The following is a 57671-nucleotide window of genomic DNA, read 5'->3' on the forward strand; positions in this document are numbered from 1 at the left end:
AGGCCTATTGTGAACTGGATGAAACGTCTTTCGGTCTCATCAAATTAGCTATGGAAAAACTTAATCTTTCGGCAAGAGCTTATGACAGAATTCTTAAAGTTGCCAGAACAATAGCCGACCTTGAAGAATCTGAAAAGATTCTGTCTCATCATATTTCCGAAGCCATACAATACCGAAGTCTGGATCGTGAATTCTGGAATGGATAAACGATCCGACCTCTTTTTCTTAGAAAAATTTATACTGTACCTGCCTTCTGGTCAATTTTAAGATTGATCGAAAAAGGATTGTTATATACTTTAGGAATCCATTGAAACTGATCATTCACTTTATTAATATATCCTATTCCCGGCCATGGAAGATGGGCAGAGCAGATAAGTGTTCTGTTTTGATAGCAGTTTTCAAGAACTTTCTTGCGGGTTTCAACACCTGTTGCAAAGTCAATATCCCATTGTGTTCCCCAATGCGGTTTTGCAATAAGCAGGGGAGAGTGAAAAAGATCTACCACATTGGTTATTGATAAATCCCCATCATTTACTGTATAAATAATATGACCCGGAGTATGTCCGGGAGCAGCTTCTGTTTGAATGCATGAGAATAATTGATCACCCATTTCAAACTTTGTAAGCCGGCTGTTTATGGCAGAAAGAACTTTTCTAACCAAAGGTATGCTTGGCTTTCCTCCTTCCGGGTTTTTACTTTTCTGAAAATCCGGTTCATCACTTGTCCAGAACTCAAATTCCTGACTGGAAATATAATAATGGGCATTCGGAAATACGAAATCACCGTTTTTAGAAAGAATTCCTCCGATATGATCCCGGTGAGCGTGTGTAATCAGAATATCAGTAACAGACTCAGGCGTAAATCCTGCTGCAGTAAGGCTGTATACCAATTTCCCCGCGTTTTCTTCATCATAAAACCCTTCTCCTGTGTCCACTAAAATGTTGCGGTCACCTTTTTTAATAAGCATAACATTAATAGGTGCTTCATAATAAGATTCAGATAGATAAAGATTACGAAGTTCATCTTTTACAAGATTTTGAGGGATGCCTGGTGCTAAGATAGGCTGGTGATATCCAATACCAAAATATCCGTCAGAAAGTATAAAAATATCCAGTTCATTGCATGGAATGTGTATAAATCCATGGTCTCTCTTCAGTTTTTGATCCATACTAGAATGAAGTGTATTTTATTTTGTTTTACAAATGTAGAGAATATTCACATACATTGATCCTGTTAAATATAGATATAGAAAAGTTTTACTCTAGGTTGCGTAATGTATTGTAATCCAGTTTTTTTATTTTCATCTCTTCCACAATATCTATTTCGGGATGTGGTAGATGATCGTAATTATGTAACGCATAGTTTGAAATATTATGATAAGTTTGATTACCAAATTTTTAAAAATATTATATTATGAAAATTAAATCTTTAAATTCTGAATAGAGTCTTGTCTCTAATTCCTGAAGAATATCTGCAATGTATTCTTTCTTCTTTTCGACTGCAATAAACATCGTTTGAACACTGTTTACCGGTCTGCTCACTGACAGGATCGAGTGAAACTCTGTATCATTCGGTTTTTAAAACTATTATGAAAACACATTGAGTAAAATAAGCTGTGGTTATGCTTTACGTCCTTTTTTTCTCATTTCAAGGAGTTTAAAATGAACTTATCGAAGCATTAAGCTGCCAATTACAAATTTTTAATCCAAATCAAATTATTATGTCAAACACAATTCCCTCATCAGGAACCTTATCGATAGGTTCAGCGGTATTACTGTCTTCTGAAGACAGAGAAAAATTGCTCAACGGATTTAATAAAACCAGTTGGGATTATCATCATGAAGAAACCCTGGAATCTCTTTTCCGGAAACAGGTAATCCTTCATCCTGATAAGACTGCTGCGGTTTATCAGAATCAGAAGATTACGTATGGAGAGTTGGATCAGAGAAGCAATCAGGTAGCCAACTTATTACTGAGCCATGGTATCAAAGAAGGAAAATATGTTCCCATCTGGCTGGACCGCTCTTTAGAATGGATCATTGCTGTACTTGGAGTTATCAAAACAGGTGCGGCCTATGTTCCGATAGACCCTGCTTATCCTGTCAAAAGAGTAGAATATATTCTTTCTGACACCACTGCTGATCTTATCATTACCAATCAAATTCTTGGAGAACTTTTATCAGAAACCGAAAAGGTAAAAGTATTTGATATGAGCAATATGGAGAATCTTAATCATTTATCATCAGAATATCCAGGAATTAATATCCACCAGAATGCCCTTGCATACACAATTTATACTTCTGGCTCGACGGGGAAACCCAAAGGTGTAATGGTAAGCCATGAGGCTATACAGCATCTGGTAACATGGCATAATCATCATTTTCATGTGGATCATAGCTCAAAATTAACTCTTGTGGCGGGATTGGCATTTGACATTTCTGTGTGGGAAACGTGGTCGGCTCTTACTTCAGGCGCAACGGTTTTTATTGCAGATAATGAGGATAGAACAGAAGCTCAGGCATTGGTAGATTACTACAGAAAAAATCATATTACCCATGGCTTTGTGCCTACTGTTCTGGCTCCTTCTGTAGTGGATATTACCCGCAATTATAATGATCTGAAGCTCAAATATCTCTTTACAGCAGGTGAGAAGCTAAAGCCGGTACTTACTTCAGAATTAAGCTATGAGCTGGTGGATTATTATGGTCCCACAGAATGTACCGTATACGCTACTTATAAAAAAGTGAAAGATATTAATGGAAAATATGTTTCATCTATAGGCAGACCCATTGCCAATGCAAAAGCATATATCTTGGGAGAAAATAAGGAATTGCTGCCCGTAGGAGCTGTAGGAGAACTCTGTATTGGAGGAAATCTTTTAGCAAAAGGATATCTTAATAATAAAGAACTTACGGAAGCTAAATTTATTACCAGTCCATTCAATGAAAAAGAAAAGCTGTATCGAACTGGAGACCTTGCCAAATGGAACGCGGATGGTGATATTGAATTCTTAGGAAGAATTGATAATCAGGTGAAAATTCGTGGCTTCAGAGTGGAACTGGGAGAGATAGAACGTTCACTGATCCAGCAGGAAAATATTAAAGAAGCTATGGTTATTGGTAAAGAAACGGAAGGAAGTACCAAATATCTTATTGCTTTTGTTGTATTAGCTCCTGGAGCAGTAGCAGATATTTCGTCAGTCCGAAATGCATTGAAAAAAGAACTTCCGGGCTATATGATTCCAGCACAAATTATTTTTATAGATAAAATTCCGTTAACAGCAAATGGAAAAACAGATACGCAGGTCTTAAAAGATCTTGCCGATAAAGAAGCAAAAGAATTGATTTCATTTGAGCCTCCAACCAACGAAACCGAAAGAATTATTGCAGATGTCTGGTCGTCTGCATTGGAGCGTCCTGTCATCAATATCACAGATAATTTCTTTGATATTGGAGGAAACTCTCTGTTGGTTGCAACGGTAGCGGTTGCTTTGCAGAGGAAACTGGATGTAAAAGTGTATCTGCGGGATATATATCAGTATCCCGTATTACAGCAACTTTCAGAAGTTCTTATTAAAAGATTAGGAGAGACAAGGGAAGCAATCCCCATGGAAGATGTAGAACCATATGTTGAGCTTCAGAAAGATGTTTATCTTGCTGCGGGAACTGTTTTTGCAGGTGGATTTGATCCTCAACAGGTGGAAAATCCAACAACAATATTTTTAACTGGTGTCACAGGTTTTGTAGGAATTCACCTGTTACAGGAGCTTCTTGATACTACAAATGCTGATATTTACTGTCTTGTAAGAGCTCAGGATGAGTTTTATGCAATGGAAAAAATTGACAGATGTTTTAAACAATATCATATTCCTCAACATGTAGAACAGAAATCTAGAATTATTCCTGTTATCGGAGATCTGGCTTTACCGTCTTTAGGACTTTCAGAAGAAACATTTACAAAGCTGGCAAAACAAACCGATTTGATTTATCACTCCGGAAGCTCAGTCAACTTCATCGAACCCTACTCTTATATGAAAGCACCGAATGTAGAAGGGCTAAGGGAAATTATAAAACTGGCAGGAGCGGAAAGAACAAAATGCCTCGCCTTGCTGTCAACCATTTCCGTATATAGCTGGGGACACCTATTCACAGGAAAAACAGTAATGTTTGAATCTGATGATATTGAACAGAATCTGATGTCCGTAAGTAAAGATATTGGTTATGTAAGAAGTAAATGGGTGATGGAAGCCATTGCTGATTTAGCGGCAAAAGAAGGGCTACCATTAATTACGTACCGTCTTGGATATGCCATGTGCCACAGCGAAACAGGGGCAAGTGCCTCTTATCAATGGTGGTCCGGATTGGTGAAAAATTGTATAGAGCTCAAATCGTATCCCGCGCTCACTGAGCTTAGAGAAGGACTTATTACGGTAGATTATATGACCAAAGCGATGGCTCATATCACCAAAAATAAAGAGGCAATAGGGAAGAAATTCAACCTGATTGCCCGTCCGGAAACCAATCTTACTTTGGAAGATTTCTTCGGACTCATGAAAAAATATTATCCTTTCACACTTAAAGACCTTCCTTATAAAGAATGGAGAAAACAATGGGAAGATGACAGCAAAAACCGTTTGTATCCATTAACGAGTCTTTTCAGTGATAATATGCATGAAGGATTATCCACAGTAGAACTTTACCAGAATACTTATGTATGGGATTGCTCCAATGTTATTCAGTATCTGGAAGGGTCAGGCATTCACGAACCGGTATTTGATAAAAAAATATTGGATTCCTATTTACAATATCTTGGAATTCCGGTTGAATAGAATTTGATAATTGAAAAAGCCCAGACAGATCGTGCTTGGGCTTTTAATTTTTATTCAGCAAATACGTCAGATTTTGTCGCAGTGGACCAGGATATTTGGATCAGGGTAATGAAAAAATCTTATCCCATTTTTTAATTAACTGAAAACCAAACAGGATAGATGAATAACGTTATTGTATTGTCAAAAGATTTCGCTGCTAATGAAAGTGCAGTGGTGGATATTAAATCCAGGGGATTGGTAAATCCATTGGGAGTTCTTACATTTCAAAACAAAACAGGGCAGTCTGCACAATTTCTCTGGCAGGGAGATGCGCTTTATAGCAGAGAAAATGCTGGGTATTTTAAAGAAATAAATAATGACCTGGGAGTGAAGGTAAGCCATTATGAAGGCTCTATAACCGTTACCAATGGAGGAGGAAAACAGTATCTGGAAGGAGCACTGAAACAATAATAAAAACGGATATATTTTTATTATCCGAACAGCATAATAAAAAAGGTCAAACAGTATTGTCTGACCTTTTCTTATCTGAAGATTAGTTGATGGTTACTTTAATCACATTCTGTACAGCAGGAACAGGATATGCTGTTCCTACTTTGGAAATAACCTTATTTTCACTTTGTGGGGTTCCACCAAACAATGCCTGATGATTTCCCGCACCCGGATATTGGTCAATACCTGTCCCCGAATCAAATAATGAAGTTTTTAGGCTGAGGTCACCCTTACTATTGGAATCAATGCTTTGTTCGTTGGCATAGAACCAGTCATTGGAAAAACCAAACATGGTTGCGTAAGCAATTTTATCGCCAGGCTCAGCATTAAAGTTTGTGGTTACCTTACTTCCCGGAGTTACAGGAGCATTTCCTGCAACATATACTCCTTTTACATTAGGTAAAGATTTTAAACTGTTTTGAAGCTTGGCTACATTTCCAAACTGTGCAATATCTTTCAGTCCCATTCCGCTGTCTAATTTGCCTAATTCATAAATTGGATTTTTATCACCACGATAAACAACCACCAAGGCAGGAGAAAGCCCCGTTATAATTCCTGTGTTGACATTCAGTTTTGTCATCATTTTACTGATATTTCCCATTTGAGCAATATCTGTGATTTCAGGATTGGATAAAGCATTAGGTGTAAAAAATGGAGCACTGTTCAGCAGCTGAGATCCATTGTAGTTGGAAACAGCCCATACACCGGGAGAAAAAGGAGTTTCGTTGGCTGTTCCGCCGGAGGTATTGGTAATGGTCAGGGTAAATTCTGAAGTTACATCATTGTAAGCAAGATTAAGCTTCATAAGTTGTGAAGCATTGACATTAGGAACCTGCATAATAGGTTTGCTTTCAACCTGCCCTGTGGTGTCATCTTTGCTTCCGTTATCCCATAGTCGTACACTTGAAGAAACATCTCCGGTAATAGCATTTCCATTAGCGTCAAACAATTTGATACCCGGCTGTTGGGACGCAAAAAACCAGTCTTTTGAAGCTCCGTACATCGTAGCAAACATTAAAGCCTGTGCTTTTCCTGCACTGAATTTAACAGAAACAGATTGACCGGGCAAAATAATAGGAGGCGTTCCTACTCCCTGAAAACTTCCGCTTTCTACAAAATCTTTGGGAGTTACAACGTTTTCAAAAGTAATGGATCTTTGAAAACCCATGTCCATCATCATGTCGTTATTAGAATCACTGCATGAAGTTAGAGAAAATGCAGCTAGAGTAGCTGCTGCTAAAACTGATGTTCTGAAAATAAACTTGTTCATAAAAGTAAATTTTTATAGTTATAAATGATATCTGCAACTATAGTCGGCTACTTTTTGAGATCCTGACAAAAAATATTTTCGTAATTCAATTTTTTTTAAATGTATCGTTTTTGAGAGGGAAAATTAAAGCGGTCTATATTCCCTTTTTCCCATCCAGAATCATCTGGATCATTTTTATTTTTCTGTTTTCTCTGGTTTCAGGTTTCCTGGCTTCTTCAATCCAGCGGATGTATTCCTTTCTGTGGGTGTAGCTCATTGCATCAAATAAAGCTTTTGCTCCCGGATTTTCTTTAAAAACAAGGGCAATATCATCTGCAATTTCAACCACTCTTTCCTCCTTATCTTCAATAAGGGAGACGGGAACCTCATCTCCGAAGGTTTTACCAAGTTTCTTTCTGATCTCCTGAGTCAAACCTAAAATATGACAGTCTGATTTCATTTTGGTAAGACTTCCGCGGTATTCAACTTTATCATCAAAAAGGGCTTTTATCTTTACATGTCCTTTTTTGTGAAAAAATTCCTCTGTAGAGAATGGAAATTCTACAAACGCAGCATTCATCTCTCCGTTCTGCTGAATAATGGCTGTAAATTCGATACGTTCAGGATTCATGATAAATATTTTAATAATCAAAAATAAAAAAACCGTGAAAGTAAATTTCACGGTTTCAAAAATATATCAGATAAGATGATTATTTTTTAACTTTCTTAGGCATTGTTGTAGTCCCTGAATTTTTAGTTTTTGTATCCGCCGGAGTGTTTGCATCTCTTACAAGCTTCAATTCGTCAACTAATCTTCTTGCCCCCGCAAACTTATCGATTGTCCAAAGAACAAAACGAACGTCTACGTTGATGGTTTTCTGCCATTCAGGTTCGAATACGATATCACCACTTAATGCTTCGCTGTTTCCGTCAAAAGCAATACCGATAAGGTTACCGTCTCCGTCAATTACCGGAGAACCGGAGTTACCCCCTGTAATATCGTTGTTAGAAAGGAAGTTTACAGGCATATAACCTGCAGCATCAGCATACTGACCGAAATCTTTAAGGTTGTAAAGATCAATTACTCTTTGAGGAAGATCAAATTCTTCATCACCTTTCTTGTATTTTCCAACAAGACCAGTCATATCTGTATAATAGTTATCCGTAATACCGAAGTAGTTTCTGTCATTTCTGATAGGTAATTTATCTACAGTTCCGTAAGTTAATCTCATTGTAGAGTTAGCATCCGGGTAGAATTTCTTCTCAGGCATAGCTTTCATTAAACCAGCTAGGAACAGACGGTTATTTTTCGCAAAATTATCATCTATTTTTACAAATCTTTCCATGCTTATTTTTTGATCAGCAACAATTCCGTTAGCTGCTTTCCAAAGTGGATCAGCATCAAGTTTCAATGCATCCGGATTCAATAAGAAGTTGGTTGCAGAAGTCTTATTAGCGAAGATTGAAGAATACGCTAAATTAGAAACAGTCTTCGCATCCAATCCTAAAATAGTAGCAGAAGCAACGTCTGGGTTTTTAACTCTTGCCTGGTAAAGGCTGGTCATAGCGGCAAGCATTTCTCCTTCCAAAGCTGGATTGAAGTTTTCATAAGCAGCTTTGATAGCGGCTTCTGTTTTAGCTTTCATCGCTAATCTTCCCTGCATATCCTGAGCAGCATACGCTTTAAGAGCAGATCCTACCTGAGCAGCAAGGGTAATATATTTTGCATTTCTTGTAAACTGAGTAGCATAGTTTCTTTCAACATTTCTATCAGATACTTGCTTGTAGTAGATACCAATATCTTCTAAAACGCCATTGTATTGATCATTTCCTGGCATTGCAGCCCACTTATTGTAAGTTTCCTCAATCTTTTGTTTGTCAGAAATAGTTCCGTTTTTCTCTACAGCATCGATAGTTCCCTGTCTGTTTTTCCAGTAGTTAGCTACAGAAGCATATTGAGAAGCATAGTTAAGCTGAGTCGCCTTATCCTTGTCCATGTATTTTTTCATAACATCCATAGCCAGTTTAGAAGCTTCAACCCATGCCGGGTAATCTTTAGTTACCATCTGCTGAATTCCGTAAGAAGTCAGGTAACGGTTTGTTCTTCCAGGATATCCTAAGATCATTGAGAAGTCACCAGGCTTAATTCCTTTAAGAGAAACCGGAAGGAAGTGCTTAGGCTTCAAAGGCGTGTTGCTTGGAGAATATTCAGCAGGGTTTCCTGCAGCATCAGCATATACTCTGAAAACTGTAAAATCTGCAGTGTGTCTTGGCCATTCCCAGTTGTCTGTATCTCCTCCGAATTTTCCTAATGATGAAGGGGGAGCACCTACCAATCTGATATCTTTATAATCCTGGTATACGAAATAGTAGAATTCATTTCCGTTGAAGAAATCTCTTACTACTACCGTATATTTTCCGTTTTCAGAGTTTTCAGTCTGGATTGCTTTAGTTTCAGCATCAATCACAGCTTTTCTCTCTGCTCCGGTCATATTGTTGTTTAGTTTAGAATTGATTCTTTGCGTAGCATCATCCATTCTCACTAAAAATCTTACATAAAGATCCTTTGCATTGAATTCGTCTTTCTGTTTCATTGCCCAGAAACCGTTCTTCAAATAATCTTTTTCTGGTGTAGAAGCCGCAGCAACAGCACCGTAACCACAGTGGTGGTTGGTAAATATAAGTCCTTTATCCGAAACGATCTCACCAGTACAGAAACCACCGAAACTTACGATAGCATCTTTTAAGCTTGAATTGTTCACAGAATAAATTTCTTCAGGCGTAAGATGCAGACCCTCTTTTTGCATATCAACACCGTTAAGTCTTTTGATGAGCATTAGCAGCCACATCCCCTCATCCGCCCTCATCTGAGCAAAGCCCAGTAAGAAAGTGAATAGTAGAAATAGTCTTTTCATTTTATAAAATAATTTTTGTGTCGCTAATTTACTAATTTTTACGAGATTCTGTCCCGGAATGGTATGAAAATGGGATGATAATCTGCATGAAAAAGATACTATTACCACTTTTTGCAGTTTTACTGTTAGGACTCGTTTTAAATTGTTCCTCAGTGCCCACCAAAGATCCTTTTCTTCAAAGGCAATGGATGCTCATTTCTTTTGATGGCTTTTCAAAAGATCAATTAATAGCCAATAAAGCCGAAATGAATCTGACAGCCAATAGGGTAAAGGGTAAAATTCAGGCAAGTGTTTATATGGGATGTAACCGGATGTCTTTTGCTTCTGAATTTAAAAAAGAAGGTAAAGTGAAATTTTCAAAAGGAATAAGTACAATGAAAGCCTGTCAGGATATGAATCTTGAAAGCTCTTTTCAGAAGAAAATAGAAACGATGACTCATTATTCTATTGAAGGGCATTTTCTTACTCTAACAGATGATCATGGAAATACTATGAAATTTGTAGCTGCTGATTGGGATTAATCATACCATTTCTTCCTATACAAAACAAAAGTCCGCATAATAGCGGACTTCTTTGTTTGAAAAATCTAGTTTGGTTATCAGCTTTTTGAGGTTATCAGTTTTTGAGAGTCATTAGTTTTTGGGGATTGTTTTTTTTATTTCTTCCAAAGTTGCTGTGTTAGGCAGCCCGGTAACTGTCGTTTTTGTGTTCCTGGAATTTATACTATTGTGATATGCTTGTCTGTTTGGGATCGTTTTTTTAATATCTTCAAGACTTGCTGTATTAGGAAGAAGCTTTCCTGAATTGTCTGCAGCTGCTTTGGGCTTGGATTCCTGTTTTTTAACTTCCAGGCCTCGATCAGATGCCAACCCGGTACTTACCGGATTTTTTTCAGCTCTTTCCTTATCAGCCTGAATTTGGACTACCTGTTGTTCTTTTGCCTGTTTTACAACCAGTGCCTGATCTTCTTCTACAGCAGTCGTTTTTTTACTTTCCTGAGCATAAATAAGAGTGCTTAGAAATAATAATGGGATGATATATGCTATTTTCATGACGGTTTATTTTATATTGACTAATACTTGAATTTTTCCAACTTCTTTTTGGTCATAATCCTGAAGTGCTTTTCCGATGACCTGGCCTATTTTTACCTTTTTGAGATTGGCTTTCATGGCAACTCCCGCTTTAGATGAAGTCACCAGAAGATCTCCTCTTTTTATTTTTCCGTTCTCAAGGCATACTTTGGTAGGAATAACACCAATGACACCCATTGGCGCTTTATTGGATATATCAATATCGATATGTTCTTCTGTAAGCAGTACACCAGGTTTAGTAGCATACACTCCGGCAACAAGAGTAGAGTAGGGAGTTGATGATTTTTCAACCGTTCTATCTGCTTTTGTTGAGATAACCAGAATGTCACCAGGTTCATATTCAGAGATGTTTCCGTTGACATCAAAAGCTTCCGCAACGTCAGCACCACTGTTTTGTGTACCGCCATTGAAAAATCCTTTTCCGGTATTATCAATACGGGCAACGTTTACGGTTCCCGGGTTTCCTGATTTAAATAAAGCCAGAGATCCTGCACTATGAGTTTCTACAGTAAGTGCTGCATTGGTATTAGATGTATTAAAATTAACAAACCTGGCAGCTCGTCCGTTACTGAAATTAGGAACCCATGCATAGATTGCACTTCCTGTTCCGTCTACAGTGGTTTCTACACCATCTCCGGTGTTGGATGCATTAGCGGTGATACCATTACCATTACCATCTGCAATAGCAATCAAGGCAGGGCCGTTTCCTGCAGGATTGGATGCGTGGAAAAGGCCTGCGTATCCTCCGGTTCCGGAAGATACTCCATAAATTCCTGCTGTGCCAAAGTTGGCAAACTGTGAATTGACTTCTCCTCTTACTGCAGGAGAGGTTCCGGTCACTTTATCTACCTTGAAATTACCTGCAATACCGTTTCCAACAGTGGTTACAGTGATAACATCGCTGGTGTTTGATTCATTGAAAATATTAAATCGTCCGGCACGTCCGGTAGCAAAAGAAGGAACCCATGCATAAAGCGCATTTCCGGCACCATCAATATTGGTCTCAACCCCATTGCCGTCTTTACCTGCATTGGCTGTAATGGCGTTACCGTTACCGTCTGTCAAAGCGATCAATGATGCTCCATTTCCGGCAGGATTGGAAGCGTAGAATAGTCCGGCTCGTCCTCCGGTTCCGGATGAGACACCAAAAATAGCAGCAGCACCAAAATTTCCAAAAATAGTATTGACCTCCCCTCTTACCGCAGCTCCTACACTATTGGTATTATTGAGTACAAAAGAAGCAGCATTGCCTTTGGTATTATCAGGGATGTTTCCATTTCCGTTAGATGCCACTTCAAAAGTATTAGCATCAGTATTTGTATTGTTGAAATTTTCAAACCTTCCCGCACGTCCGGTACTGTTATTTAAACCTACCTGACCGTAAACACCAATACCCGTTCCGGATGTATTGGTCGCAACAAATCCTCTCACTCCATATCCTCCTCCATCATTACGGCCCACAACCGCTCCGGCAATATCACTGGTCGTTCTACCCACAACTGCTTCACCTGCTCCGGTATTGTCTCCTATAATCCCAGCAGATGATTGGGAAGAGGTGATCCCGTGGGCACCAAATCCTCCCGCAGTAGAACTTAGTATTCCGGCTCCAGTACCTGTGGTGGAAACATTGATAACTGTTCCGTTCCCTACAGTAGATGCCGTAAGAACACTATTGGCGTTAGCATTATTGACGATAGAAATATTGGCAGCAATACCATTGTTACTTGTGGCATTTAATCCTGTTCCTGTATTACTGTTTGCGTAAACACCATATCCGTTTCCACTGGCATTTCCGTAAACTCCTAAACCGTTGGGAGTAACGCCATATACGCCCCAGCCGCTTCCAGCCTGGCTTCCCCAGACTCCAATTCCCAGTCCGCCGGTTCCGTTATTGATACCGCGTACTGCAGAAGAAAATCCTCCGGGGGCTGTATTGCTTACAATTCCTCTTACAGCAGCAATACTGGATGTGGTTGTGCTGTTGGCTCCTTCCACAGAAGTTCCATCACCATTATTGATTAATGAAAATAAAGTGGAGGCATTATTTATCGTATTGGAGTAGGGGATCGTAAAGCTTCCTCCGCTCACTCCGGCGGATTTAGCATATAAAGCATAGGGTACACTTAGTAACTGGCTTGTTCCTACTATGGTATAGTTGGTTCCGCCAGCTGGATCTGTTTCTGTTTTTAAATAGTAGCTTGCTGAGGACCAATCAATAGTGGCGAATGTTCCGGTAAGGATTGTTCCTGTTCCTATTTCGAGACTAACGAGTCCGTTGGCATTGGTATTTCCGGTGAGTCTTTCAGAATAGACTGCTGCTCCGGCAGGAGATCCCTGCAATATGCTTACTCTTATAGCAATTCCTTGGTTGGCTAAGAGTTGTCCGGAACCATTTCTCATGACAGCTTGGTAGCTCATTTTTTCCGGAGCCTGGGACAGTCCCATAAAGAAACCTGTCAGGATCCAAAACAGTGATAATATTTTTTTCATGGCGTTTTATTTTTTTATGATTTTGAAAGTTTTGATATTTTCTCCATTTTGAGTAATCCTTATGATGTACATCGCGGAAGGAATTGAGGAGAAATTAAGCTCAGATTTTGATTGTGAGATCTTATCTTTTTTTACCAGCTTGCCCTGGGCATCGAATAACTGATATTCTGAGCCTTTAAAATTATTTGACGTAAAATCTAAATACAAATAATCTCTGAAAGGATTAGGGTAAAGTAAAATACCAGTCAGTTCAGAGGAGTTTTCAAAAGTGGTAAGAGTGATGATTTCGTAAGGCTGTTGAACACCTTCGAGAACTTGTCCTGTTCCTTTTTCGAGGTAGGTTGTCTGACCTACACTGTAAGAAACAAAACCATTAGCTGCTGATGCATCCAATCCCGCTGCTAAAACTACAGCCTGAGCGTGTAGTATGGAGATGGAAAAGACAGACAGAATAATACAATAAATAGATATTCTTTCCATGGATAACAGTTTTGGTGATTAATAGATGTGTTTTCTTGGGGAATTTGGGAAGACTAAATTACCAACTATCTCCATTGATTAGCAGGAAAATAGACCAACGGCAGAAATAATCGACCAATGGCATTGGTGAATTATTATGATGTATTTTTAAGGATTAAAAAAAGAAAGATTGTCCTTGTAAGTTCGGCCAATAGGAAGTTTTATACGATGCGGAAGTTCTATTTCGTGACAGTTTTTTCCGCGGATAAGATGACGTGGGACAGCATAGCTTCTGTGTATTCTGACAAAAGAATTAAAAAAACTTTTTTGCAGAAGATTTCCCAGTGAATTTAAAATACAATGATTTTTTTCAAGTGTGATGATTCTGGTGTAATCTTTCAGAGCTTCCAGGTAGAGAATATCTTTCATTTTAATCTGAAAAACATGACCACCTTCTTTTATTTTAATGCAGTTTTCTCCCACCATGGCATCATAGCATTCACATTTTTCTTTTACTTCAAAAAAATCAAAAAGCTTTTCCATCGAATAATGAAAGCGTTCTGCGGTAAGCGGTTTGGTAATAAAATCTAAAGTATTAATCTCAAAAGCTCCGGCAGCCAGTTCGGGATGAGAGCTTACGAAAATACAGGCAGGGATCTTATGGGCCAGCTTTCTGAACTCAAGACCGTTCATCCCCCTTAAATTGGTTTCGGTAATCAGGAGATCAACAGGAATGTCAAGATAGGGAACTGCCTTTTCAGCAGAGTCGAAAGTGGCAACAATTTCAATGTTTTCATATTGCCTGATATAATGCTGAAGAACCAGCCTGTCCAGTTCATCATCATCAATAATCATACATTTGATATGGGTAACCATGATATTCCGGAGATTAGTTTTTGATTTAAATAATTAAAAATCAGAAATTTATTATATAAAGTTATTGATTTTTTATAAATCATTCATCAGTAAACTTAAATTTATATTAAAATATGTTATTAAATAAAAATTGATTTTGTTTTTTTTCTGAAAAATATTAACTTGTAAAAATCATAAACATAGACAGAACTTAATGTTAGAAAAGAAAGAACATAACTATGAGAAAGCTGTCCTGGTGGGTGTTATTACCCAGAATCAGGATGAAGAAAAACTGACGGAGTATTTGGATGAACTTGAGTTTTTAGCTTTCACAGCAGGAGCAACCGTACAAAAGCGCTTTACCCAAAAATTAACTCAGCCTGATTCCAAAACCTTTATCGGTAGCGGAAAAGCCATCGAGATAAAAGAATATGTAAAAGAAAATGAGATCGGAACCGTAATTTTCGATGATGAACTCTCTCCTTCACAACTTAAAAACCTGGAAAGGGAAATGGAGGTTAAAATCCTGGACCGTACCAATCTTATTCTTGATATTTTTGCCCAGAGAGCACAGACTTCATATGCGAGAACTCAGGTGGAACTGGCACAATACCAGTATCTTTTACCACGACTGACAAGAATGTGGACCCACCTTGAGCGTCAGAAAGGAGGAATCGGGATGAGAGGTCCCGGAGAAACGGAAATTGAAACTGACCGTCGTATAATCCGTGACAGAATTACCTTGCTGAAAGAGAAACTGAAGACGATAGACAAGCAGATGGCTACCCAGCGTAACAACCGTGGGAAAGTGGTTCGTGCAGCTTTGGTAGGATATACCAACGTAGGGAAATCTACCCTGATGAATTCCATTTCAAAATCTGAAGTTTTTGCGGAAAATAAATTATTCGCTACACTGGATACCACGGTAAGAAAAGTGGTAATTGGAAATTTACCGTTTCTATTGACAGACACCGTAGGATTTATCAGAAAACTTCCTACTCAGCTGGTAGAATCTTTTAAATCTACATTGGATGAGGTTCGTGAAGCCGATCTTTTGATCCATGTGGTGGATATTTCTCACGAAAGCTTTGAAGATCATATAGAATCTGTTAACCATATCCTGATGGAAATCAACGCTCATCAGAAGCCGATGATCATGGTTTTCAATAAAATTGACGATTTCAGCTATGAGAAAAAGGATGAAGATGATCTTACCCCTTCAACCCGTAAAAATATTTCTCTGGAAGAATGGAAAAAGACCTGGATGGCAAAATCTAAATATCCAACGGTTTTCATCTCTGCGTTAACGAAAGAAAACTTCCCGGAAATGAAGAAAATGATTTATGATGAGGTCATGAAGATTCATATTTCCAGATTTCCATACAACGATTTTCTTTTCGAATATTTCGACAACGACGAAGAAGAAAGCAACAATTAATGAAATACCATTTTTTCCTTTTGTTCATCCTGTTTTCGGTTTTTGGGTTCAGCCAGAAATCAAAAATTGATATAAAAGCTATTGAGAAAAGTCTCAGGACTTCCGACTCTCCGTATAATTACGATAAGCTTATTTTCAAATTTAAAGGATACCCTAAATCTCTGGACAGTATAGAATCTCAATATCTGTACTACGGAAGAAATTTTAGAAACGATAAAATAAATACATCAGATGATAGCTTTAAAAGTCTGGTAGAAGCCTTTAAACAAAACAATTTTGCAGATTGTATCAAACAGGGAAAAGCTTTGTATGATAAAGATCCTACCAACCTGGATATTCTGTTGATCCTTCTTAGGGCCTATGATTCGGTAAAAGATGGAAATAATTTTGTACACCATCTGAACCAGTTCCGCACCCTTACCGAAGGAATAAGAAGTTCCGGAGACGGAAAATCCGAGAAAACGGCCTATATCGTTAATTCTGTAGGAGATGAATACATTCTGCTGAATATTCTGAATATAGGGCAGGATTACACAAGACGTTCGAAAGCTTCTAAAGATGCCATGTTTGACATCTGGGAAAAAGATGGGAATCAAATTTATATCAAAATACTCTATTTGGAACTCACCAATTAATCTTAAAATAAAGACACTTAGTGGAATTATATTATTCATTTTCAGCATTAATCGTATTAGCATCAATATTTGCCTATCTTAACTATAGGTTTTTAAAACTTCCAAGTACCATCGGAATTATGGTGATCGCCATTGTAGTATCAATTTTTCTGGTACTGTTTGGAGAAACGGTTCTTCCGAGAACTTTCGGACACCTTCACAACCTTATGAATGGTATCGACTTCACGGAGGTGTTGATGGGTGCTATGCTTAATTTTCTACTCTTTGCAGGGGGAATCCATATTAATATTAATGACCTGAAAGAACAGTTCAGACCTGTAGTGATATTTTCCACAGTAGGTGTTGTGATTTCTACCTTTGTCGTAGGATTCGGAATGTTTTATCTGCTTCCTTATGTGGGGGTTAAACTTCCTTTTATCTACTGTCTTGTTTTCGGTGCTTTGATTTCTCCTACCGATCCGGTAGCGGTTCTGAGTGTACTGAAACAGGCGAATGTATCCAAATCTCTTGAAACAAAAGTGGCCGGAGAGTCTCTTTTCAATGACGGTATGGCAGTTGTGGTCTTTACAGTGATTTTGCAGTTGGCGATCGGAAAAGAAGTGGATCTGAGTGTTGAAACGATAGGATTGCTCCTCCTTAAGGAAGCTGGTGGAGGTCTTTTACTCGGGGTTCTGTTAGGATGGGTTACTTCAAGATTGATGCGTGAAGTGGACGATTATATTATTTCCGTATTAGTGACGCTTTCAGTGGTAATGGGAGGTTATCTTATTGCCCGTCAGATGCATATCTCAGGACCATTGACTATGGTGGCGGCAGGATTATTTATGGGAAATTTCAACAGAAGTTTCAAAATGAAGTCCGTTACTCAGGATTATCTGATCAAATTCTGGGAATTGATTGATGAAATTCTGAACGCGGTACTATTTCTGTTCATCGGATTTGAACTTTTGATGATTAAAGATCTCAGACATTTCATGATTCCGGGCTTAGTGGCCATTGTGGTGGTTTTGCTGGCAAGATTTATTTCGATCTGGGGACCTACAAAATTTACTTCCCTGAGAAGAAGTTTCAGTCCACAAACGGTGAAAGTGCTTGTTTGGGGAGGAATTCGTGGCGGAGTTTCCATTGCATTGGCGATGTCTGTTCCTAAAAGTGAATACAGTGAGATTATTTTAAGTATTACCTATTGTGTTGTCGTATTCTCAATCATTGTTCAGGGGCTTACCATTGCTAAGGTGGCCAATCCGAATAAGATTGCCAAAGAAGAAGAGGAGCAGAAAAATATTGCTGTAGAAGAAAACGCTTAAAATCATATGAGCATTGTTAAAGAAATACAGGAAGCACTTGCTGTTTTATCCATTCCTGAAAAGGCGGAGTTTTTTCCAAGATTTTTCAAAACAGGAAAAGGAGAATATGGTGAAGGCGACTTGTTTCTGGGCGTAAAAGTTCCGGATCAACGCTCTGTGGCCAAAGAATATTATTCGAAAATAAATTTAAAGGAACTCAGTACATTACTTTCTTCAACATATCACGAGCACAGGCTGACAGCTCTTTTTATGCTGATTTCAAAGTTTGAGAAAACAAAAGATAAGGCAGTAAAAGAAGAAGTGGTCGCTTTTTATCTGGATCATCTTCCTTATATCAATAACTGGGATCTGGTAGATTCTACCTGCTATAAGATTTTAGGCAGATATGCTTTTGAAAATCAGAAAGAAAGCCTTCTTAAGCAACTTTCGGAATCTGATGAGATGTGGCATAAAAGGATTGCTGTTGTCGGAACAATGCATTATATAAAAAAAGGATCATTTGATCTGACCAAAGAATTTGTCACCAGAAATCTGAAACATCCTCATGACCTGATGCACAAAGCAAACGGATGGCTACTAAGGGAAATGGGAAATAAAAATGAAGGCGAGCTGATCAGTTATCTGAACCAATATTATAAAGAAATGCCCAGAACATGTCTTCGGTATGCTATTGAAAAACTGGATGAAGATCTTCGCCAGGATTATCTTAAAGGACGAGTTTAAAAAATAATATACGGAAAAGTACCGTATTTTCCCCGGAAAAAGTACCGGGAAACAGCTATTTATGCCCAAAAAATCAAAGATTATAAGGATGTAAGGCCAGAATTAAGTAATTTTGTGCTTTTAAACCTGATCATGAAAAATTTTCTCAGATTATTTCTTCTATGTATTCCTTTGCTGTTCCTGACAAGCTGTTTTGATATTCTGGATAAAGTGAATATAAAAGCTGACGGAACAGGAGAATATACCATTATTCTTAACGCAAGCAAGAGCAAAACAAGACTTGCTTCAATTTCTAAAGTGGAAACCATCAACGGAAAAAAAGTTCCTAAAAAGTCAGAAATTGAAACTAAAATCAATGAGGCTGCCAGAATTTTTAAAGGAACTCCCGGAATCAGCAATGTGAAAACCTCCATGGATTTTGATAATTACATCATCAAGCTGAGCTGTAGTTTCAAAAAGATTGAAAACATTAATGCAGGTCTGGAAAAACTGAAAGCCCAGAAAATATTGGGTAAAATGGTTCCTACTCAGGTTTACAGTCAGAATCTTGAAAAAAAGACATTGATAAGGAATAAAGTCAATACTTTCAAGGCTGATTATGACAAGATGAGTAAGGCAGACAAAGAGGTTTTTACTGATGCGAAATATACTTCTATCATGCAGTTTGAAACTCCAGTGAAATCACAATCGAATCCTACTTACGTGCTTTCTCCCAACAAAAAGGCTCTTAAACTGGAAGCAGATATTCTGGATGTAATCCTTCAGAAAAAACAAATACAAAATACCATCCTTTTTCAATAAATTTCTAAACTATAGTCATGAAATCTATCTTTTTAAAAACACAAACCATTATTTTCGTCCTCTTTGGCTTTACATTGATTTTAGCCCAAAACAGCATGAAAATTCCTTCCGATGCCGTATTTTATATGGAAGTCAACGGAAAGCAGCTTAATAATAAAATCAACTGGAATAAACTGAATCCTTTGCTGCATGAGCTCAGCAAAAAGAGTAAAGAAAATCTTTCATGGACAGATTATTCCAAAACAGGAATCAAATACGACGCTGTTCAATACCATTATGCGAGCTTTAATGACTCCATTAAAGCATATAATACCCATTTTATCATTGATAATAAGGAAAAGTTTCAGGAGTTCATTAATTCTGTAAAGAAAAAAGGACAGGAAGTTTCCAGCAGAAAGAACTATTCTTACGTAGATATCAATGATGATGTTTTTGTAGCATGGAACGGGAGCCGTGCTGTTCTCAGTATGATCAGCTATACAAAACCTTATAAGGATCTTTGGGCAGAGGAAGCAGTTGCAGACAGTACAGCAGTTGCAGTGGTGGACTCCGCTTACGCAGAGCCGGGAGATACAGTGTATACCGAAGAACCGGAAAAGCCGTTTGATTATAAAGAAGAGATCAAAAGTCTCAATGATGATATTAAGTATCTGAAAGAAAGTATAAAAGATAACAACAACGAGATTGCAAGAATCCAGAAAGATATCAAATACCTGGAGAAACATCATAAATATCCTGCAGATAAAGAAACTGCTGAAAATTCTGAAAACGGAGAAGAAATGCCGGAAGATGCTTATGATGAGGAAGAAGAAAAGGCTTTCCAGAAAGAGCAGGATTCTATCCGTAGAGAAAACTTCAGGGTTGTTAAAAAGAACGCAGAAGATCGTTTTGACCAATATTTCAGTTCAAATTTAGAAATTGAAGTGCCTAAAGAAATGCTTTCGTTCAGAGATGCCAATTCCGATGTTTTTGTGTATACAGACTACGGAAGAATTGTAAATGAAGGCATCTACGGAAAAATGACAAAGTATTACGGCTATGGACAGTTTTTCAAAAACATGTACAATTCCAACTATGCATACAATCTGTATTTTGATAAAGACAAAGTAAGGCTGGTTAATAATTATCAGCACAAAAATGGTGACATTCAAAAGAATATTTCTGCCATTTATAAAGGGAAGAAAAACAAAAAACTGCTGGAGCTGATCAATGAAAAAAGTGTCGGCTACTATGCAATGAATGTGAATGGGGCAAAATGCTTTGACATGATGTACAGTCTTCTTCAGAACTCAGGAGAAAACGAGTACAAAAAAGAAATGGAGCTGATCATGGAAACCATGAAAATTGTACTGGATGAAGAAGCAATTACCAAAATTGCCCCTGGAAACGGAATCTTTGTTTTGAATGAATTAAAATCCAAAACCGTAGAATACACCGATTATGAATACGATGCTGATTTCAATGAAAAAGAAGTAAAGAAAACCAAGGAAATCGCTGTTCCTAACTTCACTTTCGCTTTTGCAACAGAGAATGAAGGGTACTGGAACCGTATTTTTGATTTGCTTACAACCAACAAAAAAATGTCTAAGAGATTCTCTAAAAAAGGAAACCTTTATACCTTTAAAGAAGAGAAAAAAGGAGGATATGTAGATCAGTTGTTTTTTACTGTGAAAGATGGGGTTGTGTACCTTATGAGTGCTGCAGATAATAATTTACCTGTAAACCAATCTGATGTTTCCAGAAAATGGGCAAAAGACTCCGCTAAATATCCATTGTCCGGCAGACTGGATATTCAGAAGCTATTAACAGGACTAGACAAAGAATTCAAAAGCCCGAAAGAGAGAAAAACGTTAGAGGCGATCAAAAAAAATGTAGGAGAACTGTATTATAAAACGGAAGTAAAAGGAGAAAGCATCCAGACTGAGATGAATTATAACATCAAAGATTCTTCAGAAAACAGCTTAATGTATTTCTTTGATATATTCGATCAGGTTTTTAAAGCTAAAGAAACAGAAAAGAAGCCTCAAATTTTATAGATGAACAAAAAGAAGATTATTGTCCCGTTATTTTTATTGCTTGCTGTTTCAGTATATTTTATAGCTTTTCACAAAGATAAAAGCCTTCAATATATTCCTGATAATGCAGATACCGTGATCTTAATTGACACGAAGAAATTAACGGGACAATACCTCTTCAGTTTAGCAACCCATCCTTCAAAATGGTCCGGAAGCAAAGCAAAGAGTAAAACCTCCGGTTCACTGAAAGATTCAGGAATCAGAATTCCGGATTTTCTACAGATATTTCATATTAAAGACACTAAATTTTCAGAATGGTATAGTGTTTTAGAGCTTAAAGATTCGCAAAAATTCATTACCTGTTTAAAGAAACAAGACTTTGTGGCCAAAGGAAATAACGTTTTTCAGAAAGATCAGTTTTTCTTTATGATCAACGGGAACCATTGTATTGCAGGAACTTCTGACCTCGCTTTTGGAACTATTCAGAAAAAACTTCTCCACCAATCCGGACATCCTGTTTGGGAGGCAGACCGTTTTATTCAAAATACAGTGGGAAGCATTTCATTCATTTCAGGGCAGAAAATCCGAAACTTTTCCATTGAGCTAAATGAGGATGAAATTGAAATCAATAATAATTCAAATCCGGAGATTTTTAATACGATTGCTTCAAAATTTGAGAAAGGAAATCATTTTCTGGAACTTGAATTAGACAGAGAAAACATCAGGAATTTTACCCGTTTTTTCAAAAAAAGTATAGCAGATTCTTCACAGATAACATCTTTAAAGGCTGCTGCAGATCTTAAACAGATCAATGATACCATCGTCACGTATGAATATGATGATAATTTTAATGAAGTTGAAAGAAAGACGGTTCAAAAGATCACTCAGCCCAGCTATATGATCGACATTCTGAGTAATGATCCTGAGAAAACCTGGCAATATTTCCAGTCTGAAAAATGGATCAACAACGAAAATCAATTTACTGCAATTCCCTTTCAACCTAATAAAATCACGCAAAATAATAAAGGTGTTACGATAAAATCAACCCGGAATCCGATATCATTATCCAGCCGGTTAAAGCAAAACTATATTATGATCAGAAATAATGCTTTGCTGTATTCTTCTTTGAAAACATTGAATAACACTGAAAAGAAGATCATTTCTGACATTGATTACGTGTTGTATGGGAACAAGGCTCAGAATTATTGGATAAAAATAAAAGCGAATAAAGGAGAATTACCCTTAATTTTACGGTGGTAAGCATAGAAACCGATAAAATTTTCATTAATGGCTCCATCAGACATCACATTGCTCAAAACTTTTACTCATTACTTTTTGCATTTCGTTTTTCCAATATTTATCGCATTGGTTTTTTATCGTAAAAATTGGAAAAAAGCATATTTTATTCTTCTCGCTACCATGCTGGTAGATCTGGACCATCTTTTTGCCAATCCTGTTTTTGATCCGTCCAGAGAAAGTATAGGTTTTCATTTTTTACATTCTTACTATGCCATTGCGGTGTATTTTTTGCTGTTGTTCTTTAAAGGAAATATCAGGCTTATAGGAATCGGGCTTCTGTTTCATATGTTCACAGATTATCAGGATTTTAACTTCTGGCCTCATTAAAATATTATTAATATTTTCTTTTAATATTGAAATTATTATAGATTTTTTGTATTTTGTAGTCACGATATGAGACTAAAAGAACTTTTACATTATACCTATATTTTTCCTATTTTGGCAGTAGGATACTACTTTTCCGGTTTGATGGGAAATGGTGTCCTTTATGATATTCTGGCCGGTGTTTTATTGATCGGAAGTGTTTTATCAGCAGTACATCATGCTGAAGTTGTAGCTCATAAAGTAGGGGAGCCTTTCGGAACAATCATCCTGGCGCTTTGTATCACCATTATTGAAGTAGCACTTATCATCTCGCTGATGGTTGCCGGCGGAGATCAGGCGATCACGCTGGCCAGAGATACCGTTTTTGCTGCCGTAATGCTTATTCTCAACGGAATTCTTGGAATATGTATTTTGGTAGGTGGCGTTAAATATCATGAACAGTTCTTTGCAAGAACTTCAGCAACTACTTATCTGGTGAGTATTGTTTCCATTCTGGTACTTACCCTTGTTCTTCCCAATTTTACTTCAAGTGTCAACGGACCATTCTATAACGAAGCTCAGCTTATTTTTATATCTATCGCATGTCTTGCCATTTATGGGGTTTTCCTGATGGTACAGACTGTGCGCCACAGAAGTTATTTTATTGTTCCTGATGAGCATCCTGAAGAACATTATATTCCTTCATTACCAAAAACACTTATCAGCTTTGTCTTTCTGGTAATCTGTCTTGTTATTGTTGTACTGATGGCCAAAGGATTGTCCGATACAATTGAAGGAATGGTACAGAGCCTTGGAGCTCCAAAATCCCTGGTTGGGGTAATTATTGCTGCCGTGGTTCTTCTTCCTGAAGGCGTTGCTGCCATCCGTGCAGCAAGAGCCAATCAAATCCAGTCCAGCTTAAATCTGGCATTGGGTTCTGCACTGGCAAGTATCGGACTGACTATTCCTGCGGTTTCAGCGGTATGTATTATGTATGATATTCCACTTGTATTGGGATTGGATAAAAAAGACATTATTCTGCTTTCTTTATCCGTATTTATTGTGATGCTATCTTTAAGTCGTGGAAAAACAAACGTCCTGTACGGGACTGTTCTGCTGGTGAATCTGGCAGCCTATATCTTTACAGTAATTGTTCCTTAGAAAGAAAAAATAAAAAATTATAAATCTTTTTTATCTGTAAAATCCCGGAAGTTAACCTCGACATCGATATCCCGTACCCCGAATCCCGTATCACTACAACCTTCTCGCCAGCTCCATTTTGAAAGCCATCAGTTTTGCTATATTCTCTGACTTGTAAATCGCCATGTCGGCATTTTCGCCTACGAAATTTTCCTCAATAGTCGTACGCCAAAGCAGCAGCCATCTGTCAAAGTGCTTCTGTTCCATAGCTTGTATCTCATTAACCGGGAAATGGACACCCATTGGATTTCCTTTATAGCTCATCTGCCCAAAAAGAATAGATTCCCAGAAAGAATACATTTTAGGAAGATGTTTATCCCAATCTACTTTAGCAATATCATTAAAAAAGAATCCAATGGTTTCATCTTTAACAACTTTGTTGTAAAATGAATTGACAAGGTGTTCAATATCTTCTCTTGATTCAAGCTTTTTCATACTTCAAAGTTAGTATAATTCGTATTAAAAATTTCAGTCGCGAAATTGATAAATTTCATGTAAACAGTATTTTAGAGAACAACATATTATTAAACAATGGAAAATTGGGAAAGATTAAAATTTGATTAATTCGCAAAAAAGCACCTTAAAAGAATTCATTTTTTGTAAATTTAATTATTAAACACTAAAAAATTATTAAAATGATCAAAAAAATCAATTCTGTTTGTATTCTCTTATTGATGTTTTCAGTATCATGTTCAAGGGATGAAGTGAGTGCTATGAATGATGATTCAGAAAAAGTACATTATTCTGAAGTAAAGAAATCACAGTTGACTGAGGAAGAGATGCTTCAGCAGGGCTGGAAAATTGTAGATGAGTTTAAATTATCAGGCAATAATAGTTTGGGTGCCAGCTATAGTTTGCCAAATGAAGAGCGTGAAATCCCTTTCAAGGCAAATCACCTGAAAGATATGGGATATGATGTCAGTTATTCAGGAGAAAGAACACGGTTGAAAAACATTTTTGCTTATTCCGGCCAGGTTCCGGATGGAATTATATTTAATCCAGACCTTTCTGTAGATGGAGATGCCCGGAATACAGCTCCAAACCCTAATGTTTCCATTGTTTTGGGAACTCCTCAGGTGACAATAAAAACGGACGGTGCAGATCTACCGGACAATGCTTACACTACGGAGGCAATTAACAATGGCGACAGAGAAAGTGAAATTACGGTAACCTATTCTTATAAAAAAGGATATTCTACTTCCTGGAAACGGACCGTTTCAGGTTCATTTGAAGTGGCAGCTTCAGTATCCGTTGATATTCCGTTAGTTGCAAAAGCTTCAGCAAGTACAAAAGTTGTTGTAGGAGGAGATACTACTGAAGGTACAGAAAATTCTGAAGAAGTTACTGAAACCAGCAGCTACAAAACCATTGTGCCCGCTCATTCTAAAAAAACAATTTCTGTCCTTACAAAATTGAAGGGATCATCCGTTGAATACTTTGTACCGATGAAATTAAAAGGAAGATTACAGGCGAACTTTCCCTCTCCCGTAGATGGACATTACTATTGGGCTTTTCCTATCGAAAGCTTCCCTGATTTTCTTACCAATATACACGGAGAGTCAGGAATCGTAAAATCTGTCAGCAATGTAAGTGTTACCGTACTGGAATCACCAGCACAAAAGATATAGAATTTCTCTTATTAAAAAAGGGTAAAAGTGGAGTATTGTTTTTTCATTTTTTCAGCAGTTTAATGTAAAGCGGGATTGTAATAATATAATTCAACTGGTGGTGTATTATTAAAAACAGGTAGGTATAAGTTTTTGCAATTATTTTAATTCTTAATTTTAGAAATAAAACTTTTAGGTTGATGTACAAGTATTTGGCAAAGCTATGATAGAAAAATAATCTGGCTCCTAATTTTTGTTCTCAAGATGGTTTTCACTGAGAGCTATTTTGATGAATTTTTTACAGGAATAGATGGCTATAGAAAGATCTAATGCATGGCTGAACAGCTTTCGTTCTTTACTCAACCATTTTGACACAATAGTATCAAATTGGAAATCTTTCAATTATATCGCTTTTATAGCAGTAGCTCTGAATAAATTTTATTAATCAAAAATTACAACAAGATGAAAAAAAATTATTTTATCCTTTTATTTCTGTTCTTCTTACAGATAGTTTTTGCTCAGCAATATAAAATGCCTATAGCTTATGTAAGTTCGTTACAACCACCACAGCCCGGGCAGGAGGCAGGAATGTGTAATGATAATAATGTGAATACACTTTATCATTCGCGGTATAATTTGAGTACTGCACTTCCGGATCAGTTAAATTTCAAATTTTCCAGTCGGGTAAAAAGTGTAAAAAAGTTGGTGTACAAGCCTAGAACAACAGGTCCTAATGGAATATGGACAAGTGTGAAGGTTTCCTATTCTACGCAATCCGATCCTTCTGTTTTTATAGCAGCAACCGGAGTTATTTCCTGGACATCTGATAATACGGCAAAAACAATAGATTTGCCAACAGCAATTATTCATCCTGATGTTATTAGGATTGATGTTCTAAGTGCTCAAAATAATTTTTCAAGTTGTGCAGAGATGGAGTTTTATTCTGAAGAACAGATGGACCCTATACAAACAGAATGTACACTCCCCACCAATGAGTTTTCAGGGTATGCGGATATTCCTGTGTTGCCTCAGGTGGCAGGATCTTCGGCTTCAAGTTTCCAATCGGGAGAAAATATAGAGAAATCCTTTGATGGTAATGTAAGTACGCTTTATCATTGTAGCTGGAATGCTACAGCAGCCACTTTTCCTATTTCTCTGATTTATAAGTTTGATGGGCAGACATCTATGAATTATTTAAGATACACCCCAAGACAAGATGGTGGGCCTAATGGTCTTTTCGGAAATGTAAAAATAAGTTATAATACCATTTCTAACCCTGCTTATGTTGATATTGCTACTCAAAATTTTGGACAAACGAGTACTATTAAAACGGTAGTTTTTCCTTCTGCCATTACTCCTTTAAATATAAAGATTGAGGTTCTTGATGGTAAAAACAATTTTGCCAGTTGTGCTGAAATGGAATTTTTTCAGAACAGCCCTAATAGTTTTAATCTTTCAGCTTATTCAAATATTTTTAATGATACTCTTTTCAGTACTTTAAAACCAACAATAACCCAGCAGGATATTGATGCAATTCCCTCACCTTTCATTAAAGGGTTAGCTCAGTGTTTATTTAATAATACCTATAATAGAAAATACAGAGTTCAGACTTTTACGGCATATAAAACAATTGAATCCATAAACAACCAGTATAAGCTAGGGAATTATAATGGCTATGAAAATCCGACAGGGTTAGCATTTCAGGCTAATACTACTGCTATTGTTTTTGCCAAAGATATTACGGAGGCAAACAAAGTTTATTTAAAAATAAGAGATTTCGCTACTGAAGGAGCTTCTCCTGAAAAATCTTATGAATTGAAAAATGGACTGAATATTCTTAATATTACAAATGCCGGACTGGGATATATTTCATATTACACTGATGATGTAAATGCATTACCTGTATCGGCAAATATTACAGCAGGGATTGTAAATGGTATATATAAAAAGGGTACAGCGTCTGCAGAATGGATTGAAATGCTGACTAATGATGTCTATCCAAAAATTGATATAGAAGGTTATTACACGAAACTGATGATGGATAAGTCTGTGATAAGCAATTTCCATTTCACCACCGCTCAGCCTTTAATTGATAAATACGATGCAATTGTTAAATCTGAAAGAGAAATGATGGGCTTTTTTAAGTTTAATAAAAATCTTAAAAACAGACAGCTTGTTTATACAGAATCTTCTGGAGGCTGGTATGCAGGAGGCCTGGGTGCTCATTTAGATCTCACTTGGGGGCTTTCAAATTCTGCTTCAGCAACTGGTCTGGACTTTTGGGGAGTCGCTCATGAATTAGGGCATGTCAATCAGATTAGACCTGGGCTAAGATGGATCGGAACGACAGAAATTACAAATAATATGTACTCGCTTTGGGCATATTACAATTTGTATTCACCAACAGGAGCTAACAGATTTACAAGACTGGAAGGTGAAATTGCTGATAAAACGGCTTTCCCTAAAGTGGCAGGAAACAGATTTGGAGAAATTATTATTCAAACCCAAATTAACGGGAAGAGTATTATGGATCAGTTCAGAACAGATTATGTGAATCCTGCAGATGCAAATTTCAGAAGCCTTATTCCGTTTTGGCAATTAGAATTGTATTATCAATTGGCGGGTGCTTCAAAAAGTGCATCTACGCTTGCATTTGATTCGGATATGTCAGATGAAGATACGCCTCCGGTTGTACCTGCTGTTGCGGGAATAGATTATGCACATTGGTTTGCTACAGTAGCTGAAAAAGTAAGAAACACAAACGAAACCCAGCTTACCAATGGACAAATGGTCATGAATTTTGTGAAAAATACCTGTGACGCTGTGCAGGAAGACCTTACAGATTTCTTTACCAATACAGGTTTTTTAAAACCTATTAATGCTATAATTTCAGATTACTCAAACGGTCAGCTTACGATTACACAAAGTATGATTGATGATGTGAAAGCCTATGTTTTAATGAAGGGGTATGCAAAACCAGTATCTCCTGTGATTAATTATCTTTCGGCAAATAGCGTGAATGCCTATAAAAATCTTCTTCCTGTCTCAGGAATTACAGGAATTGGGGCCCAGATTGTGAACAATGCGCAAGGTCAGTTTTTATTGGTAAATAATTCTAAGTGGAATAATGCTGTTGCATTTGAAACTTATGATGCAGGTGACCAGCTCATCAGTGTTTCTATCGTAGGAACTGGAGATACTACATTGGCCAATACATATGTTGATTTCCCTTCCAATGCTTTGAAAGTATATGCAGTAGGATATAACGGGCAAAAAATTCTCGTTTATCCGGCAAATACTTTAGCTGTTAAGGATAGTAAGACAAATAATAATGACTTTATTATTTATCCGAATCCCTTAAAGAATGGACAAAAACTGGTTATCCATATTAAAAATTCAAGAGAAAATCTGAACGCTGAATTATCTGATATGACAGGGACGTTATTGATTTCAGCAAAAGGCTCTCTAAGTGACATCAATAAGGAAATTAACGATAAAATAAAAGATCTGAAAACGGGAATTTATATTATTTCAATAAATAACGGGACCAATAAATATCAGTCTAAAATTATTAAAGAATAATATTAGTAATTAATTCGCCGGAATTTGAGATTGCCCAATTGCCCCCGCATGAAACGCTATTGTGTAATTGGGATTTAATAAATGATATAAACAGCAGAAAAATTTGAATTTCTGCTGTTTTTTTATTCATTTTAAGTAAATAGCTTTATAGAGAGTCCATGGTAAAATCATCTATCATCTGAAGGGAGTAATTTAAAAAAATGATTACTTAAAAAATTAAGCATCATAATGTGTTCTATGCTTAACTTTGCCTTTTAAAATATCTGTATGCTGAAAGAAAGAGCTAATCATCAACTGGCTTATTGTAGAGGAAAATCATAATATAATAAAGTCAAAATGATTAAAAAATGACAGGAGGATTCAGAAAAAAGATCCGTCAGAAAAATGCGGAGAACAGTGGTTTCGGAACCAATGCCTCAGGAAGGTTCATCAATAAAGATGGTCTCCCGAATGTTCAGCGAAGAGGCGTTAATGTTTTTAACAGGTTAAGCTGGTATCACACCATGCTGAATTTGTCCTCATTTCGTTTTATTTCTTATCTGGTTATCGCTTATATTCTCATTAATCTACTGTTTGCAATGATCTATTATCTGATTGGGGTAGAGCATCTTACGGGAATAGATAAAAGTGATCCACTCAATGAATTTATTGATGTCTTTTTCTTTAGTTCCCAGACATTCACCACAGTTGGATATGGGAGGATAGCTCCGGTAGGATTTTTGGCAAGTCTTGTAGCAACTTTTGAAGCTTTTCTGGGATTGCTTACCTTTGCCATTGCAACAGGGCTTTTTTACGGAAGATTTTCAAGACCACGGGCATATCTTAGATTTTCTGATATAGCAGTTATTGCTCCTTTTCAGGAATCTTCAGCATTGATGTTCAGGCTTGCTCCCTATAAAAATAATGCATTGACGGATGCCGACGTAATTGTATCGGTAGCTATTGAAGTTGTGGAAAATGGGGTTGCCAAAAGTAATTTTTACCGACTTACCACGCAGATGAGTAAGATCAATACGTTGGCTCTCAACTGGACTGTAGTGCATAAAATTGATGAAAACTCTCCGTTTTACGGTTTTTCTGAAGAGGATTTTAAAAATACAGATCTTGAGCTCATCGTACAGGTACGCGCATTTGATGAAGTATTTTCAAATACGGTGGTTCAAAGATCTTCGTACACTACTGGAGAAATTGTATATGGAGCCAAATTTGTTCCGATGTATTATCCAAATAAAGAAAATCTCTCAACGGTACTGGATCTGGATAAAATTAACGAGTATAAAAAAGAAGAACTTCCGGAGTCCGTGAGAAACAAAGAATAAATGGATTTAGATTTTTATAAAAAACAGGCGATACAAAAGCAGAAAGAACACAAGAAATTTCTGGACGGATTAAAGAAAAAACCGCCCAAGAATCTCGATTATATAGTGCAGGAGACACATGATGAAGTTTTTGAAGAAATAGATTGTCTGCAGTGTGCCAATTGTTGCAAAACAACGGGACCTCTCTATACCGAAAAAGATATTGAGAGAATTTCCAAACATCTCCGAATGAAGTCTGCAGACTTTGAAGCAAAATTTTTGAGAGTAGATGAAGATAATGATAAGGTATTGCAGAATCTTCCCTGTTTTTTTCTGAACGACGATAATACATGCTCTATCTACGACGTAAGACCAAAAGCCTGCCGTGAATATCCTCATACAGACCGTAAAAAGATTTATCAGATCAATAATTTGATGCTGAAAAATACAGTTATCTGCCCTGCAGCATTTGAATTTGTAGAAAAAATGATGAAGAATATAGGAAAATAGCTTTGTAAGCAGGAAGAGGGGAGATGGGGATTGGGAGCTCTCATCTTTGATCAGAAAAACTGCGACTTCTAATCTAATAAACTTCCTGCTTCCAACATCCCTCTTCCAGCCAAATCACTCTAACTCATTTTTGCAAATTCCTCTTAAATAATTATAAAGTACGTTAAATAAGTCTTTTACACATAATTTTATAAATGATGTCTCGTTTAAGTTAAACAATCATTTAAATATTACATTATGAAAAAGTTATTTTTAACGGCAGCGTTTACATTAGTCGGAGTAATCGCAGTATCAGCACAATCAACACCACAAAAGCCGGCCGATACTTCTACTAATAACACTACGACAACTCAGACTCAACAACCGAATACACAGACTACAAGTCCTTCGGATCCAAAGAATCAACAGGAAAAATCACCTGCAACTACAATGGAAACTGCACCTGCAACGGATCCATCAGTAAGTACAACGCCTACTGATGCTACTAAGCCTGCAGATGCTCCTAAAGAAGAGAAGAAAGACAAAAAGAAGAAAAAGTAAAGCACTTAGCAAACACTAGTCGGAATCCTGAAATCTTGTATTTCAGGATTTTTTTTGTTCAATTTCTTCCACTTTGAACAATAAAATCTTGGTGACCAGATCCAGCGGCAGATTTTCAGTGATGGGAAATTGAACAGCTCCTTTTGAAAATTTATACTTTCTTTCCTCAAAATCTTTTTTAAAATTATGAATACCCTCAGCTCCGGGATAGAATCCGATATGCTTTTTATATCCTGCAAAATAAATCAACGGTTTTCCTTTGTACCGGAAGGCCGGCATCTGATACCCGATATATTCTTCCAAATCCGGAACCTGTAAATGAATTACTTTTCTAAGTTTGAGTAATTTTTTCTGTACATCTATCGGAAACAGAAGTATATATTCATCAATATTTTTAAAGGTGTTTTGCATCATATAAAAATAAAAAAAGCGCTGCATATAGCAGCGCTTTCTCCTTTCACTTTTTACTTTTTTCCCATTATCCCGGGAACAGGCTATATCAAAAAAGGTCGGGAGTTTTTCCCAACCTTTGTTTTTTGTTACACAACTCCTTGAGCCAACATTGCTTCTGCTACTTTTACGAAGCCGGCAATATTTGCACCTTTTACGTAGTTTACATAACCATCTTCGTCTTTTCCGTAATCTCTACAAGCTTTATGGATACCGATCATGATTTCCTTTAATCTTGCATCAACTTCTTCAGAAGTCCAGTTAAGACGGATAGAGTTCTGAGTCATTTCTAATCCTGATGTAGCAACACCTCCAGCGTTGGAAGCCTTACCAGGAGAGAATAATACTTTATTATCTAAGAAATAGTTGATAGCATCTAGTGTAGAAGGCATGTTAGCCGCTTCAGTTACACAGATACATCCGTTTTCAACTAATTTTCTTGCATCGTCTAAATCTAATTCGTTTTGAGTTGCGGAAGGGAAAGCTACGTCACACTTCACATCCCAAGGACGTTTTCCAGCGTGGAACTCAGCTGATGGATATTTTTTAGCATAGTCTTCCGCTCTGTTATTACCAGAAGATCTAAGTTCTAATAAATAATCGATCTTTTCTCCGCTGATACCATCTTTATCGTAGATATATCCGTCAGGACCAGAGATTGTTACAACTTTAGCACCTAGTTCAGTTGCTTTTTTAATAACTCCCCACGCTACGTTTCCGAAACCTGATACTGTTACAATTTTATCTTTAAAATCCTGTCCGATCGTTTTAAGCATCTGCTCTGCGAAGTATACTACACCATATCCTGTAGCTTCAGGACGGATTAATGAACCTCCGTAAGCAAGACCTTTTCCTGTAAGAACTCCGGTAAACTCGTTTCTGATTTTCTTGTACTGTCCGAATAAATATCCGATTTCTCTTGCTCCAACACCGATATCTCCTGCAGGTACGTCTGTTTCAGGACCGATGTGTTTGCATAATTCTGTCATGAAAGCCTGGCAGAAACGCATTACTTCCATATCAGATTTTCCTTGTGGATCGAAATCTGAACCTCCTTTACCACCTCCCATTGGAAGAGTTGTCAAAGAGTTTTTGAATACTTGTTCGAACGCCAGGAATTTAAGAACTGATAAGTTTACAGTAGGGTGGAAGCGGATTCCTCCTTTGTATGGTCCAATAGCAGAGTTCATTTGAATTCTGAAACCTCTGTTAACCTGAATTTCTCCTTTGTCATCAACCCATGGAACTCTGAAAATAATAATTCTTTCAGCTTCAGCCATTCTTTCAAGCAGCTTCATTCCGGTATATTCTTTTTTAGTAGCAATGAATGGAATTACGGTTACGGCAACTTCTTTTACAGCCTGTAAAAATTCCGGTTCGTTAGGATTTTTTGCTTCAATTTTTGCAATAAACTCTTGGATTTTCTGGTCAATATTATATTGTTCCATATATTAAGGTTGAATATTATTGTCAACAAATTTAATTTTTTTTTCAAGATTCACAACACTATATTTTAACATTGTTAAAAATTAAATAATAATGTTCCGTAATATTATTAAATTGATAATTTGTGTTTAAATTTTATTAAAAATGAAATGTTATATATGAAATAATGCAATATTAAGAAATCATTAAATCTTAAATTGCGATGAATTGCCTCCCGGAAAATGATTTTACTTTCCCTAAAAGTTCCAATTCTAAAATTATTGGTAAGATTTTATGAGTAGGAAGATCAATTCTCATGGAGAGATCGTCTAAACAGATTTGAGGATAAGATTGAATAGATTGATATATTAAGTTCTGATTGTCAGATAATTGTGGTTTGGTCTCGCTATAAGGAAATAACTCTTCCATTTTTTCTTTAGGATCATTTAATCCAAGGAGTTCTATAAGATCTTTTATGGTAGAAATTGCCGTTGCTTTATTATGGAAAATCAGCTGATTACATCCCTGGCTAGAACTGTCTGTAATTTTTCCAGGCAGTGCAAAAACATCACGGTTATAATCATTGGCAAAGGCTGCTGTGCTCACAGAGCCTCCTCCGAAACCGGTTTCCACTACAATCGTTGCGGGGGATATTCCTGCCACAATTCTGTTTCTCTGGATAAAGTTTTCCCGGTCAGGTTTTCTGGAAGAGCTGAACTCCGTTATTAATGCTCCTCCTTCCTGTAAAATTTTTTCAGAAAGTTTTCTGTTTTTTGCCGGATATAGATATTGAAAACCATGTGCAAGAACAGCTACAGTGGGCTTTTGATGACAAATAGACTGTTCATGAACTTCTTTATCGACGCCTAAAGCGAGACCGCTTATGGATGTATATTTTGAGGATCGTGTTGCTTCAAAAAAGTTTTCAATAAACTGTTTTCCATAAGCGGTCATATTTCGGGTTCCTACAATACTTATTTTTGGCTGTGCATCCTCAATATTCCCTTTTTGATAAAGAATAGCGGGAGTATCATTACATTCATTAAGTAGAGACGGGATTTCTTTGAGGTGTTTTAACCTGATTTGAATATTATTTTTTTCGCAAAAATTTAATTCTTCTTCTGCGAATTCCAAATGAGACTTATTTCCAATATCTGAAACTGTTCTTTGCCCTATTCCTTCCAGCTTTTTATATTCTTTTCTGGCTCTATTCCAGGCTTCCTGAGCGCTTCCGAAAGTACGGACAAGTTTATGAAAATGGATATCGCCAATCTGGCTGCATTCGCGGAGGGCGATGGCATAAAAGTATTCTTCTGAGGTCATGTGTGTTTTTTTTCAAATGTAATGAAATAAGTTTTATCTTTTTCTCAATTCATCCAAATGGTCCCAGATATCATCTTTTTTCTTGTATGGAAGTTCCATAAAGTCTTCAGGATGATTTTCCTTGTATTCCTGCCACAATTTATCATCTTTTTCGCTGTAATAATTTGGAAACTCCCAGATAAATTTTTTCTTCTTTTCGCCAACATTTTTAAAAGCAAATGCAATAATACTGCCTACTACAGCTCCTGAAAGATGAGCCTGCCAAGAAATTTTGCTCGGCTCCTGCATGTTGTAAAACAGTTCTTCAGGAAGCATCCCCCATATCAAACTGCCATAATAAAGCACAACAAGCATTGAAATTGTGAGAAGCTTCGTATTCCATTTAAATACCCCGCTGAAGAATAGGAAAAAAGCGAGTACATAAACCACGCCACTTGCTCCGATGGTACAGGTGTACATATATTCACCGGTAAGAATATCAATAGGAGGAAGAAGCCATACCAAAAGTCCCGTTGCCAGCCAGCCGATGATAAAAACTTTGTTGGCAACCAATGGATAAAACTGATACAGCAAAAACATAAGTGCTGTTATGGGAATGGAATTTCCTATAATATGATCGATATTTCCATGTAAAAGGGGAGAGGTAACTACACCAAGCAATCCCTCGGGTAAGAGAGGAATAATGGCTCCAAAACAGCTTTGAAAAAAGCCCTGCATTTGTAAAAAATACCCGAACCACATCGCTGAAAGCATTAGCAATGGGTATATAACCGCTCTTTTGGAAATTACATTTTTGAACATGTGGGTTTTACGTCAAATCAAAAGCCAATGATAAATTTCGGAAAATTTGTCGATGAATAAGTTTCTACCGTCCTGATTTTAAGACAAAAGGTGTTAAATTTAACTTTTGAACTCATTATTTGGCATTGATTTTATAGAAATATCTTGTTATGAGGTAATTCAACTTTATAGAAATTGGTTCTTTTAAAGCTGATTTTAGCTTTTAAAAAAATTATATTAATATTTTTGCATTGAAAATTATTTAGAGTAATGAAGAAGTTTTTATTGATTCTTTCCTGTTTTATAGGAATATATGCAAGTGCACAAGAAGAATTGAAAAAAGATTCCGCAGTGGTAGATACCATAAAATACTGGTCGGTTTTAGGAAAAAACACATTAATGATTAATCAGGCTGCCTTTTCAAACTGGGTAGGCGGTGGTGCCAATAACGTTGGATGGCTTGCCGGATTGAATTATAATCTGACGTATGAAAAAGATAAAGACCTTTGGGAAAATATCATTATTCTTGGATATGGGCAGAATGATACAAAAGGCCAGGGTATCAGAAAAACACAGGACGTTATCAATGTTTCTACCAATTATGGACGAAAATTCTCAAAAAGCTGGTATTTCTCTATGGGAGCAGGATTTCAATCACAGTTTGCTGCAGGATATGAAGACGGAAATAACCCTGATGCGAAAAAGATATCCAATTTTATGGCGCCGGGCTACCTGAACGTCGGGATGGGTATCACATACAGACCCAATGATGATCTCACTGTAACGTTACGTCCTACCAACGCCAGATGGACATTTGTACTGGATAAAGACCTTCAGACAGCAGGCAGCTATGGTTTAAAAAATGATGGAGATACTTCGTTATTACAATTCGGTTTTCTGGGAACAGCAATATATAAATTGAAAATAATGGAAGATATTTATTTAACCAATACGGCTTCTGTCTTCTCGAATTACCTTGATCACCCGGACAGATTAGTTCTTGCCTATGGAGCTTTGCTGAACCTGAAAGTAAATAAATACATATCCTCCAATGTGACCGTAGACTTGCTATACGATCATAATCAGATAGAGAAAACACAGCTGAAACAAACTCTTGGAATCGGATTTGCCTATACGCTCGCAAATGGTGTAAAACGTTCTGATCGCAAAGACAGCCAGTGGTGGATCAAAAAATAGTTTGGAAAATTTATATTATAGTTAAAAAACACTTCAGAAATGAGGTGTTTTTTCTTTATAAAATTCTGTAATTTTAAGTTGACTTAAGTTTGATTAGGAATTGTTTTGTTTGCAAGTATTTTAATTTCAGTTGTTTATGTGCGTATTTTTAGTTATGTTAAATTCATTTTAAAGTGAATTTTATGATGGCATAAATTATTATTTATACATTTGTAATAAATAAACATTATGAAAAAACTTTTATTGATCAGTTCTATCTCTTTGGGAGCTGTAGCATTCGCTCAGGAGGCTAAGACAGAAGCTCCGGCATCAGACACCATTAAAGCATGGTCTATTCAGGGGCAAAATACATTAATGCTTAACCAGGCTGCCTTTTCAAACTGGGTAGGAGGTGGAGCTAACAACGTTGGCTGGCTTGCTGGTGTTAATTACAACCTGACGTATGAAAAAGGGAAAGATCTTTGGGAAAATATCATTATCCTGGGTTATGGGCAAAATAACACGCAGGGAACGGGAGTAAGAAAGACTCAGGATGTCATTAATCTTTCTACAAACTATGGTAGAGAATTTGCCAAACATTGGTATTTGTCTGCAGGAGCAGGGCTTCAGACTCAGTTTGCTCCGGGTTATGAAGATGGAAATAATCCTGATGCAAAAAAGATTTCCAATTTTATGGCTCCCGGATATCTGAGTGTAGGAGCAGGGGTTACATACCGTCCCAATGATAATCTTACAGTTACTTTACGACCTGCAAATGCCAGATGGACTTTCGTTTTAGACGAAGATCTTCAGAAGGCAGGAACTTACGGTCTTAAAAACGATGGAGATTCTTCTCTTTTCCAATTCGGTTTTCTGGGAACGGCAATGTACAAGCTGAAAATTATGGAGAACATAACCTTACTGAATACGGCTTCTGTATTCTCAAACTACCTTGATCATCCGGACAGGCTTGTCCTTGGATATAGCGGAGTTTTAAGCATGAAAATCAATAAATATATTTCTACCAACGTTACTTTGGATCTTTTGTATGATCATAATCAGATATGGAAGACTCAGTTGAAGCAGACTTTAGGCGTAGGATTGGCTTATAATTTTGATAATGGTAAGAAACGTTCAGAAAATAAAGATAACCAAAGCTGGTTGAAAAAATAAGTAGAAACATACTATATGATACAATAAAAAAGCACTTCAAAATGAAGTGCTTTTGTTTATCAATATATAAGTCTTAGAATTCTATATCAACTTCTAATTTCTCAGCCAGCAGCTTTGAAATTTTCTCTTTTAGAGGTTCTATATCAATATTCTGCATAGCATCATTCGCAAAAGCATATAAAAGTAATGCCTGAGCTTCTTTTTTCGAAATTCCTCTGGCTCTCAGATAGAATAAAGCATCTTCATTCAATTGTCCTACGGTACATCCGTGAGAACATTTTACATCGTCTGCAAAAATTTCTAACTGAGGTTTTGTATCAATACTTGCCCCTTCACTTAGCAATACATTGTTATTCTGCTGATAAGCATTTGTTTTCTGAGCAATTTTGTCCACAAAAACTTTTCCGTTGAAAACTCCGTGAGCATTCCCATCAAAGATTCCTTTGTAGTTCTGGTAACTTTCACAATTCGGGAAGTTGTGGTGAACTGCTGTATGGTGGTCTACCAACTGATCTTTCCCGATAATGGTAATTCCGTTCATGAATGAATTGATATTAGATCCATTATGAATAAAATCAAGGTTGTTTCTTACCAGTTTACCTCCGAAAGAGAATGTGTTTACCGTTGTTAAACTGTCTTTCTCCTGTCTTGCGAAAGTATTGTCGATAAGATAGGTTGTGTTGTTATCGTTCTGAAGTTTGTGCCAGTCAGCTTTCGCATTCGGATAGGTAAAGATTTCCGTCACAGAGTTTGTCAGTACGTAAGTGCTGTCAAAATTATGGTGGCTTTCAATCACTTCTACTTTTGCTCCTTCTTCTACGATCAAAAGGTTTCTGGTATTGTAGAATGTGTTTTCCTCCTGATTCTGAGAAATGTAAAAAACGTGGATTGGCTTTTCAATCACTACATTTTTAGGAACTTTAAGGAAGAAGCCATATTTGCAGTAAGCAAGGTTCAGGTTCGTAAAAGCCTGTTCTTTGGAAGCAATCGTATTGAAATACTTTTCAAAAACCTCTTTATGCTTCTCATCATTCAATGCATAATTGAATGAAAGGAATTCTACATTTTCAATAGAAACTTTAGATAACTCTTTGTGAAGCTTACCGTTTACAAAAACAATCCAATCAAAATTTTCTTCTCCAAGGTGTAGTTCATCAAACTGCTCTTTAGTGATATTGTGGTGCTCTTTCGGGAAGAAGTTGTAGCTTTTTTCCGTGATCTCCTTTAGATTGGTATATTTATATTCTTCGTCTTTTTTAGTAGGAAAACCAAGGTTTGCAAATTTCTGAAGCGCTGTTTTTCTTTCCTCATCCAGAAATCTGTGACGAAGAGTCTCCAAAAATTCATTATGGTTCTCTATAATTTGTTCTTTTAATGCCATTACTGGTATATCTGTGGTTTGCACCATTTTTTCTTTTTTTATTAACTAAAATATTGTTATTCCGAGGAATAGGAAAACCAATTTTTAATAGTAGAGATTCTTTTCTGCCACATTGTATGAATGATTACAGGAAAGGTTAATCTCTGAAATAATATATATTCTTCTTAGTTAAGAAGCCAGTCGTAACCTTTTTCTTCAAGTTCTAATGCTAAAGACTTATCACCTGTTTTGATGATTTTTCCATCTGCTAAAACGTGAACAAAATCAGGCTGAATATAGTTTAGTAATCTTTGATAATGCGTAATCAAAAGAACTGCATTTCCTTCATTTTTAAAATGATTTACTCCATCTGCTACGATTCTTAAAGCATCGATATCCAATCCTGAATCAGTTTCATCAAGAATTGCCAGCTTAGGATTAAGCATCATCATCTGGAAAATTTCATTTCTTTTCTTTTCACCTCCGGAGAATCCTTCGTTCAATGATCTTGAAAGGAAATCTTTTTTAATTCCCAGTTTTTCAGACTTCTCACGAATTAATGCAAGCATTTCTTTTGCCGGCATTTCTTCCAGTCCGTTTGCTTTTCTCGTCTCGTTCAAAGCAGCTTTGATAAAGTTCGTTACAGAAACTCCCGGAATTTCCACTGGATACTGGAAAGAAAGGAAAATCCCTTTGTGAGCTCTATCTTCAGGAGCTTCTTCACTGATGTCCTGTCCTTCGAAAAGAATCTCTCCACCAGTTACTTCGTAATCTTCTTTTCCTGCGATTACAGAAGATAGGGTAGATTTACCAGCTCCGTTTGGTCCCATGATCGCGTGAACTTCGCCCGGCTTTATTTCAAGATTAATACCTTTTAATATTTCTGCGCCATCTTCAATTTTGGCGTGAAGGTCTTTAATTTGTAACATTCTTGCTAACTTTTGCTTTTTATAATTGTATGAGCTTCTTTCCTTTATATACACATCGTCTTTATATTAGGATATTTCCTCAATAGACGGAGAGAAGCTTTTTATATTTTATGTTTATAATAATCTTCAATAAAGACTATAACTTATATTTCCGTTTTAGCGGTTGATCATCGGATAAAAACTCTGAAAACCTTGCCTTTAAATCAATTTGTTTTTATCTGAAGGGTTCTTTTTGATAATATTATCCTACTGAACCTTCTAATGAAATCTCAAGTAATTTCTGAGCTTCAATAGCAAACTCCATTGGAAGCTTGTTCAAAACTTCTTTGCTGAAACCATTTACAATCAGAGCAATGGCTCTTTCTGTATCAATACCTCTCTGGTTACAGTAGAAAATCTGATCTTCCCCGATTTTTGAAGTCGTAGCCTCGTGCTCCAACTGTGCCGTAGGGTCTTTGATTTCAATATAAGGGAAAGTATGAGCTCCACATTCATTACCCATCAATAAAGAGTCACATTGTGAAAAGTTTCTTGCTCCTTTTGCAGAAGGCATTACTTTTACCTGTCCTCTGTATGAGTTTTGTGATTTTCCGGCAGAAATACCTTTTGAAATAATCGTTGATTTGGTATTCTTTCCGATGTGGATCATCTTTGTACCTGTATCTGCATACTGGTGGTTGTTGGTAACCGCAATAGAGTAGAACTCTCCGATAGAATTGTCTCCTTTAAGGATACAAGATGGATATTTCCACGTTACTGCTGAACCTGTTTCAACCTGTGTCCAGGAGATTTTTGCATTTCTTTCGCAAAGTCCTCTTTTTGTTACAAAGTTGAATACACCTCCTTTACCTTCTTCATTACCAGGATACCAGTTCTGTACTGTTGAATATTTAATTTCAGCATTGTCTAAAGCGATAAGCTCTACAACCGCTGCGTGAAGCTGGTTTTCATCTCTTGACGGTGCTGTACATCCTTCAAGATAAGAGACATAACTTCCTTCATCAGCTACAAGAAGCGTTCTTTCAAACTGTCCTGTTCCTGCCTGGTTGATACGGAAATAAGTAGAAAGTTCCATCGGGCATTTTACTCCTTTAGGAATATAACAGAAACTTCCGTCAGAAAATACTGCGGAATTCAATGCTGCATAAAAGTTATCCCCTCTCGGAACTACTTTTCCAAGATATTTTCTTACCAAATCAGGGTGGTTTTTAATAGCCTCAGAGATCGAACAGAAAATAATTCCTTTTTCTGCCAGTGTATCCTGGAAAGTAGTTTTCACAGAAACTGAGTCCATTACGATATCTACAGCAACTCCTGAAAGTCTTTTTTGCTCTTCGATATTAATCCCTAGCTTTTCGAATGTTTTCAATAGTTCAGGATCTACTTCGTCAAGGCTTGCCAGTTCAGGCTTTACTTTTGGAGCAGCATAGTAACGGATTGCCTGAAAATCTGGTTTTTCATATTTGATATTAGCCCACTCAGGCTCTACCATTTTCTGCCAGATTTTGAAAGATTCCAATCGCCATTCAGTCATCCATTCCGGCTCTTCTTTTTTAGCAGAGATCGCACGGATGATGTCCTCGTTTAAACCAGTCGGGAAGTCTTCATAATCAATCTTCGTCTCCCAACCGAATTCATATTTTTTATTTTCTAGATCGACTCTTAGATCGTCTTCTGTATATTTACTCATTACTTTTTTTTAGATTTCAGATTTTAGATTTCAAAATCCAGAGTAGCTCTGAGGTCTGAAATCTAGGATCTAATGTCTTTTCTCTAAAGACTAAATGATTCCCCGCATCCACATGTTCTGGATGCATTCGGGTTGTTAAAAACAAACCCTTTTCCGTTCAATCCTCCTGAATACTCAAGAGTTGTTCCTGCTAAATAAAGGATGGATTTTTTATCTATAATAATTTTAATGTTATTATCTTCAAAAATCTGATCTGTGTCTGTTTTTTCGTTGTCAAACTTTAAAACATACTCTAAACCAGAGCATCCGCCGCTTTTTACCCCTACTCTTATGTAATCTTCAGCAGGGTTAAAACCATCTTCCGTCATTAACTGGATGGCTTTCTCCTTTGCATGGTCTGATACTTTTATCATTGTATTTATTTAGAATGATTTAATGATGCAAAAATACGAACTAATTTCCGCAATCTCAAATCGAAGATATCTATTTTAATGATTCTGATATTAATAGCTATTTCTGCGAGGATAAATTATGTTAAAAAAAGATAAACTAAGCCGTTTACTGTTAAGGTTTTATTTATAATTTTAACCTTGAATCATATTTTGAATCTATAAAGAAGATCTATAATGAAGCAATAAAGGAGAAAACTTGTCAAAAAATAGATACAATAAGTCTTTCTTTTGATAATGCTCAATAAATAAAAATATAAATGAAAAAAATAGGTATTATCGCATTGGCGTTCTTTATACAGAATGTTTCTGCACAAACCAACAGATTCGTATATCAGGTGACGATGAAGCCTGATGCGGAAAATAAAACAGATATCAAGACTGAAAATGCTTATCTGGATATTTCTCCGGAGAAATCAGTGTTTTATTCTGAAAACAGAATCAAAAGAGATTCTATTATGCAAAAAGCATTTCAGAGCGGAGGCGGAAGAGCAAGCATCAACAGAGATCAGATGGAAGGATTGAGAACGAATATCAGCTATTCCATTGAAAAAGATAAAACAAATCAAAAGACCTATTTCAAAGACAGAATTGGGCGTGATATTTATTCATATGAAGAAGACAGACCACTGAACTGGAAAATAGAGTCAGAAACGAGAAAAATAGGCGAGTATAAAGTTCAGAAAGCTGAAACTGATTTTGGTGGAAGAAAATGGACGGCGTGGTTTACAACTGACCTACCTTATCAGGACGGACCTTATAAGTTCGGTGGACTTCCGGGATTGATTGTAAAAGTGGAAGATGATAAAGGAGGTTATTCTTTTGATTTAATGAAAAATTATAAAATTGCTGAGTTTCCGGCTTTGAACCAGTTTGGAAATACTTTGAAAGTAAAAAGAACAGATTATATCAAGCAGCAGCAAAAATTTAAAGCTGATCCAATGTCGTTTATGAGCCAAAGTGGAGGTGGACAAGGTGGATTTTCTAATACAATAAGAATAGGCGGAGGCGGAAGAGGTCCCGGCGGCGGAAATCAAAATCCTGCCGATATGAGAAAAAGGATGGAAGAAAGGGTGAAAGAAGAGGCTAAGAAAAATTCAAATCCGATCGAATTGCAATAAATAAAAAAGCGGTCTTAAGTCAAGACCGCTTTTTTATATCATTATAATTTTTGATAAAAACTATTTTAATAGCTGGTTGAAAGTATCACCCTGTCTGATATCTCCGGTGTTGTAACCTTTCATAAACCATTCTTTACGCTGTGCAGAAGAGCCGTGAGTAAAACTTTCCTGATTCACATATCCCTGTGCTCTTTTCTGAATATTATCATCGCCAACCGCTTCGGCAGCATCTATGGCAGACTCAATATCTCCTGGTTCCAGAATATGTTTGCTGTCATTGGTTCTTTTTGCCCATACTCCGGCATAGAAATCAGCCTGTAATTCTGTAGCTACGGATACTCTGTTCATCTGCTCTTCGGAATATCTTCCGCTTCTTCTTAACGCATCTACTTTCTGTGTAGTTCCCAAAAGGGTCTGAACATGGTGTCCTACTTCATGCGCAAGAACATAAGCTACTGTAAATTCTGTTACTTTAGCTCCGAATTTTTGCTGAAGTTCACCAAAAAAACTCATATCCATATAGACTTTCTGATCTGCCGGACAATAGAATGGTCCCATAGCAGATTGAGCAGTACCACATGCTGAAGATGTTGTATTTTCGAAAAGAACTACCTGAGGAGCATTGTAAGTCATTCCATTTTCCTTAAAAATCTGATCCCAGGTAAGAATATTCCATTTGGCCATCATATCAACCATTTCTCCAACTTGTTTTTCATCGGCTGTAAGCTCTCTCTGTTCCCCGGAATTTCCTGAAGACTGCATGCCGCCAGAATTCAAAATGCCGGATGGGTCACCTCCCAAAAAGAATACGATAGCTGCTATAATTAAAGTTCCGAGTCCGCCTCCTACAATCATACCGCCACTTCCGCCTCCTGAACCACGGCGGTCATCAACGTTTCCGCCTCTGTCGTCTGTCCATTTCATACTAATAAATTTATGGGTTAATTTAAATATTTTACGCCAGATTATGAGCGAAAATATTTAGATATTTATCTGTTGAGTTGTTTTGTTTTGAGCCAGTAAGAAGTAGATTGATAGGCTGATACAGCATCATCAACCAGTTTCTGATCTGGATCTTTTAATAATTTTTCGTCGTAATACAGTTTAAATTCCGGTTTCAGATCACTTTTTTCCAGTTCCAAAGAATATTGTTTTACCTTTTTTACCGGCGAAATAATGGTCAAACGTTCACCTTTGATAAATCCAAGATCCTGATAGGTTGCCACATAAGCTTTAGGCTGGAATTCCGGTTTGAACACATCCTGACCCAGGAATTTAGACTGATAGCTGAAGTTTAATAATCCCAAAACGGTTGGCATTATATCGATCTGCGACATCAGCGCATCAAATTTCTGAGGCTGAATAAATCCTTCAGAAAATACCATCGCAGGAATTCTGTATTTATCCATCGGAAGTTCCGTTTTTCCCGCACTGGATGCACAGTGGTCTGCGATGATCACAAAAACTGTATTTTTATACCAATCCTGTTTCTTAGCCATATCAAAGAACAGCTTAAGAGAGTAATCCGTATATTTTACACCGCCTTCACGGGATTTTGCCGTTCCCGGAATATCAATTCTTCCGTCAGGATAAGTAAAAGGTCTGTGGTTGGAAACCGTCATCCAGTGATTGAAAAATGGTTTTCCTGATTTGGCTTCGGCATTCATCACCTGAATAGCTTTTCTTGCCATATCTTCATCAGCAACACCCCAAACATTGGCAAAAGTGATTTCTTCAGGTTTAAAGTTGTTTCTGTCTACAATTCCATAGCCGTTCCCTCCGAAGAAGTCCTGCATATTATCGAAATAGCTGTATCCGCCATATAAAAATTTAACATCATATCCTTTGGATTTAAAAACACTTCCGGTTGTGAATTTATTTTTATTATCATCTCTCTTGATGACACTTTCACCTGCAGTTGGAGGAATACACAATGTTAAAGCTTCCAGTCCGCGTACCGTTCTGTTTCCGGTTGCATACAGATTGGTAAACATGAGTGATTTATCAGCAAGACTGTCCAGGAAAGGAGTGATTTTTTGGGTATTGCCATAATGTTCCATGAAATCTGCAGAAAGACTTTCAATGGAGATCAATACTACATTTTTCTTCACTTCAGGCTGCTCCGCAACGACAGCTCTTGATAACGTATGCTGTGGGTACTGGCTTAAAAAATTCTTTTCGGCCTGCTGCTGGTTAATCTGCGAGTAGAACTGGAAGTAATCCAGTTCATTATGGGTAAACGCCCAGTAGAACTTAGGAAGTCCGTTGGCTTCAATTTCGTCTGCGAAAACATTGTCAGATTTGATTTGCATCAAAGACGGTATTGCCAGCGCACTTAATGCGCAAAGTACCATAAAACTACCCAGAAGAACCATTTTTTGTTTAAAGTCCGGAAGTTCCAGCAATTCATCTTTTGTTTTCTTATAAATGAACCACGTGATGGTAAGGGTAACAAGCATGATGGCAGAAAACAATGGAATTACAGGGTAACTTTCCATGATATTCCCAATCACCTCATTGGTATAAATAAGATAGTCTACAGCAATAAAATTATAACGAACTCCAAATTCATTATAGAAGAAGTATTCACTGACTCCGTTGAAAATGATCAGAAGAACGTATAATAATAATGTAATGAAATATAATGTGTTACGTATTTTTATCCTTTGATTAGGAAGGAAAAGCATCAATCCAAAGAAAAGAGTTTTTATCCCTACGAAAACAAGGGCTATTTCCATGATGGAACCTCCATACTGCTTGAAAATATTGTTAGGCACAAGCCATATATAAAGGAAGAATAGAACCAGAGCACTCAGAATAATGTGTCCGTAAGGTTTTTTATATTTTGAATTGGAAAGAAAGAGGAAGTAAAGAGCGAGAATGGAACTGGCCAGTATGAAAACAAAAATGTCATTCACCAGACCTATCAGCAAAACTTTTACAACTTCGAAAAATCCAAAACTAGCAGTAGTAATAGGATGAAAAAAGAATACGGTTCTTATTATCAACGAAATAATAAGATAGAAAATTCCTAAATACAGGAAGGGTTTTATTTTTTTTAAAAACATGTATTGTCTGTCTTTATTAATTTTCACAAAGATAGTTTTTGTAGGGAACTTTTGACGGAAAAAAAGAAAAACATCCTTTTTATTAATAAGATTTATGAATTATTTATATACTAATAAAAAAGGGACTATTAAAAATAGCCCCTTTATATTGTTAAAGTGAATAAAAAGTTAAGAATGTCCAAAACCGATATTCCCCTTTTTATCAGATAATTTCTTTTTGAAGTCAATCATTCTTAGCGCTGTAACGGCTGCTTCCACCCCTTTGTTTCCAAGATCTCCACCGCTTCTTGCAATAGATTGTTCTTTGTTATCATCTGTTAATACACAGAAGATTGTAGGAGTATCCGTCATGATGTTACAGTCTTTGATTCCCTGCGCTACTGCAGAGCATACATAGTCAAAATGTGGAGTTTCCCCACGGATCACACATCCTATAGAAATTACTGCATCATATTTTCTCTCTTTGCAAAGCTGCATACTAGCATAGCTTAATTCGAAAGCTCCTGGTACAGGGAAAAGTTTGATATTTTCAGGTTTTACCCCTTCTTTTTCAAGGATTTCCAAAGCTGCATCACGAAGATTGTAAGTTACAAAATCATTCCACTCAGAAAAAACAATGCCGATAGAAAAATCTTCGGCATTAGTTATATGAAGTGGCTTGTAATCGGATAGATTAACTGTTGCCATTTTTTAATAATATTTAGTCATTTCGATATAAGAATCAGACATTCCGTTGTCGTAGTCCTGATATTTCTCGTCAATTGCAGAGAAGTATTTTTTAGCTTCTGCATTTTTCTTTAATCCTAAAGCAACAATACCTGCTTTTCTTGTAAAATAATACGTTGTATAAGGATCATCAGATGCTGTAGCAGCCTGATCTAATAAAGACAGAGCTTCATCATTTTTGTTAAGACCTGATTTTGCATCAGCCATTGCTCCATACTTCATTGCCATCAAGGTTTTGTTTTTGGAAGAGAATTTATCCAAAAGATCATATGCTTCCTGGAATTTTCCTTCTTTGAATTTTAATAAACCAGCATTGTAAGCAGAAAGTTTACCAATTTCAGTAGAAGAATATTCATTAGCTGTACCTATAAAACCTGGATTAGCTGCAGATTTTCCACCTAAGGCATCTTTATCTTTACCTTCCGTAAGATTTTTTTGAGCAGCAAGGAAACTTTTTACAGCCTCAGTGTTCTTTGGAGCAATTACAAATTGCTTATAAGCAAAGAATCCTAAAACTCCTAAAATCAAAGCTCCAAATACAAAACCAAGCGGCTTTGAATATTTTTCAACAAATCTTTCAGTGTTTAAAGCCTCTCTGTCAAGGTCTTTAAAGAACTCAACTGTTTCTTTACCTTCTTGCTCGTTCTGAGCACTCTTTCCCAATTTTGCCATAAGTTTTTAAAAATTGAAATGCAAATTTAATTGTTTCTGAGAGATTTACAAAATACTTTGTGAGTATTATTGACGAAATCTTGTGAATTGTTAATGGTGAATGATGAATTTATTAAAAAAAAGATGCTTCGAGATGTTCAGCATGACACTTCTGATAGTGCTTGTTCTAATCTCACAGTAAATGATTAGCGTTGTCATGCTGAACCTTTCGAAGCATATATATTAAGTCTTAGTATCCTAAAATATGGTAGATCTCTGCACCGAATTTCTTCAGTTTTTCATCACCGTTCAGACCTTGTAAACCGATAAGGAAACTAAACTGTGAAACAATTGCTCCTTGCTTTTCTACCAATTTTGCTGCAGCTTCAGTAGTTCCTCCCGTGGCTAAAAGATCATCATGGATTAAAACTCTTTGTCCAGGTTTTATCTGGCCTTCACGGGTTTCAATAATGGCACTTCCATATTCCAGATCATACTTTTCTGAAATAATTGGCGGGGGAAGTTTTCCTGCTTTTCTGATTAGAATAAATGGTACTTCCAATGCCACAGCGATAGCGATTCCAAAAAGGTAACCGCGGCTTTCAATTCCGCAGACTGCATCTATTTTTCCTTTACTGAATGCAACAAGGTCTGCAATGACATCTTCGTAAAGTTTTGGGTCTAAAAAGATAGGTGAAATATCCTTAAACTGGATTCCCGGAATCGGAAAATCAGGGATATTTTCAATTGTTTCTTCTAATCTTTTGATCAGTTCTGCTGAAGCCATTTATTAATTGATTTTATAGCTGGAAATTTTCCAGTCTCCATTTACATTTTTAAGCCCGAAAGTTACTTTTAAAGAAGTTGTCTTCCCACTTTTATCCGTTACATCATAAGTAGCGTTTACGCTCGCACTATTAGCATTAGCTCCACTTGTCGTAATGTTTTTTACATTTACATTTTTTACAGATCCAAAGCCTGAAGTAGGATTTGAGAAAGATTCATAACTTCCCCAGCTTGGATTACTGGCTGTTTCGTATGCTGCTTTTAAGTTTTGAGAACTCACACTGTTCAGGAACTTACTTACTGTATTTTTAGGGTCTGCAGTAGGCTGCTTTGGTGCAGCTGGTGTTGCAGGAGTAGCTGTTGCAGGGTCCGTAGTTGCTTCAGGAGTTGCTGTTGGATTGTTTGGATCTATCACTGCGCTTGGTTGCTCTGTCACCGCTGTCGAATCCGTTTTTGGGATGGCAGGAACTTTTAGAGCTGCGGCATTGACATCAAGCCCGATTTTAGACATTTTGAAAGTCTTGGCAGTTGTTTTTACAGAAACCGTAATATCAATTTTATTATCTACCACTTTTGAAGCAGGGATAGAAGAGAATTTTAAATTGAATCCTTTAAAGTTATTATCCTGCATAAGGTTTTTAGCAGTAGCCAATCTTACACCGTTACTGAAGACTTCAAGAGTTGCTTCAAGGCCAGCTCCTGTGAAAGATACAGGGTTTCCGGCTGCATCTACAAGTCTTGGAACAATCTGGATTGCTGTAGGCGCTCCGGTTCCGTCATCTCCCGTAGGTCTTGTCACAAGGCTTAGTGATCCGGCTTTCACATCGTTAGGATCGCTTTCTTTAGCTTTATCATCCCCGAAGATATTCATCTCTCCAAGTGATGGTGGGGCAGTACTTGCCCATTCTATTCCGTTTTTCTGAGCCACTTCGTCAGCCAAAGACATGATTTCAGGAACTTTCTTTCCGTTAATCAGTTTTCCAAGGGCTTTTAGCTCATTGATATCACCGTCTGCCTCTACTCCAAATGTTTTAAGGATATAAAGAGCTTCATTAAACTTAATCTGCTTAATGGTAGGTAAACTGGAAGTCATATCATTGATACTTGACTGCAGTGTTTTAGTATTCGTAGCATCTACATGATCTTTCTTACATGCTGTAAAAAGCAACAGACTGAAAACAAGTAGAAAAGAAAACTTTTTCATTTTTATTTGGTTTGTTGCAAATTTAATAAAACCTTTATTAATACTGGATTTTATTTTCACTTTATGTTTTATGGCTTGTTTTATTTCTTTTTCATAATAGCCATAATCCTATATTTTTACTTTTTTTGGGGTTGTTCTTTTAAGTCTCCTTTGAAAAAATTGCTGAAGATGGTCTGCATATTCGGGAATGAAGAATCCTGCCAGTAAGAAGTTTTGTAATTACTGTTTTCTTTATCAAATTTTACTTTTTCAATATCATTGTCGTTGTTAAAGCTAAGTTCTGTAGGATAGAAATTTGTGTAAACGGCAATCTGATTGTATTCGGGTTCGCTTTTGTGTTTAAGCTTAACAAAAACAAGTTCATTGTATTCAAGAAAATCTTTCAATGTCTTTTCTGATCCCTTTTCAAAAGACATATTCAATATGGTTCTGATATCATAAAATCGATATCCGAAAAATGAAAATTCTTTTTCCTGAAGTGCTCCGCCTGTCACCTCAATCTGATCTTTACGATCGCCTTTCAATTCTCTGATGATATTTCTTTTTGTTTTATATTCTTCCGGATTTCCTACATTTTTAAGTTTTGGAATCTGTAGAGAATTTCCATAATCCCATGATGAAGTTTCTTTCTTCTCGTTTTTAGGTTCTGTCAATCTGAAAACCCTGTATTGTTCCACGTTTGTACTTTTTAGCTTTTTTGTTTTGTTGTCAAAAATATAGGTTACAATTCCATCGGTATAACTATTCAGTTTATTATTTACGGTCACGTAAGCATTAAAATTTCCTTTGATAAAAATGTATTTGGCAGGTTTGTTATTTTTGATAACTACGGTTTCAATCTCTTTTACCTGATCATTGATTTTAATAATGGGCTGGTCAAAATCGGAATATGATAAGGTGGCAACAGGAAAATTATTATAGACAAGCTGAAACTTTTCCTGCGAGGGAGATAATGATTGTTTGTCAATCTTGCCTTCAATATCTGAGTATGCCAGAATAGTTCCATCTTTCCCAAACACTGAAACTCTGGGAAGGGGAGCACTACTTTTTTCAGAAACGAAAGTGATGGTCTGTGCAGAAATAAAACTATATAAAAAAAGAAAGAATGTGTAAAGGAAAAGTTTGGTTTTCATAGTAAGTTTTTTTTAATTGTTGATCCCATCAATGGCGACGAGTTACCTGATATACATAAAAAAAGACTGATTGTTTTAACAATCAGTCTTTTATAATTTTATTTTGTTACAAGTCCTTAGAAAGGATACTCATAAATTTCAGATTCGTGTAAGAATGGGTTTCCTGTAGGAATCAACTTCAGTTTAGATAAAGCTGAAAGTACAGTAAACATAAATAATCCAGCTACGAACAGGATTGCTCCTAGGATTAACAGGAATACTTCAGGAGTGTTCCAGTATGGTCCTACTGTTCCTGGCATTACCATGTTGAAGTAATCTAAGATGTGTCCTAAGATTACTACTACTGCCATTGTAGTAACTACTTTGTAGTTTCTCTTGATGCTGCTGCTTACTAATACCAATAGTGGTAATAAGAAGTTGATGATCAACATCGGTAAGAAAGTAGGAGAATAGTGCTGGAATCTACCGAAGAAGTAGTTAACCTCTTCCGGAACGTTGGCATACCAGTACAACATGAACTGAGCGAACCATGTATATGTCCAAAGCATACTTGTAGCGAAAAGGAATACTCCTAAATCGTGTAAGTGGTTATCATTGAACTGTGGTAAGAAACCATTTTTCTTAAGGTAAACACTTAATAGGATGATTACAGCAATACCACTTGAAAGGCAACTAACCATTGAATACCAGATATACATTGTAGAATACCAGTGAGGGTCAATAGACATTAACCAGTCCCAAGCCCAAGCTGCAGAAGCAAATCCGAAGAATGCAATATATCCTACTGCCCATCTGTAAAGCATTTGATACTCTACTTTAGATTTCGTTTCATCTACTTTCTTAGACTGAGCTTTCAATTTCCAAGCGAAGAAAGAAGCACCAATCACATAGATTAAAGTTCTTACTGCATAGAAAGGAATATTTAAGAATTTTTTCTTTTCAAATAAGATCACATCAAAATGCGGAGAATCCGGGTTTGTCAATTCAGGGTCCATCCAGTGGAATAAGTGACCATTATGAGTGATGTTTAAGATCATCAGGATTACCAGGATTGCACCACCGTAAGGAATATAAGAAGCAATAGCTTCCATTACTCTTGTAATGATGATTGGCCATCCTGCATGGGCAGCGTGCTGAATAGAATAGAAGAATAATACGCAGCAGCTTACTCCAAAGAAAAATACAGCTACAAAATGTATTGCTGCTAAAGGCTGGTTGTGTACCTGCAATGTAGCGTGCTCAAGGTGAGCCGCGTGATCCTGAGGTCCAACCATTTCACTTGAGTGTGTAGGAGCAGTATGACCTGAAGCATGAACAGCTTCCATCATTTGTTCTATTTTCTCAGTAGATATTCCTTTGTTCAAAAAGAAACCAATACCGAAAAGAACTAAACCTACAACAAGAAGTATTATAGAAGTTGATTTTAATTTTGGTGAAAAACTATACATTTCTTTTCTTATTTTTTAGTTTCGGTAGTCGTTTCAGTTGTTGCTGGTGCCGCCGCTGTAGCTGCTGCCGGTGCTGCTGCTCCTTTTTTGAAAGCACTCATCACATACATTGCTACTCTCCATCTGTCTCCTGCGTTCAATTGTCCCGCATAAGATCCCATGGCATTTCTACCGTTTGTTAATACATAATGAACAGATCCTACAGTAATTTCTCTGTCAGCATAGTTGGGTACTCCAGAGAATGCTCCACTTTGAACGATAGGTCCTTGTCCATCACCTCCTGTACCGTGACATGCAGCACAAGTGTGATCAAACAGTATTTTACCTCTTTCAAGATCCTTAGCTGCATTAGCTGGGTTCAAAGGAGATGCTGTAAGTTTTTTAGATGCTTCATACCCTGCGTTGTACTCGTCAACATTCTTAGGTAATAAGCTTTCTTCAAAAACTCCGTCTTTATTCTGAGGAACTGATCCTTCAACCGGAGAAAGACCTGTTGCACCATTATTTTTAACAAAAGCAGGAATTTCATTTTCATGATCTGAATAAGCATCCTGAGCTTTCATCAATGGATCATAAGCTACCGGAAAATACATGTCCGGGAAATATACCAACGGAGTATTCTCCTTTGGTCCGCAAGAGTTAAGTAAAACTGTTGTTAAACCTAAAACCGCTGTAATTTTTAATACATTCTTTTTCATTTTAAGCGTCTTTAACAGTTATTTCTTCAACTCCAGTTTCAATAAGCAACTGTTTTACAGATTCTACATCTTCAGTTACGAATTCCATCATGAATTTATCATCAGTCGTTCTTGGATCCGGGTTCTGAGCAGGAGCTCCTGGATACATTTTGTTTCTAACTAGGAAAGTTAAAGACATCATGTGAGCAGCACAGAATACCATTAATTCGAACATTGGAACTACGAATGCCGGCATGTTGTGTCCCCAGTCAAAAGCTGGTTTACCACCGATATTCTGAGGCCAGTCGTGATTCATCACGTACCAGGTAAGAGTAGCACCAATAGTTACACCATAACAAGCATAGATGAAAGCGGCATCAGAAATTCTAGTTTTCTTTAAACCTAAAGCTTTGTCTAGTCCGTGAACCGGAAACGGAGTATAAACTTCGTTAATTGCGATTCCTTTATCGTTGAATGCTTTAACGCCGTTCATTAAATCGTCGTCGTCAGCATAAAGTCCGTATACAATTTTAGTGGTGCTCATCTCCTTCTTTTGCTTTATAAGTTTCACCTGAGATTTTCAAAATCGATTTTAATTCAGCCTGTGCAATTACAGGGAATGTTCTTGCATATAATAAGAATAATACAGAGAAGAATCCGATCGTTCCTAAGTATACACCCACATCAATGATCGTTGGCTTAAACATTGTCCATGATCCTGGTAAGTAGTCTCTTGAAAGGTTGATAACGATGATATCAAAACGCTCGAACCACATACCGATGTTGATGATCAATGCAACGATGAATGTCCAGATAATGTTCGTTCTTAGTCTCTTGAACCAGAAAGAAGCAGGAATAACAAGGTTACAGATGATCAATGACCAGAATGCCCACCAGTAAGGTCCTACAGCAGCACCCGGAGAAAGATATGTGAAATCTTCGAATCTAGATCCTGAGTACCATCCGATGAAATATTCAGTTGCGTAAGCTACAGTTACCATACCACCGGTTAAGATGATTACGATGTTCATAATTTCGATATGATACATTGTAATATACTCTTCTAAGTGACACACTTTTCTTGCAACCAACAATAGGGTCTGTACCATTGCAAATCCTGAGAAGATTGCACCAGCAACGAAGTAAGGAGGATAGATTGTTGAGTGCCATCCTTTAATTACTGAAGTTGCGAAGTCAAATGATACGGTAGTGTGTACTGAGAATACAAGTGGAGTTGCCAAACCTGCAAGAACCAAAGAAAGTTCTTCAAATCTTTGCCAGTGTTTTGCTTTACCACCCCAACCGAATGCAAGGAATGTATAAATTTTCTTAGTCCAAGGAGTTTTAGCTCTATCTCTGATCATTGCAAAGTCAGGGATAAGTCCCATAAACCAGAATACAGTTGATACTGAGAAATACGTAGAGATCGCAAATACGTCCCAAAGTAGAGGAGAGTTGAAGTTCCCCCAAAGAGAACCGAATTGGTTTGGTAAAGGGAATACCCAGTATCCAACCCAAACTCTACCCATGTGGATTACAGGGAAGATTGCTGCCTGTACAACCGCAAAGATCGTCATCGCCTCTGCTGATCTGTTTACAGACATTCTCCATCTCTGTCTAAATAATAATAATACTGCGGAGATTAGGGTCCCGGCGTGACCGATACCTACCCACCATACGAAGTTGGTAATATCCCAACCCCAGTTAATAGTTCTGTTAAGCCCCCATGCTCCAATACCTGTCCCGATAGTGTAAGCGATACAGCCGAATCCATAGAGGAATAGAACTAGTGCAGCATATAATGAGATCCACCATAATTTACCTGCTCTTTCTTCGATAGGTCGTGCGATATCTTCTGTAATATCGTGATAAGTTTTGTGACCAATAATTAGAGGTTCCCTTATCGGAGCTTCGTAATGTCCTGACATTTTTTACCTATTTATTATTTAAACTTTATTTTTCTACTCTGTTTCTTACTTTAGTGTGATAGAACACGTTTGGTTTTGTTCCGATCTCCTCTAGTAAATAATATCTTCTGTTAGATGCATACTGCTTTCTAATTGAAGAATCTTTATCATTCATGTCTCCAAATGTCATTGCTCCAGTAGAACAAGCTTTAGAACAAGCAGTCTGGAATTCTCCATCCTTCACTCTTCTTCCTTCTTTCTTAGCCTCAAGAATAGTATTCTGAGTCATTTGGATACACATTGAACATTTCTCCATTACCCCTCTAGTTCTTACAACTACATCCGGGTTAAGTACCATTCTTCCTAAATCGTTGTTCATGTTGAAATCGAACTTGTCATTTAGGTTATAAGTAAACCAGTTGAAACGTCTTACTTTGTACGGACAGTTGTTTGCACAATATCTGGTACCGATACATCTGTTGTAAGCCATATGGTTTTGACCTTGCTTACCGTGTGAAGTAGCCGCTACCGGACATACAGTTTCACATGGAGCGTGGTTACAGTGCTGACACATTACTGGCTGGAAGATTACATCCGGGTTGTCTGCTGGGTGGTTTAATGCACCTCCTTCTTTGTTGAATGCAGTACCGTATAATTCTGGTACAGCCATTCCTTCTTTCAATCCTTCGTATACTTCTACCGTTTGTCTTGAAGAATAGTAACGGTCAATTCTTAACCAGTACATATCTCTGGACATTCTTACTTCTTCTTTCCCTACTACAGGAACGTTGTTTTCTGCCTGACAAGCAATAATACATGCTCCACAACCAGTACAAGAGTTCAGGTCGATAGATAAGTTGAAGTGAGGACCATCTGTATCATCAAAAGCATCCCAAAGGTCGATTTTTCTCGCTGGAAGTGCTCCGCTGATCGTGTGGTATTCCAAAGGTTTGTTCCATCCTTTGTGTTCATCATCGAAAGCTACGTTGATGAAATCTGCCAAAGGAACTTCCTTCGCGATTTCATAACGACCCATCAATGTATTTTGAAGCTGGATACCTGCGAACTCGTGATCTTCTCCTGTTTTCTCAATTTTAACACCTGAAAGCACAAGGTTAGAACCGTCAAATAAAGGATAAGCATTTACTCCAGTATCAGCAGTTGCTCCTGAGTTTTTCTTACCATAACCAAGTGCAAGACCTACAGATCCTTCGGCTTGTCCTGGTTGTACGAATACAGGAACGTTTTCTATTTTAACTCCGTTTACAGTAAGGTTTACAATAGAACCATCTAACTGCATTCTCGCGTTAAGATCGTTGTCAATTGCAAATTTCTCTGCATCTTTAGGAGAAATTGTAAGGTAGTTATCCCAAGACATTCTTGTGATTGGGTCAGGTAACTCTTGTAACCAAGGGTTGTTTGCCTGAGTACCGTCTCCCATTGAAGTCTTAGTGTATAATACTAATTCTAATTCAGAAGCTTTAAAGTTTCCTAGTTCAGCAACAGCCTGAGCAGCGTTTCCTCCTGCATAAGCTAAAGTAGTTGCGTTGGTAGAAGCGTTGATACCGTTGTACAATGCTTTGTTGAAAGAAGTACCACCTAAAAGAGAAGCAGAGCTTGCTTTTAAATAATCGTAGTAGTTGTTTGCTGCATTGTTTTTACCATTCTTCCAAACCAATAAAGATTCTTCAATCTGTCTTGATTTGTAGATTTTCTGAATTGTTGGTTGCATTAATGAATATACACCAGTCTGTGGTTCGATATCTCCCCAAGACTCTAGCCAGTTCGCTACCGGAATAACAGCTTTGGCTGCTTTGTACATTTCATTTTTCTTATCTGCTACAGCAACTACGTAAGGAACTTTTGATAACGATTTTTTGAAATCTTCTCCTTTTGGATGAGAGTAGATAGGGTCCACGTTGTTTGTAATCAATACACCAACTTGTCCACCGTTTACCCATCCTAAGAATTCCTGGTATTTAGCAGCGTTGAATTCTTTAAGGAAGTTTGCCTTACCTGTGAAAGCTACTGAACCTAATTTTTGGTTGATTAAGTGTGCTAAAACCTGTGCTCCTTTAGAACCGTCAGCGAAAACAACAGCTTTGCTTCCTTTTGCTTTCAATTCATTAGCAATTTCAGTTGCAGTCTTATCAGTAGTACCACCACCTACGATTGCATTGTAAACTTCCACTAAAGTTTTGTTTACAGCACTTGGTTTTAATCTGTATCTGGAGTCAGCGTTAGCTCCAGTTAATGACATATTAGACTCCACCTGAATGTGTCTCAACATGCTTGCTCCTGGTTTTCTAGCTGCTGCATAAGAAGTCTCTAAGCTTGAAGCGTTATAATCTCCTAAGAAATCAGCCTGGAAAGAAACTACCAATTCAGAACCTTTAAGGTCATAAACAGGTAATGCTCTTTGTCCGAATACTTCCTGTGCTGCATCTAATCCTGCAGAGTAAGGGAATGCATCATAAGTTACTAATTCCGCTGTAGGATATTTAGCTTTGAATTCAGCGAATAACTTTTTGAAAGTTGGTGAAGGAAAAGAGTGTGATAAA

At 37.0% G+C, this 57671-nt stretch carries 50 protein-coding genes and 1 pseudogene (2 of these 51 cut by a window edge); 22 read left to right on the forward strand and 29 right to left on the reverse strand.

Features of this window, described 5'->3' with window-relative positions:
• Window positions 1-206 carry the final stretch of a YifB family Mg chelatase-like AAA ATPase gene (locus PZ898_RS15645; RefSeq protein ID WP_277693714.1) on the forward strand. Its footprint begins 1330 nt before the window's first position, so only the last 206 of its 1536 coding nucleotides appear in the window; its start codon lies beyond the left edge, outside the window; the stop codon is at window positions 204-206.
• A gap of 29 nt (window positions 207-235) precedes the next feature.
• On the opposite strand, the gene PZ898_RS15650 is transcribed toward PZ898_RS15645, so the two are convergent.
• Window positions 236-1168: an MBL fold metallo-hydrolase gene (locus PZ898_RS15650; protein ID WP_216443534.1), complete on the reverse strand. Its 933-nt coding sequence runs from the start codon at window positions 1166-1168 to the stop codon at window positions 236-238.
• A gap of 552 nt (window positions 1169-1720) precedes the next feature.
• Between PZ898_RS15650 and PZ898_RS15655 the strand changes: the two genes are divergently transcribed.
• Window positions 1721-4828, forward strand: a complete 3108-nt coding sequence (locus tag PZ898_RS15655) for a non-ribosomal peptide synthetase (protein WP_277693715.1) — start codon at window positions 1721-1723, stop codon at window positions 4826-4828.
• 159 nt (window positions 4829-4987) lie between these two features.
• A complete protein-coding gene (locus PZ898_RS15660) occupies window positions 4988-5278 on the forward strand; it encodes a hypothetical protein (RefSeq protein ID WP_120232405.1) in 291 nt (96 codons plus the stop codon).
• 82 nt (window positions 5279-5360) lie between these two features.
• Here the strand turns inward: PZ898_RS15660 and PZ898_RS15665 are convergent, their stop codons facing one another.
• The 3 genes from PZ898_RS15665 to PZ898_RS15675 form a co-directional block, all read right to left on the reverse strand.
• Window positions 5361-6587, reverse strand: a complete 1227-nt coding sequence (locus PZ898_RS15665) for a spondin domain-containing protein (protein ID WP_277693716.1) — start codon at window positions 6585-6587, stop codon at window positions 5361-5363.
• Between the two features lie 133 nt (window positions 6588-6720).
• Window positions 6721-7197: a YdeI/OmpD-associated family protein gene (locus tag PZ898_RS15670; protein ID WP_277693717.1), complete on the reverse strand. Its 477-nt coding sequence runs from the start codon at window positions 7195-7197 to the stop codon at window positions 6721-6723.
• Window positions 7198-7276: 79 nt separating this feature from the next.
• A complete protein-coding gene (locus tag PZ898_RS15675) occupies window positions 7277-9481 on the reverse strand; it encodes a S46 family peptidase (protein ID WP_277693718.1) in 2205 nt (734 codons plus the stop codon).
• Between the two features lie 86 nt (window positions 9482-9567).
• Between PZ898_RS15675 and PZ898_RS15680 the strand changes: the two genes are divergently transcribed.
• On the forward strand, window positions 9568-10002 hold the full coding sequence (locus tag PZ898_RS15680; RefSeq protein ID WP_277693719.1) for an META domain-containing protein: 435 nt from the start codon (window positions 9568-9570) through the stop codon (window positions 10000-10002).
• Window positions 10003-10113: 111 nt separating this feature from the next.
• Here PZ898_RS15680 and PZ898_RS15685 read toward each other — a convergent pair whose 3' ends face one another.
• The 4 genes from PZ898_RS15685 to PZ898_RS15700 form a co-directional block, all read right to left on the reverse strand.
• Entirely contained in the window at window positions 10114-10533 is a 420-nt protein-coding gene (locus tag PZ898_RS15685) for a hypothetical protein (protein ID WP_277693720.1), read from the reverse strand.
• A 6-nt stretch (window positions 10534-10539) separates the two neighbouring features.
• The gene (locus PZ898_RS15690; protein WP_277693721.1) at window positions 10540-13062 is read right to left on the reverse strand and encodes a collagen-like protein; all 2523 of its coding nucleotides are present in this window, start codon (window positions 13060-13062) and stop codon (window positions 10540-10542) included.
• Between the two features lie 6 nt (window positions 13063-13068).
• The gene (locus tag PZ898_RS15695; RefSeq protein WP_062673051.1) at window positions 13069-13542 is read right to left on the reverse strand and encodes a T9SS type A sorting domain-containing protein; all 474 of its coding nucleotides are present in this window, start codon (window positions 13540-13542) and stop codon (window positions 13069-13071) included.
• 147 nt (window positions 13543-13689) lie between these two features.
• The gene (locus tag PZ898_RS15700; protein ID WP_277693722.1) at window positions 13690-14397 is read right to left on the reverse strand and encodes a LytTR family DNA-binding domain-containing protein; all 708 of its coding nucleotides are present in this window, start codon (window positions 14395-14397) and stop codon (window positions 13690-13692) included.
• Window positions 14398-14590: 193 nt separating this feature from the next.
• On the opposite strand from PZ898_RS15700, the gene hflX reads away from it, so the two are divergent.
• From hflX to PZ898_RS15745, 9 genes are all read left to right on the forward strand, one after another.
• Complete coding sequence (hflX, locus tag PZ898_RS15705; protein WP_062673053.1) at window positions 14591-15814, forward strand: GTPase HflX; 1224 nt, start codon at window positions 14591-14593, stop codon at window positions 15812-15814.
• Window positions 15814-16449, forward strand: coding sequence for a DUF4919 domain-containing protein (locus PZ898_RS15710; RefSeq protein WP_277693723.1), 636 nt, complete (start codon window positions 15814-15816; stop codon window positions 16447-16449). The genes hflX and PZ898_RS15710 overlap by 1 nt, the downstream gene beginning before the upstream one ends.
• Before the next feature lie 20 nt (window positions 16450-16469).
• The gene (locus PZ898_RS15715) at window positions 16470-17756 is read left to right on the forward strand and encodes a sodium:proton antiporter (protein ID WP_277693724.1); all 1287 of its coding nucleotides are present in this window, start codon (window positions 16470-16472) and stop codon (window positions 17754-17756) included.
• 6 nt (window positions 17757-17762) lie between these two features.
• Window positions 17763-18479 (forward strand): DNA alkylation repair protein, encoded by a 717-nt coding sequence (locus PZ898_RS15720; RefSeq protein ID WP_277693725.1) that lies wholly within the window; start codon window positions 17763-17765, stop codon window positions 18477-18479.
• Between the two features lie 132 nt (window positions 18480-18611).
• Window positions 18612-19280 carry a hypothetical protein gene (locus tag PZ898_RS15725; protein WP_277693726.1) on the forward strand — a complete coding sequence of 223 codons (669 nt, stop codon included), beginning with the start codon at window positions 18612-18614 and terminating at the stop codon, window positions 19278-19280.
• Window positions 19281-19297: 17 nt separating this feature from the next.
• The gene (locus tag PZ898_RS15730) at window positions 19298-21316 is read left to right on the forward strand and encodes a hypothetical protein (protein ID WP_277693727.1); all 2019 of its coding nucleotides are present in this window, start codon (window positions 19298-19300) and stop codon (window positions 21314-21316) included.
• A complete protein-coding gene (locus PZ898_RS15735; RefSeq protein ID WP_277693728.1) occupies window positions 21317-22555 on the forward strand; it encodes a hypothetical protein in 1239 nt (412 codons plus the stop codon).
• 27 nt (window positions 22556-22582) lie between these two features.
• Window positions 22583-22921 carry a DUF6122 family protein gene (locus PZ898_RS15740; RefSeq protein ID WP_062673068.1) on the forward strand — a complete coding sequence of 113 codons (339 nt, stop codon included), beginning with the start codon at window positions 22583-22585 and terminating at the stop codon, window positions 22919-22921.
• 66 nt (window positions 22922-22987) lie between these two features.
• A complete protein-coding gene (locus PZ898_RS15745) occupies window positions 22988-24058 on the forward strand; it encodes an ionic transporter y4hA (protein WP_062673070.1) in 1071 nt (356 codons plus the stop codon).
• A gap of 93 nt (window positions 24059-24151) precedes the next feature.
• On the opposite strand, the gene PZ898_RS15750 is transcribed toward PZ898_RS15745, so the two are convergent.
• Window positions 24152-24532, reverse strand: coding sequence for a group III truncated hemoglobin (locus tag PZ898_RS15750; RefSeq protein ID WP_120232413.1), 381 nt, complete (start codon window positions 24530-24532; stop codon window positions 24152-24154).
• Window positions 24533-24732: 200 nt separating this feature from the next.
• Between PZ898_RS15750 and PZ898_RS15755 the strand changes: the two genes are divergently transcribed.
• The 6 genes and pseudogenes from PZ898_RS15755 to PZ898_RS15780 all read left to right on the forward strand — a co-directional run bounded on the left by PZ898_RS15755 (window position 24733) and on the right by PZ898_RS15780 (window position 31634).
• Entirely contained in the window at window positions 24733-25725 is a 993-nt protein-coding gene (locus PZ898_RS15755; RefSeq protein ID WP_277693729.1) for a hypothetical protein, read from the forward strand.
• 292 nt (window positions 25726-26017) lie between these two features.
• Window positions 26018-26149 (forward strand): annotated as a pseudogene (locus PZ898_RS15760) (IS5 family transposase); the annotation flags it as partial.
• A 17-nt stretch (window positions 26150-26166) separates the two neighbouring features.
• The gene (locus PZ898_RS15765) at window positions 26167-29286 is read left to right on the forward strand and encodes a M60 family metallopeptidase (RefSeq protein ID WP_277693730.1); all 3120 of its coding nucleotides are present in this window, start codon (window positions 26167-26169) and stop codon (window positions 29284-29286) included.
• 347 nt (window positions 29287-29633) lie between these two features.
• A complete protein-coding gene (locus tag PZ898_RS15770) occupies window positions 29634-30605 on the forward strand; it encodes an ion channel (protein ID WP_062673079.1) in 972 nt (323 codons plus the stop codon).
• A complete protein-coding gene (locus tag PZ898_RS15775; protein WP_062673081.1) occupies window positions 30606-31094 on the forward strand; it encodes a YkgJ family cysteine cluster protein in 489 nt (162 codons plus the stop codon).
• Window positions 31095-31331: 237 nt separating this feature from the next.
• On the forward strand, window positions 31332-31634 hold the full coding sequence (locus PZ898_RS15780; RefSeq protein WP_062673083.1) for a hypothetical protein: 303 nt from the start codon (window positions 31332-31334) through the stop codon (window positions 31632-31634).
• Window positions 31635-31676: 42 nt separating this feature from the next.
• Here PZ898_RS15780 and PZ898_RS15785 read toward each other — a convergent pair whose 3' ends face one another.
• From PZ898_RS15785 to PZ898_RS15800, 4 genes are all read right to left on the reverse strand, one after another.
• Window positions 31677-32048 (reverse strand): DUF1801 domain-containing protein, encoded by a 372-nt coding sequence (locus PZ898_RS15785; protein ID WP_062673085.1) that lies wholly within the window; start codon window positions 32046-32048, stop codon window positions 31677-31679.
• A gap of 125 nt (window positions 32049-32173) precedes the next feature.
• Window positions 32174-33532 carry an NADP-specific glutamate dehydrogenase gene (gene gdhA / locus PZ898_RS15790; RefSeq protein ID WP_062673086.1) on the reverse strand — a complete coding sequence of 453 codons (1359 nt, stop codon included), beginning with the start codon at window positions 33530-33532 and terminating at the stop codon, window positions 32174-32176.
• 190 nt (window positions 33533-33722) lie between these two features.
• Window positions 33723-34832 (reverse strand): DNA-processing protein DprA, encoded by a 1110-nt coding sequence (gene dprA, locus PZ898_RS15795; protein ID WP_277693731.1) that lies wholly within the window; start codon window positions 34830-34832, stop codon window positions 33723-33725.
• 33 nt (window positions 34833-34865) lie between these two features.
• Window positions 34866-35633 carry a rhomboid family intramembrane serine protease gene (locus PZ898_RS15800; RefSeq protein WP_277693732.1) on the reverse strand — a complete coding sequence of 256 codons (768 nt, stop codon included), beginning with the start codon at window positions 35631-35633 and terminating at the stop codon, window positions 34866-34868.
• 249 nt (window positions 35634-35882) lie between these two features.
• Between PZ898_RS15800 and PZ898_RS15805 the strand changes: the two genes are divergently transcribed.
• Window positions 35883-36809 carry a DUF3078 domain-containing protein gene (locus PZ898_RS15805; protein WP_062673093.1) on the forward strand — a complete coding sequence of 309 codons (927 nt, stop codon included), beginning with the start codon at window positions 35883-35885 and terminating at the stop codon, window positions 36807-36809.
• Between the two features lie 228 nt (window positions 36810-37037).
• Window positions 37038-37961, forward strand: a complete 924-nt coding sequence (locus PZ898_RS15810; protein WP_062673095.1) for a DUF3078 domain-containing protein — start codon at window positions 37038-37040, stop codon at window positions 37959-37961.
• Window positions 37962-38034: 73 nt separating this feature from the next.
• Here PZ898_RS15810 and sufD read toward each other — a convergent pair whose 3' ends face one another.
• From sufD to PZ898_RS15830, 4 genes are all read right to left on the reverse strand, one after another.
• Window positions 38035-39342, reverse strand: a complete 1308-nt coding sequence (gene sufD / locus PZ898_RS15815; protein ID WP_277695607.1) for a Fe-S cluster assembly protein SufD — start codon at window positions 39340-39342, stop codon at window positions 38035-38037.
• Window positions 39343-39506: 164 nt separating this feature from the next.
• Window positions 39507-40250 carry a Fe-S cluster assembly ATPase SufC gene (gene sufC, locus PZ898_RS15820; RefSeq protein WP_034691829.1) on the reverse strand — a complete coding sequence of 248 codons (744 nt, stop codon included), beginning with the start codon at window positions 40248-40250 and terminating at the stop codon, window positions 39507-39509.
• 241 nt (window positions 40251-40491) lie between these two features.
• Entirely contained in the window at window positions 40492-41940 is a 1449-nt protein-coding gene (gene sufB, locus PZ898_RS15825) for a Fe-S cluster assembly protein SufB (protein ID WP_062673097.1), read from the reverse strand.
• 83 nt (window positions 41941-42023) lie between these two features.
• The gene (locus tag PZ898_RS15830) at window positions 42024-42353 is read right to left on the reverse strand and encodes an iron-sulfur cluster assembly accessory protein (protein ID WP_062673099.1); all 330 of its coding nucleotides are present in this window, start codon (window positions 42351-42353) and stop codon (window positions 42024-42026) included.
• A 296-nt stretch (window positions 42354-42649) separates the two neighbouring features.
• Here PZ898_RS15830 and PZ898_RS15835 point away from each other — a divergent pair, with 296 nt between their 5' ends.
• Window positions 42650-43510 (forward strand): GLPGLI family protein, encoded by an 861-nt coding sequence (locus PZ898_RS15835; protein WP_277693733.1) that lies wholly within the window; start codon window positions 42650-42652, stop codon window positions 43508-43510.
• Between the two features lie 60 nt (window positions 43511-43570).
• Here PZ898_RS15835 and PZ898_RS15840 read toward each other — a convergent pair whose 3' ends face one another.
• The 12 genes from PZ898_RS15840 to PZ898_RS15895 form a co-directional block, all read right to left on the reverse strand.
• Window positions 43571-44434 (reverse strand): neutral zinc metallopeptidase, encoded by an 864-nt coding sequence (locus PZ898_RS15840; protein ID WP_216443519.1) that lies wholly within the window; start codon window positions 44432-44434, stop codon window positions 43571-43573.
• 65 nt (window positions 44435-44499) lie between these two features.
• Complete coding sequence (locus tag PZ898_RS15845) at window positions 44500-46578, reverse strand: alkaline phosphatase family protein (RefSeq protein WP_277695608.1); 2079 nt, start codon at window positions 46576-46578, stop codon at window positions 44500-44502.
• A 168-nt stretch (window positions 46579-46746) separates the two neighbouring features.
• Entirely contained in the window at window positions 46747-47265 is a 519-nt protein-coding gene (gene ribH, locus PZ898_RS15850) for a 6,7-dimethyl-8-ribityllumazine synthase (RefSeq protein WP_034691815.1), read from the reverse strand.
• A 3-nt stretch (window positions 47266-47268) separates the two neighbouring features.
• On the reverse strand, window positions 47269-47976 hold the full coding sequence (locus PZ898_RS15855; protein WP_062673110.1) for a hypothetical protein: 708 nt from the start codon (window positions 47974-47976) through the stop codon (window positions 47269-47271).
• A gap of 229 nt (window positions 47977-48205) precedes the next feature.
• The gene (locus PZ898_RS15860; RefSeq protein ID WP_062673112.1) at window positions 48206-48742 is read right to left on the reverse strand and encodes an adenine phosphoribosyltransferase; all 537 of its coding nucleotides are present in this window, start codon (window positions 48740-48742) and stop codon (window positions 48206-48208) included.
• Window positions 48743-48745: 3 nt separating this feature from the next.
• Window positions 48746-49945, reverse strand: coding sequence for a hypothetical protein (locus PZ898_RS15865; protein WP_277693734.1), 1200 nt, complete (start codon window positions 49943-49945; stop codon window positions 48746-48748).
• Between the two features lie 116 nt (window positions 49946-50061).
• On the reverse strand, window positions 50062-51078 hold the full coding sequence (locus PZ898_RS15870; protein WP_062673116.1) for a hypothetical protein: 1017 nt from the start codon (window positions 51076-51078) through the stop codon (window positions 50062-50064).
• A 116-nt stretch (window positions 51079-51194) separates the two neighbouring features.
• Window positions 51195-52526, reverse strand: a complete 1332-nt coding sequence (locus PZ898_RS15875) for a hypothetical protein (protein ID WP_034691800.1) — start codon at window positions 52524-52526, stop codon at window positions 51195-51197.
• An 8-nt stretch (window positions 52527-52534) separates the two neighbouring features.
• Window positions 52535-53224 (reverse strand): cytochrome c, encoded by a 690-nt coding sequence (locus PZ898_RS15880; protein WP_034691797.1) that lies wholly within the window; start codon window positions 53222-53224, stop codon window positions 52535-52537.
• Window position 53225: 1 nt separating this feature from the next.
• On the reverse strand, window positions 53226-53747 hold the full coding sequence (locus PZ898_RS15885) for a DUF3341 domain-containing protein (protein ID WP_027371993.1): 522 nt from the start codon (window positions 53745-53747) through the stop codon (window positions 53226-53228).
• Entirely contained in the window at window positions 53734-55131 is a 1398-nt protein-coding gene (gene nrfD, locus PZ898_RS15890; RefSeq protein WP_034691792.1) for an NrfD/PsrC family molybdoenzyme membrane anchor subunit, read from the reverse strand. Before nrfD ends, PZ898_RS15885 begins: the two co-directional genes overlap by 14 nt.
• 25 nt (window positions 55132-55156) lie before the next feature.
• A protein-coding gene (locus tag PZ898_RS15895) for a TAT-variant-translocated molybdopterin oxidoreductase (RefSeq protein ID WP_277693735.1) crosses the window boundary here: on the reverse strand, window positions 55157-57671 show its 3' portion. It continues 548 nt past the right edge of the window; 2515 of the gene's 3063 nt are visible here — the last part of the coding sequence; its start codon lies beyond the right edge, outside the window — the gene reads right to left on this strand; it ends in the stop codon at window positions 55157-55159.

It is taken from the genome of Chryseobacterium sp. WX (assembly GCF_029542485.1).
GTDB classification, from domain to species: domain Bacteria; phylum Bacteroidota; class Bacteroidia; order Flavobacteriales; family Weeksellaceae; genus Chryseobacterium; species Chryseobacterium cucumeris.

Coding starts and splice junctions, on each gene's coding strand:
- PZ898_RS15650 (WP_216443534.1), bottom strand. CDS start 1,168: ATGGATCAAAAACTGAAGAGAGACCATGGATTTATACACATTCCATGC.
- PZ898_RS15655 (WP_277693715.1), top strand. CDS start 1,721: ATGTCAAACACAATTCCCTCATCAGGAACCTTATCGATAGGTTCAGCG.
- PZ898_RS15660 (WP_120232405.1), top strand. CDS start 4,988: ATGAATAACGTTATTGTATTGTCAAAAGATTTCGCTGCTAATGAAAGT.
- PZ898_RS15665 (WP_277693716.1), bottom strand. CDS start 6,587: ATGAACAAGTTTATTTTCAGAACATCAGTTTTAGCAGCAGCTACTCTA.
- PZ898_RS15670 (WP_277693717.1), bottom strand. CDS start 7,197: ATGAATCCTGAACGTATCGAATTTACAGCCATTATTCAGCAGAACGGA.
- PZ898_RS15675 (WP_277693718.1), bottom strand. CDS start 9,481: ATGAAAAGACTATTTCTACTATTCACTTTCTTACTGGGCTTTGCTCAG.
- PZ898_RS15680 (WP_277693719.1), top strand. CDS start 9,568: ATGAAAAAGATACTATTACCACTTTTTGCAGTTTTACTGTTAGGACTC.
- PZ898_RS15685 (WP_277693720.1), bottom strand. CDS start 10,533: ATGAAAATAGCATATATCATCCCATTATTATTTCTAAGCACTCTTATT.
- PZ898_RS15690 (WP_277693721.1), bottom strand. CDS start 13,062: ATGAAAAAAATATTATCACTGTTTTGGATCCTGACAGGTTTCTTTATG.
- PZ898_RS15695 (WP_062673051.1), bottom strand. CDS start 13,542: ATGGAAAGAATATCTATTTATTGTATTATTCTGTCTGTCTTTTCCATC.
- PZ898_RS15700 (WP_277693722.1), bottom strand. CDS start 14,397: ATGGTTACCCATATCAAATGTATGATTATTGATGATGATGAACTGGAC.
- hflX (WP_062673053.1), top strand. CDS start 14,591: ATGTTAGAAAAGAAAGAACATAACTATGAGAAAGCTGTCCTGGTGGGT.
- PZ898_RS15710 (WP_277693723.1), top strand. CDS start 15,814: ATGAAATACCATTTTTTCCTTTTGTTCATCCTGTTTTCGGTTTTTGGG.
- PZ898_RS15720 (WP_277693725.1), top strand. CDS start 17,763: ATGAGCATTGTTAAAGAAATACAGGAAGCACTTGCTGTTTTATCCATT.
- PZ898_RS15725 (WP_277693726.1), top strand. CDS start 18,612: ATGAAAAATTTTCTCAGATTATTTCTTCTATGTATTCCTTTGCTGTTC.
- PZ898_RS15730 (WP_277693727.1), top strand. CDS start 19,298: ATGAAATCTATCTTTTTAAAAACACAAACCATTATTTTCGTCCTCTTT.
- PZ898_RS15735 (WP_277693728.1), top strand. CDS start 21,317: ATGAACAAAAAGAAGATTATTGTCCCGTTATTTTTATTGCTTGCTGTT.
- PZ898_RS15740 (WP_062673068.1), top strand. CDS start 22,583: ATGGCTCCATCAGACATCACATTGCTCAAAACTTTTACTCATTACTTT.
- PZ898_RS15745 (WP_062673070.1), top strand. CDS start 22,988: ATGAGACTAAAAGAACTTTTACATTATACCTATATTTTTCCTATTTTG.
- PZ898_RS15750 (WP_120232413.1), bottom strand. CDS start 24,532: ATGAAAAAGCTTGAATCAAGAGAAGATATTGAACACCTTGTCAATTCA.
- PZ898_RS15755 (WP_277693729.1), top strand. CDS start 24,733: ATGATCAAAAAAATCAATTCTGTTTGTATTCTCTTATTGATGTTTTCA.
- PZ898_RS15765 (WP_277693730.1), top strand. CDS start 26,167: ATGAAAAAAAATTATTTTATCCTTTTATTTCTGTTCTTCTTACAGATA.
- PZ898_RS15770 (WP_062673079.1), top strand. CDS start 29,634: ATGACAGGAGGATTCAGAAAAAAGATCCGTCAGAAAAATGCGGAGAAC.
- PZ898_RS15775 (WP_062673081.1), top strand. CDS start 30,606: ATGGATTTAGATTTTTATAAAAAACAGGCGATACAAAAGCAGAAAGAA.
- PZ898_RS15780 (WP_062673083.1), top strand. CDS start 31,332: ATGAAAAAGTTATTTTTAACGGCAGCGTTTACATTAGTCGGAGTAATC.
- PZ898_RS15785 (WP_062673085.1), bottom strand. CDS start 32,048: ATGATGCAAAACACCTTTAAAAATATTGATGAATATATACTTCTGTTT.
- gdhA (WP_062673086.1), bottom strand. CDS start 33,532: ATGGAACAATATAATATTGACCAGAAAATCCAAGAGTTTATTGCAAAA.
- dprA (WP_277693731.1), bottom strand. CDS start 34,832: ATGACCTCAGAAGAATACTTTTATGCCATCGCCCTCCGCGAATGCAGC.
- PZ898_RS15800 (WP_277693732.1), bottom strand. CDS start 35,633: ATGTTCAAAAATGTAATTTCCAAAAGAGCGGTTATATACCCATTGCTA.
- PZ898_RS15805 (WP_062673093.1), top strand. CDS start 35,883: ATGAAGAAGTTTTTATTGATTCTTTCCTGTTTTATAGGAATATATGCA.
- PZ898_RS15810 (WP_062673095.1), top strand. CDS start 37,038: ATGAAAAAACTTTTATTGATCAGTTCTATCTCTTTGGGAGCTGTAGCA.
- sufD (WP_277695607.1), bottom strand. CDS start 39,342: ATGGCATTAAAAGAACAAATTATAGAGAACCATAATGAATTTTTGGAG.
- sufC (WP_034691829.1), bottom strand. CDS start 40,250: ATGTTACAAATTAAAGACCTTCACGCCAAAATTGAAGATGGCGCAGAA.
- sufB (WP_062673097.1), bottom strand. CDS start 41,940: ATGAGTAAATATACAGAAGACGATCTAAGAGTCGATCTAGAAAATAAA.
- PZ898_RS15830 (WP_062673099.1), bottom strand. CDS start 42,353: ATGATAAAAGTATCAGACCATGCAAAGGAGAAAGCCATCCAGTTAATG.
- PZ898_RS15835 (WP_277693733.1), top strand. CDS start 42,650: ATGAAAAAAATAGGTATTATCGCATTGGCGTTCTTTATACAGAATGTT.
- PZ898_RS15840 (WP_216443519.1), bottom strand. CDS start 44,434: ATGAAATGGACAGACGACAGAGGCGGAAACGTTGATGACCGCCGTGGT.
- PZ898_RS15845 (WP_277695608.1), bottom strand. CDS start 46,578: ATGTTTTTAAAAAAAATAAAACCCTTCCTGTATTTAGGAATTTTCTAT.
- ribH (WP_034691815.1), bottom strand. CDS start 47,265: ATGGCAACAGTTAATCTATCCGATTACAAGCCACTTCATATAACTAAT.
- PZ898_RS15855 (WP_062673110.1), bottom strand. CDS start 47,976: ATGGCAAAATTGGGAAAGAGTGCTCAGAACGAGCAAGAAGGTAAAGAA.
- PZ898_RS15860 (WP_062673112.1), bottom strand. CDS start 48,742: ATGGCTTCAGCAGAACTGATCAAAAGATTAGAAGAAACAATTGAAAAT.
- PZ898_RS15865 (WP_277693734.1), bottom strand. CDS start 49,945: ATGAAAAAGTTTTCTTTTCTACTTGTTTTCAGTCTGTTGCTTTTTACA.
- PZ898_RS15870 (WP_062673116.1), bottom strand. CDS start 51,078: ATGAAAACCAAACTTTTCCTTTACACATTCTTTCTTTTTTTATATAGT.
- PZ898_RS15875 (WP_034691800.1), bottom strand. CDS start 52,526: ATGTATAGTTTTTCACCAAAATTAAAATCAACTTCTATAATACTTCTT.
- PZ898_RS15880 (WP_034691797.1), bottom strand. CDS start 53,224: ATGAAAAAGAATGTATTAAAAATTACAGCGGTTTTAGGTTTAACAACA.
- PZ898_RS15885 (WP_027371993.1), bottom strand. CDS start 53,747: ATGAGCACCACTAAAATTGTATACGGACTTTATGCTGACGACGACGAT.
- nrfD (WP_034691792.1), bottom strand. CDS start 55,131: ATGTCAGGACATTACGAAGCTCCGATAAGGGAACCTCTAATTATTGGT.